This window comes from Paenibacillus gyeongsangnamensis (assembly GCF_027533625.1).
Classification (GTDB): domain Bacteria; phylum Bacillota; class Bacilli; order Paenibacillales; family NBRC-103111; genus Paenibacillus_G; species Paenibacillus_G gyeongsangnamensis.
In genome coordinates, this window is sequence record NZ_JAQAGZ010000025.1 from 57,672 (window position 1) to 115,342 (window position 57,671).

A 57,671-nucleotide genomic window follows, 5' to 3' on the forward strand; every position below is an offset into this window, starting at 1 on the left:
AAAAGGCTTCGAGCACGATGTGTTAGGGTTCGGGTATAATCATATTTAATGTCGTGAAGAATATGGAAGGTGAAACCCTTTTTTGCGAAGTAACTGAAAGCGCTTTCCACATAAATTCATCCGAAATGGGGTATTCTTCCTATGGCAAGCGGAATAAAAGAAAACAATAACCAGCTGAAGCGTTCCATGAAAAGCAGGCATATGTATATGATTTCGTTGGGTGGCGCGATCGGAACCGGCTTGTTTGTCAGTACGGGGTATTTGATTAATCAAGCCGGACCCGGCGGCGTGCTCCTGTCTTATTTGTCCGGCGGACTTCTCATGTATCTGGTCATGCTCTGTTTGGCTGAGCTGGCTGTTATTATGCCGGTGACGGGCTCCTTTCAGGTCTATGCGACAAAGTTTATCGGCCCGGCAACCGGTTTTACTATCGGCTGGTTGTATTGGATCAACTGGATTGTCGCCGTCGGCACGGAATGGGTCGGCGCCGGGATGCTGATGAACCGATGGTTTCCCCATATTCCCTCCTGGATCTGGATCGCAATTGTCATTGTATTCATGTTCCTGTTAAACGCCTTTTCGGCGAGCCTCTTTGCCGAATCCGAGTTCTGGTTTTCAAGCGTTAAGGTCATTACGATCGGTTTGTTCGTACTGTTAGGGGGTGCCGCGATCACGGGAATCATCCCTTTCGAAGGCCTCAGTTCGGCTCCGATTCTTTCAGGCTTCACCCAAGACGGAGGATTATTTCCGAACGGCTTCATTCCGGTATTCATGACCATGGTAGCCGTGAATTTCAGCTATCAGGGAACGGAGCTGATCGGTGTCGCCGCAGGCGAGAGTGAAAATCCCGAGAAAGAGGTTCCGAAGGCGACGCGAAATGCGATATGGAGAATCCTGTTTTTATTCGTAGCTTCGGTATTTATCTTAAGCTCTTTAATCCCTTGGAAAGAAGCCGGTCTTACGGATAGCCCGTTTGTGCTTGTTTTTGATAAAATGGGCATTCCTTTTGCGGCGGATATCATGAATTTTGTTGTTTTGACAGCGCTTCTCTCGGCGAGCAACTCCGGTTTATACGCTTCCTCCCGAATGCTATGGGCACTGTCAAAGAGCAATATGGCAAGCCCATTCCTGAGCAAGCTGTCTTCCGGCGGCGTACCGTTTCGCGCTCTGATCGTAAGCGCCATCGTCGCTTCCGTGGCCTTGATTACAAGCATCGTAGCTCCGGACACCGTATTTCTGTGGCTGAGCGGTATTTCCGGATTCGCTGGAATTCTGGTTTGGATGGGGGTTGCTCTATCCCAATATTTGTTCCGCCGTCGTTATATGGCCGAAGGGAATAGCTTGGACGATTTGAAATATAAAGTAAAGCTATTCCCGCTTGTGCCCATTCTGGCCATCATCTTGTGTCTGGTTGCTATAATCGGTTTGGCGTTTGATGAAGAACAAAAAATCGCTCTTTACTACGGCATTCCTTTTACCATTGCTTGCTATGGCGTCTACTACCTGTTTTACCGTTCGAAGTACGATCAGAAGGTTGACCGTCCGGCGCAAATAACGGAGAAGAAAGTGTCGGGATCCGGCAATGAAAAAGGAAATGTAAACGTTGTAAAAGACATGATCGGTGAGATAAAATAAAAATAATCACGGAAGCGGTTTTCTCCCAAGTGTTGGAGCAAAGCGGCTTCCTTTTTTAAATCGACGGGCAGGTGATTCGAACCATGAAATTGGATACGGCCCAGGCGGCTTTTTCCCAGCTTCTGATTTCCGGAACGTTAATCCATGAAGCGGACTTCGAAGACATGCGTGAGCGGCTCGGCATCGAATCGCGCCCTCAGCTGGTCATTGTTCTCTCGATCGACCGTTACACCGATTTGGCCATGAATAAGCCTTTGCCATGGAGCATCGAGATCGGGCAGCAGCTGGTGGAAGCGATCTATGAGAGCTTCGCTCTGCCTTTTTTATGGGTATGGGTGGGGGAAGGGGTATTGGCCGTGCTCCTGGATGTAAGCGCAGACGGGAAGCCGGATCCTGCCTATAAGCAAGTCCTGGTCGGCATGGTTAAAAAATTGCAGCAGCTGGTGGATAAGAAAGGGTTTTCCGTTTCGGCCGGAATCGGCACTTATTACGACGATCCTTATCGGCTGCACCTCTCCTACGGAGAAGCCAAAGAATCATTGATCGACCGTTTTTTTCAAGGAAACCGGATGATTTTTCAATATGAGCAGCAAAGAAGCATTCAAGAGGAACGGATCGAGCCGGTATCTCCTAAGGAAAAGGTCGAGCTGCTGTCCCGTGTCCGGATCGGCGATGAAGACGGATCGGTCGCCTATTTGAACGTATTATTGGAACGGCTCGCTGGGTCATATAAGCATAATGTGGACAGATTCAAATCGGAAGCTTACGATCTGATCTTATCGTTATCGAGGATGGTTGTCGATTTAGGCGGGAACGCCTCGGAAATCCTGTCGGACAATGCGAGAATGCTTCAAGACTTATACAGCACCATTCGCTATGATAAATTTGTCAAAAAGCTGAGCACGTATTGGAGGAAGCTCGTGAAGCAGGTTGCAGACGATCATGCCTTGGAGGTCTCTCCCGTCATCCGGTCGGCCATCGTCCATATTAAGGAGCATCATCAGGAAAAAATGCTGTTAACGGAAATTGCGCAGCATTGTTACTTGAGCACCCATTACTTTGCCCATTTATTCAAAAAAGAAACGGGCTTAAGCTTTGTCGATTTCTTAAATAAAGTACGGATCGAGAAGGCGGCTTATTTTTTGGAGAAAACGGAGCTATCCGTACAAGAGATTGCCGCCCATGTCGGTATTCAAGACGCGAACTACTTTGCAAGGAAATTCAGAATGGTAATGAGCTGCAGTCCGACGGACTACCGGACAGCAGCGCAGAGTTAGCGGACGGGAGCTTACGAATTGAAGCCAACCCTATCGGGGGGTGGCTCAGATTGACGAGAAACCCGGATATGCAGATAACAGCAAAAGGTGTAGGTGGGGTACCACGCTATGACATTATTTACCACGAATTCAATAGAAAAAAGAGCGGAAGGAGGCTTCGGCCTCCGTTCCGCTCTTTGCTGAGCTCATCTTTTAGTGCTATGCGTCTGGAACTTCCCGTTGATAACGGCCTCCGGCCGCACTCCCGACCCCGACTGTCACAAGCAGGATCGCGGCGACCGCAATTGCCAATCCGATGAGAAATACGAAGGTTATTCCTTCCCGATAGCCCGCGGCGCTTGACTGACCTGCGCTCCCCACTTGAAACAGCAATACGGTGAGCGAAACGCCTGTGACTCTGCCAAAATTTCGAATTGTCGCCATAAGGGAGCCTGTCAGTCCTGTTTTGCTCGATGGTACGCTCTCCAGCACAGCGACGTTGTTCGGGGATTGAAAGAAGCCCATCCCAGTTCCGAACAGTCCGAGGGTCAGCACCACCTCCATAACCGAAGTTCCGCCGCCAAACCGCGACATCAACCCCAAAGCTGCAGCGGCAGCCGACAATCCGGCAATCGAGGGCCAGGCATTTCCATAACGATCCGCCACCCAACCGCTGAGGGGGGATGAGATAATTATCGCTATCGCCTGAACGCTCATGATTAAGCCGATGTTGGAAATCGAAATATGCCGAACATGATCCAGAAAGAGCGGAAGCAGAATCGATGGGAGCATCATGAGAATGAAGGATAGGAAGCCGGTGATGTTGCCAATTGTAAATCGAAGATTACCGAATAGCGATAAATCGATCAAAGGATTGTCCGTAGACCACTCTCTCCAAATAAATCCACCCCATCCGCCTGCCGCGATTCCAAGCATTAGCAATCCGGGACCGCTCATCCAGCCCCATTGATACCCGTTAGAAATGAGGAGCAGCAGCGAGGTCACCGCAGCAAAGAAGACTACTCCTCCGATAAAGTCGAATTGGGCAGCATCACCTTCTTCCGCAGCCTCGCCTTTCCTGATCGGCGGAGCGAGAAGGATGGAGCTTGCTGCAACCGATATCAAGCCAATGGGAACATTGATCCAGAAGATCGAGCGCCAGCCCCATGCGGCGATGAGCATTCCGCCAAGTGCCGGTCCGGCAATCGTTCCCGCCGCTACAATGCTGCCGATAATCCCTAATGGCCGTCCTCGCTTGCCGCGCGGGAATGTATCGGCCACAATGGACATCACATTACCCATGATCATGCCCCCGCCAACCCCCTGCACGATCCGAAACAGAACCATCCATAGCAGGGTCGGCGAGAAGGCGGTCAGGACGGAGCCTATGGTGAATAAGCCGACCCCGGAGACAAAGAAATATTTGCGGCCCTTTAAGTCGGATAGCCGTCCAATGACTGGAAGAATAGATGTAATAACGAGCAAGTACCCGGTTATGACCCACTGCACCATATGCGGCGGCGCCTCAAATGTCTTGCCCAGCACCGGCAAAGCCACGTTGAGGATACTACTGTCCACGTTCACCATGAACGTCCCGGTCGTTACCGAGAAGAAGACAAGCCACGGATACCAGGAGTAAGACGACAAGCGGCCTCTGACGTTTTTACCCCAATGCTTCATGTGTCTCCGCCCCGTTTCTGCTCGTATTGAGTGATGAAATAATCCAAATTCCGCTTGCGAATCACGATATCCCGAAACCATCCGTCCAGCTCTATCTTCCCCTTCTCGGTAAGCTGATATATGCGCTTAGCGGGTCCGGCTTCGGTCGTGTCCCAATAAGAGGTGACCGCTTCGTTCTCTTCCAGATCGCGAAGCGCCCGGTAGATGGCTCCGCTGTCGATCTTCCATTCCGGCGGCGTAATTTCTTCCATCCGATTCCATAAAGCCCCGCCGTGAGCATCTCCATCCAGCAAAAATAACAGTAAAAAAGCCGGGAGATGGCGATTTTGCTTGCCAGCGCTTTTAGACTCCATGCAGTTCACTCCTCGCATGTAAAAGGGCCGCGAAGAGCGGCCCTTCTTGTTCATATGGCTTCTACCGTCATTAACGGAGAGAATCTGCTGACGCGAATTGCTTCATCCGGCTGCGAACCTGCTCAACCGCTTGCTCGGCCAGCGGCTGAGCACCGCCAAGCTGGCTTGCGAGGAGAGTAAGCTCCGCTGCTTCGTTCAACGTAATAATGACTTGCGCTGTTTGTTGAGGATTCGCCGAGAAAGCGATAAGCCCATGGTTCGCCAGCATGACGGCCGGCAAGCCCGGATGCTCACGGACAATGTCGACAATACCCTGTACCGAAGCCTCGGAGCCGCGCGGCGCCCAAGGCACCACAGGCACAGGCTCGGTTATGCCGAAGCGCAGAAGCGGCTCATAGACGAGCGGAATCGGCTGTTGCGCGACAGCAAAAGCCGTTACATGAGGCGCATGGTTATGAAAGACCGCCCCTACGGATGGGCGGGCCCGATATATCGCGGTATGCATCTCCACAATTTCGGCGGTGACCGGGTCAATCTCGCCATCGACTACGGTGCCGTCCAGCCTTACAACAGCGAAGCTATCTGTGGTTAGCTGGGCGATGCTGCCGCCCTTTGTTAGTACAATGTGATCGTCAGCGACCTTCGCCGATAAATTGGCATGCTCGCTGCGGAACATGACATTCGCTTTAAATAAGCTCTCGGCTGCTTTCATGATGTTGCTCTTGGCTTGGGCAATATCCTGCATAATCGTGATTCTCCTCCCTAGGATAGGTCTCGGCGGGTCACCGGCTGCCTCGAAGGCTGCGCGCTGCCACCTATTAATATACTGTTATAATTAGTATACTGTATAAAACAGTATACTAAAAGCAATCTGCTTTGTCAAACCCAGTTTTATGTGTCTCACTACGCATAATGCGTACCGTTGCTGTTCCTGCAGTAACCGTTAGCGAAGAAGGATTACCATGATTTATTACACCTCGCAGCAATCGTTCTAGAATATTCAGCGAGTTTAGAATTCCCAGTCGACCTAAATATTATAAAATGAAAAGTTATTTAGGACGAATCAGTTGACCACTCCAGGCATTAATGCCGCCTTGTAAAAGGATCAACCGGACGAAACCCCTTTTTCGAAGAATACGTGCCACACTTTTGCTTCGCATACCGCTTCTGCAATATAGAAGGAGATCACGATCCTTCGGGATTTCATCAATCCGGCGACTCAACTGGGACAAGGGAATATTTTTCGCCCCCGGAATGAAGCCGGTCTGATACTCCCCGGTTTTGGTGCAACGATTAAAACAGATCAAAGATAGTCACCATATTGTTGCTTGACTATGCTATCAAACCAAACATTTTATTGATTAATTCAACTGCAGAAAGGACAGACGAATGATTGCATTCGACCTGCCCTTTCTTTATCATAGGCATGACTTCTATCCCAGCAATTGTTTTCTCTGCAGTACCGAAAGACTTCTATCCCAGCATTGGTTTAATGACTTTCTTTAGGAATCGGTGATCTTGTTCAATAATATTGTTGAGATATTTCTTTTGTCGCAGTACTGTTTCTTGATTCATAGCTTTCTCGTCCTTCAATTGCTGGACTGCGGTAGGGTAAGCTGGGTTTTTATCGACGGTGATCACGCGCGGCGATTGATTGTGTGGTGAATTCAACGCTTTCTTGAAAAATCGTTTGGCTGCAGGGGCGTCTCGGTTTTCAGACAACATGAAATCAATCGTATTTCCCTTTAAATCCACTGCTCTATAAAGATATTTCCATTGTCCTTTGATTTTAATATAGGTCTCATCCGTCCTATAGGAATCATTGGTCGGTTTCAAATAGGGACGAATTCGCTTGTCTAATTCCGGCCCAAATTCATGAGCCCATCGCATGATGGTTGTATGAGCCATATGTAGTCCTTGTTCTTCCATCATCTCCATTAGATCACGATAACTTAGGCTATATTTCAAATACCATCTTACTGTTAGCAAGATAACCTCTGATTCGTACTGCTTCCATTTAAACAAATCTAATTCCGTTTCCAACGTAATTGCTCCATCCCATGAATTCATTTTCAATCATGTTATCATGTACTAGAGCTTTGCACCATAACCCGTCCCTCGGTTTAACAAAACGAGGCTACCGATCGATCGTCCGGCAGCCTTATGGTATGAAGCTATTCTTAGACATTGTATAATTAAGATTATATGGTTAAACACGAATCTTTTGATCAGACTTAACAAAAAGGGTCGCAATCACACCAATTAAACAGATAAATACAAGGAGGAACAGTGAATAGTTCCAGCCAAAGTGGGTTCCAACATAGGCGGCTACTATGGGCATTACAGCGCCACCAGCGAACCCATACATATTAATCCACCCATAAATAACACCAGTAAGCTCTCCGCCGATATCAGAGGAGATTGCCAAAGGTATTATGGAGGTAAACCCGGCAAAACCCAAGGCAACGCTCATCAGCCACACTACGCCCCAAGCATTGTGGACGTACATGGTAGAGTAGATCAAGACAGCCGAGACTGAGAAACCTAAGATGATTAAAACATTTCGGGATATAAATTTGGAGTAATTTGCCTTAACTAGTCGGTCACTCAACCTCCCGATCCCGAACGCCGCAATGCCGATAAAGAGCCAAGGTAGTGAAGAGGCAAAACCCATGCTGGTAAGACTCATTCCCAATTGGTGCTGGAGGAAATAAGGCAGCCAGTATAAGAAGAATTGAATAAAGTACAAGGAACAGAAATAAGTGATCCCGATACCACAGAAGGAACGCGATTTAAAAAACTGTTTCCACGGGATTTTAGTTGGTTTAGTATCAAAATCCTGGTTTGATTGGATATAACTCAGTTCTTCCGCACTCACCTGCGAATGCTGTTCTGGGTTATCTCGGGCCCACAAATACCAGACCACCATAATTACTAAGCCGATAATACCGGACAAGATAAAGACCCAGTGCCACCCCAGCTTAGTTAAAACAAGAACAGTCAACGGAGGAGTGATAACCGGAGCCAGATAGGCTCCAGCTGTAGGAAAAGCATTTGCAGAGGCCCGCTCATGGGGCGGGAACCATCTTACGTTGAAGCTATTCACGCTGATAAACAAAGGGCTCTCCACTACCCCGAAAAGAAATCGGACCAACAAGAGGCTCAGGAAACCGCCAACTGCACCAGTTAAGACAGTAAAGATCGACCATAATAGAATTGCAAGACTCAAGGTAAGGCGTGTCCCAAACTTTCGAGCCATAAGGGCAGCAGGAATTTGAAGTGCGCCGTAGCCAATTGAGAACAAAGACGTGATTAATCCCATTTGGACTGGAGTAATCTTTAAGTCCTTCAAGATTGTTGGGGTCGAAACTGATAGATTACTCCTGTCCATATAAGAGATCATACAGATAAAAAACAACAGAATAGTACCGATCCATCGAGATCCAAAACGAGGTGCTGATTTTGTTGTTGTTGTTGTTATTGTTGTTTCCAAAGTTTATGCCTCCAATCGTAGATGTAGTAAAGATTAGATTCTAGTCTCAGAAAACAACCGCTTACCATATTCGGGCATTCTAAGGTATCTATTAGCTAAGCTAGTGATTTTCCACAGAGTAGCGCTGTGAGAGGTGATAACTGGCTTATTTATACGAGACTCCACCACTGCAACAGCGCGCATCGCTTGCCAATTCATGCAACTCATAAAGAGAGCATCCGCGCTATCGTCCCAATGTTCCAAGGCAAAATCAACGATTTGCTCAGGAGTAACCTTCGACATTTGAGATCCGACAGTGATTCCTTGACCAGCATCTTTAATTACTTCAATACCGTTGCGCATGAAGTAGTCATTTTCAGTCTGGTTGATCTCCTCATGATAGGGGGATACCAACACAATACGCTTTGCGTCCACAAGACGTAAGGAAGTCATCGTGGTAGTCATAGGGATTTTTGTCTCGATCTCAAACGCCCGACATTGATCCTTTTCCTCTTCATAACCACTGATGGCTCCTGAAGCTGTACAACAATAAGCGATAATATCCACTTCGGCAGTTTCGAGTTCTCGAACTGCACGAGGAAGTGATTTGTCCATTTCTTTGTAATCATCGACGTCAGTACCACCGAGGTAAATCCTCGTAGTGAAATAATCAAAGTCTTCTCCTGCTACTTGGTAATAAAGTGGCTCAGTAACCACCTGTAGAGCAGGAAGAATCAAACCAACTCTCAGTTTATCGCCAGACGTATTCATAGCTGCTATCTTCCTTTACATTTTGATCAAATAAGTTAAGCTCATTGTATACAATTAACACAACCTAAATCTTTGTCGCCACCATCACAGAACACTCAGATGGCACCAGTAGGAAGGAAATATTAGAAACTGTAGGCAATATTTCCAGAGAATCCAAGGACCCTTTTAGACCTTCTATCGATTTATTTACTGGACCGGCTTCTGCGCATCGTCACGGCTTGCTATTTGTGCGGCCCAGCTTGGATAATTTCTTCCCCGACACCTGAAAATTTGGCAAAGTTTCGAATGAAACGATCCGCCAGATTACGAGCGGATTCTTCATACTGCTGCTTGTCCGGCCAGGTTTGGTCGGGAAGCAGAACCTCACTTGGAACACCATCTACTGAATCTGGGCAAAGAACGCCGAAAATCGGATCCGGTGTAAACTTTGCTTTTTCGATCGTTCCATCAAGCGCAGTCATTTTTCTTGTATAGGAAAGCTTGATGCGTTCTCCGACCCCGTAAGGTCCGCCAGACCAACCTGTATTAATCAGATAGATTCTCGGTTGATAGTTGTCGATTTTATCCCCCAGCATGTAAGCGTATTCGATTGGAGGCAACGGCAGAAAGGGGGATCCAAAGCAGGTCGAGAAGGTCGCTTCCGGTTCGGTAATGCCTCTCTCCGTACCGGCGAGTTTGGAGGTATAGCCGGACAAAAAATGATAAATGGCTTGTTCCTTCGTTAATTTCGATATCGGTGGCAAAACGCCGAATGCGTCGGCCGTTAAGAAAATGATAACGTTCGGGTGCCCAGCAACCCCAGGGATGACTGCTCCCGGAATATAATCAACCGGGTATGCCGCTCGCGTATTCTCTGTAATCGCTGCATCTTCATAATCGACGACGCCCGTTTCAGAATCGAGAACGACATTTTCCAAAACCGTTCCTTCTCGAATGGCCTTCCAAATTTGCGGTTCCTTCCTCTCTGAAAGTCCAATGCACTTCGCATAGCAGCCCCCTTCAAAATTAAACACCCCCTTTTCCGACCAACCGTGTTCATCATCACCGATCAAGCGCCGCTCCGGATCCGTGGACAGCGTTGTCTTTCCTGTTCCAGACAATCCAAAGAATAGCGCTACATCCCCTCTCTCACCCCTGTTGGCGGAGCAATGCATGGGTAGGACGCGTTGAAAGGGGAGCATGTAATTGAGCACCGTGAAGATAGATTTTTTCATTTCCCCGGCATATTCGGTCCCTCCGATAAGAACAATCTTCTTTTCAAAGGGCAGATGAAGGTTTCGGAACGTGTACCATCTACAGCTGGATCCCCCTTTAACCCGGGCAAGGAAATTACAGTGAAATCCGCCTTATGCGTGAACAGCTCATCCTTAGAAGGACGAATAAACAACTGCTGAACAAATAGATTATGCCAAGCTTTTTCCGTAATAACGCGAATGGGAAGTCTGTAGTCTTGATCCGCTCCCGCGTACCCAACGAAAACAAACAGCTCCCTCCTTGCCATGTAGTCCATCGCCTTATTGTACAGCCGCTCGAACTGCTTTGGGGAAATTGTCTGATTCACGGGACCCCAATCGATATTCTTCTCTATCGACGGTTCATTGACAACATATTTATCTTTAGGTGAACGCCCGGTATAAGATCCAGTCAACACCCGCAGTGCTCCTGTCGAGGTCAGAACTCCTTCCTCGCGTTCTAAAGCTATTTTCGTCAATTGCGCCACAGACAAATTCTCGTGTAAATTCCCTGCAAACTGTCCAGTTACCTTCATCTTCACATCTCCCTGTTGTGCCCACATATGATGTAGTATTTAATTTTATATTGCATACTATAGGATATACCGCGGCAGTGAGGTGGGACGATTATTGCTTGCTTTGAAGACGATGATAATCGTATTTTTCGCGAGCCTGCTTGAGTGGTGTTCCTTTTAACACCTCTTGCCGGATCGCTTCTTCCGTTTCTGCGATCGATTGCGCTATGGATAATATAGCTTCTCCTTTTTCCCATGGGATCACAATCAAACCGTCATCTGTACCAAACAAGATATCGCCTGGTTTTACCAGTACATCGCCGATCGAAACGGGAACGTTGACATCCGTCGCTTGAACGCGGTCTTTGCCTGTCCTCATAAATTTCCCGCGGCTGAAGATCGGATATTTCAAGTCGATACAGCTGCTTACATCGCGGCAAACGCCATAGATGACCGTGCCGGCTATTCCCATTCGTTTCACTGCAGTAGTAATCAACTCTCCCCATACCGTACAATCCAGCCTACCCTCGTTATCCAATACGATAACGCTTCCGGCAGGAACATCATCGATATAATCTCCGACCGTACCTCTGTTAGAGGCAGCAGGCAAGTATTTTACAGTAAAAGCCCGACCGATCATCCGATATCCTTGTGCAAGTGGAGATATTCCGAAACAAGCGCCGTGAATGCCCAAACGATCCATTGCATCCGAAATAACACCAATCGAAAGTTTCTTGTACTCTGCTAATATTTGCTCCATAGCAATTTTGCTCCTGTAAGAAAATGGGTTCATCTAATCCGGATTTTTCGCTCGAATTGGACCAATAAGTCGAATTCACCCCAAACAAGCAAATAAATACAAGAATGAACCCGAATCAACCAAGTTCATGACGTGCGGTTTCTATATATCTGGATTCGATGTATTCCTCCGCATTTGTTTTGGAACGGACTGGGATGGCCCGAATCAATGCACTTATGTCGATTAGGGTTTGAACGGCTTTTGGACTGGCAGTTGCATCCCGTGGGAAAATTTGTTCATTGACGTATTCGTCCCAAGCCCGTTCCGCATATATCCGGTCAATGCCCGTTTCCTTCTGAGCAATATCAATCGACTCTTCTTTATGAGTGTAGAACCATTCATGAGCGCGTATAATCGCTTTCAAGAATGTTATAACTGTATCTGAATTCCGCTCCGCCCAATCAGAGTCGACATTTAGAGAAGTAAATTGAAAATCCGGGAATATCTTACGTGGATTTCCCAAATCGGTATACCCCGCGTCGATAGCGATGAAATTTAGCGGAACTCCCTGCAGTCCAGCATCAATTTCTCCGCTTTGTAGCATCTTCCATCGGGTAAGGATAGGACCGACCGCTTTAATCGTATAGTCTTGCGGATAATCCAGTCCATGACTTTTCAGAATTTGCATAACAAGCGAGGAACTTCCTGCATCTAAGGAGGAAACTCCGATGGTGGCACCACGAAGGTCCACGTAATTCTTGATGTGCGGTCTTGCTATGAAGGAAAATGGCAGACGGTTGACATTCCCTCCGATAATCTGTAGCCGCCCCCCCGATTCATTGTTCAAAATTACATGTTCCGTAACTCCCATAGCAAAATCGAGTCGACCATCTATTAAACGCTGGGAAACTTCATCGATTGGTTCGTAAAGCTCAATGGATACGTTGAGACCTTCGCTTTCGAAAAATCCTGCGTGTTGTGTCACCCATAACGGCATATTAAAATAATTGCGGGAAACTGCGCCAATTTTGAGATTTTTCATGGTTTTATCCTCTTTTCTTTAATAGCGTCTCCCGGCATTCGCCGAGGCAGTTGAACAAAGGCTTCCTCGTTCCAGCCAAACGGTTTTCCTCTTATTTCCCTAGAGTACACATTGATGGTCACCATTATTCGTTGGACAACGGTGCATCGATGGACTTGCGTGTAAGGGTCATGCAGACGGTTGCGCCAATCAACAAAAGAACCCCGGCAATAATAAAAGCGCCTGTAAATCCGGAGCTTCCGGCAACAACGTAACCAGTTATAATCGGCGCTAGAGCACCAAAGATATTCCCGCCAAGAAACAAAATACTAATAGTTACACCGGTTAACTTGGCATCGTGCAAGAGATCGCTCGTTAGGGCAGTGTTCATGGACAAGGCTGTCGAAATCGAAGCCAACGAGACGGTAATTAAAGCAAGGACAACCCAGATGGATGATACGAATGGGGTGAACAATACAACAGACGAAAACAGAAGCGATACGGCAACAACATTGCGGCGACCGCCTTTTGTTAAATCTTTTCCCTTCAAAAGGCGGTCGCTGATCCAACCGAGTATAAGCCCGAGAACAACAGCGATTGCATAAGGAGCCGCCGTATAAAATCCAGATTTGAGCATGTTAAGACCACGAGATGTTTGCAGATATCCCGGCAACCACGTTAAAAATAGATATGACGTATAGTTTGCGCATCCTTGAGTAATGGCAAGCGCCCACAATGTTTTGCTCCGCAAAAGTACTTTTAAGGCTTGCGCGATATTAACCTTGGCTACAGTTGGGGCTCCGGCATCCCGCTCTTGAAGAATCTTGTTGCGTTCGGATTCCGATAACCACGTGACTTTCTCAGGTAGCCGAAACCAAATCAACCAAACGATCATCCAAACCAAACCAATCGCTCCGGTTACCACAAACGAGTAGCGCCAACCTACTACAGTGACTAGCCAAGCGACGAAAATGGCTCCAAAGGCAGGCCCTGCATAAGCACCGCCGTTAAGGATAGCCGTTGCCAGCCCCCGCTCAGAGCGCGGTGCCCATTCGCGAAGAGCGCGTGCTCCCACCAGATACGAGGCGGATTCGCCAGCCCCTAATCCGAGCCGGCTAAGGAGAAGTGTCATGAAGTTGACCGAAGCTCCCGTCAAAATCCCGGCAATAGACCATAAGCTGATACTAACTGAAGCCATTATTCGCGTCCCCCATTTGTCAACGGCAAGTCCCACTGGAACCAAGCAAATAATATACGTCCACAGAAAAGACGAGAACACATACCCCATCACGATTGGAGAAAGGTGGAATGCTTTCTGAATTGGAGCCGCAGCAATAGAAAGATTGATGCGGTCCATATAATTGATCATGGTCAGCAAAAACAGCAAGATGTAAATCCATAAGCGTCTGCGGTCCGCTTTCATAGTATGATCCTCCTTAAATTTTAGTAAACGCTTACAAATAGCCTATTTATATTTCTTTTAAATATGAAAGGACGCTATAAGCAATCACCCCTTTCGGTATCCCCTGACCAAGCACAGCAGTCCCGTTTGAAACAACGACGGTAGTATTCCTGCGAATGGTCAGAGAGAACAATTATTATTGTTGAACAATTCGCGGAATTTTTCTACATCCTTTTGAATGTGAAGCTTCATTTCGATTTCGGCGCCCGCTTCATCTTTAGCCATGATGATTTCAAAAATTTTCTCATGCTCCTTAATAAAATTGTTTTCCCGAAAATAAGAAAGATGACCGGTGTTGCGTATAAAGAAAACTTTGGAACGAATCGTCGCCAATGTTTTGATTAATTCTTCATTCTTCGAAGCGAGGATGATTTTATCGTGAAAGTTGGTATTTTGCTGAATGATTTCTTTTCGATCGTTATCCGATATCGCAGATTTTGTTTTAGCCAATATCGAGGAAAGCTCTTTGATTTCCGAATTGGACATGTTCCTGGCTGCAAGCCTCGCCGCAAGAGACTCTAAATATTCTCTAATCAGGTAAAGTTCAACTACATTTTGAAAACTCGGCTTAAAAACGCGTAGCTGATTCCCGTCTTGGATGAGTAAGCCTTCCTGCATAAGCATACGATTAGCTTCCCGAATAGGCCCTCGGCTTATACCTAACTTTTCCGCCAGTTTATTTTCCTTCACATGTTCTCCCGGTTCAAAATTCCCCTCCAAAATTGATTGCTTAATAATGTTATAGGCTTGAATATGCAAGCTCTCCGATTTTACAATTTGCAAAAAGAACACCTCCTCATTCGCAGCAAATATTTTTGTATGCAAGCCTTACGGAAAGCGATTTCATAAATTCCTATAAAACAAAAGTAAACCACATCTTGAAATTCACAACTTACTTCTGAAAATCGAGCCGAGCGATTACCATTTCCGTTATTTCTTTTGTTTACTGTTAACAGTAAACTTTCAAGAAAATAGTACTCCAATCCATAATAAAATTCAATCCACAAACTTTTCCAAGATTTATCGAAAAAAATATTAGGATCATCTCTTTTGTGTACTATATATATGGAAATCTATAATATCCATTTTACCCCAGTTAACTACATCATTTTTTACGCCGTTGAAGGTATTGTTATGGGAATTGCCGTGTATATCATTGAGACGATTAGAAATAGTATACAAATGCGAGAAGACTTACTGGAGTCGGAAAAAATGAGACGAAAACAGCTAGAAGAGATGGCTTATCACGACCCATTGACCGGACTTCACAATCGTTTGGCTATCCAACAAAAGCTGGAAGATTTTGTAGCGACGAATGATTCAAGTAATCCGGTAATATCCTGCGTATTCATTGATGTAGACGACTTCAAATTCATAAATGATACATATGGACATGATGCGGGGGGACGTGTGTCTGAAGGAGATTGCATCACACTTGCTGGCATCGTGTTCGGAGGCAATACTCACCGCCAGACTCGGAGGTGATGAATTTGTTGTCGTACTATTGGGCGTCACCAAAGAGCTAGCGGAGTTATTTGCCCAAGACTTGCAGTACAAACTATCCTCTTCGATTTATTTATCAAAGCTGAATATCACTTTTAGTATAGGGATTTCCAGTTTCCCCGAGGATTCCCGGACGATTGCTGAAATCCTTCAACATTCGGATATTGCCATGTATCGTGCAAAACGGGATGGAAAAAATCGAATTCGAGCCTTTTCTTCTGAAATCAAATCAGAATTTTTGGACGTTTTACAGATAGAACATGATTTACGAAAAGCGTGGGATAAAAATGAATTCCACCTGGTCTATCAACCGCAAGTCTCCGTTATCTCCGGAAAGATTATCGCAGTGGAGGCGCTGCTTCGTTGGCATCATACAGAGCGCGGATTCGTCCCACCGGATACCTTCATTCCTATTCTAGAACGTACAGGTCTGGGTCAGTGGGTGCTTCTAGAGGCTTCTCGAATGTGCAGATATTGGCAGCAGGTCGCTTTTCCTGAATTGCGTATTGCAGTGAATGTTTCCCCCATTCAACTTCAGGACCCTTCTTATGTTTCTTTCCGTTTGCGAGGTCTTGCATACCATAAATCTGTCTGCCGAATCATTGGAATTAGAAATAACTGAAAATATTGAAATCATTCACAGTGACATGTGTATACAAAAACTGCTGCAATTGAAAGCGATGGGCATCCGCATTGCGATGGACGATTTCGGCAAAGGCTACTCATCGTTGGACTACTTGGTTCACTATCCAATTGACGTCATCAAACTTGACAAGGGATTCGCTCAAGCCTTGCACGATTCGTCTGGCTACGCCGTTCTCATGAAATCACTGATTGAGCTTGCTCACCGCTTGCACCTAGAGGTGGTGGCAGAGGGTGTTGAGTATCTAGAACAACTTGAATTTTGTAAGGTACATGACTGTGACGCGGTGCAAGGGTACTTTACAGGACGGCCGATGCCAAGTGATGAAGTGGAGCCCTTTCTTCGCAGCGGGAGGTCTTTCTCTGTCATTTCCGCGAAAAATGTCTAATGATATATTTTTTTATCTAAATTATGTCGATTTGTGTATATTTCTGCATGTAATATAAAATGTCCTGCTGGGCGTTGAGGGACGGGTACGAGAGCACAATAACCTACACCGAGGCTACCGCGGGATCGATCGGTACAAAGTATTGCTTGAGTGATTAAACTGAGGGACTGATAACGATTGTTCAATACCAAAACGGCTGCCGCGGGGCAGCCGTCATTGGGAAGGTTATGTGGAATAGGTAGCGGCCATTATTTCTATTGTTGATTATTCGATTCCTGTATTTGTTGTAAATTTTGCTCTGCTTGTTGCAGTTGTTGCGATGATTGCTCCACTAGTTGTTGAGCTTGTTGTAATTGTACCTCTTGAGCTAAATTTTCTGTTTGTTGGGCAATCTGTTGTGCTTGTTGAGCAGCCTGTTGCAAAGCCTGCTCAAGTTGCTGTTGCCGTTGGGAATCCTGCTGATATTGATGTGTATCCTGTTGATCCTGAAACTTGGAATTAGCGCCATCATTATTTGATGAGTTTGCATACAACATTCATAAATCTCCTCCATGTTTTCATATTAAAAGAAGTTAGTACTCTTTAACCTTCCGGATAAAAGAATACAGGAATATATTTCTCTGAAACCGCAGTCGTTTATGCCTTAATTCATAAAATAATAAACGCAGTTTCGCCGCGGCAGCTTGCTCGTTATATTTAGCTTTAGGTTCAGATTTGCGTATTAAAAGAAAATGAAACTTTTTAAGTCTAATTTTCATTAGAGTGGTGGGAAATTGTCTATCCACTCAGCTGTTAAAAAATCTTCTTCGTTCACCGCGGCTACCAAATGAGGTGGAAAATGAACACTTCCAGTAATTAGGGGAGCTATTTAACTTGACTCATTTAGGACTGATGGCTCTTCGCTCTACTGGATGGGTAAGAGCGTAATTGTTAGTTTCATAACCCTTCCGCCTTTAAGAGAATTTCAGAGATGGAAACAGCCCTCAAGAAGAGCGCTTGACCGCTGTTTCCATCTCTGAAGCGTGGTATCAAGGCGGTAAGGGTTATTGTGCTCGGCGTGCCTCGAGCGTTGGAAGGCGGAGCTTATTCGCGGTCATGTAGACCATGGCGATCAGGTTTTCTACATTGCGGCAACCTCTAGCCCGCCGTTTGGCTGCTTGCACCAGGCCATTGATGCCTTCGAGCAAACCGTTCGTCATCCTGCTGTGGAACCAACGCAGAATACCTCCCTCATGCTGCTTGATCGTCTTGGCCAAGCTGATCATAGGCACAAGTTGGGAACGCGTGGCCCAGCCGATCCAATCTCGCAGATACACATCCATCCAAATATGCGGGGTCGTCCAGAGATCCTGTAAGGCCAGCTTCAGACGGTAAGCCCGCCCTGTCTGCAGGTTGCTATCTTTTAAGCGTAGTAAGGTTTCCTTCTGCTCCGCTTTGAGGTTAGCTTCGTTCTTCAGCCAGATGTATTTCGTGCGCTTCAGTTCCGGCTTCTGTTTCTGCTCTTGAATGCGCACCTCATCCACGGCTTCGCCCACCAGCTTCATCACATGGAATTTGTCAAAGGTGATCTCCGCATCAGGGAAATATTCTTCGATCCCTCGGATAAGGCTGGTGACATGTCGCAACACACTTCTTCGATCTGCTGCGCGGCAGCGCCTTTTGCGGTTAGGTGTGACTTGAAACGCTCCAGCGTATCCATGCCTTTGCCTTCGGTGGCAAACAGCACCGTTTTACGGTCGACATCCACGAACAGGGTAATGTAGCGGTGTCCGCGCCTCGATGACGTCTCATCGATTGCAATCCGTTTTACTTTGGATAGATCGAGCTCTGCCATCGCCATGTCGACGTAGTGGTGGAAGATGCGCCACATCCGCGTATCATGTTCCCTTAACTCACGGGCTGCCGCATTGACGGGCATTTCCGCCATCAGCCTCATCGCCCATGCTTCAAAGAGCAAGGTGAAATGCGATAGCGATCTGGCCCACTTCACTGGTACTTGCGTTATTTTATTGCATACCGTACATTTGACCCGCGGCAACCTGGCATGCATATACGTTATCCAATTCCAGAAGTCCAAATGCCGCCAATTCTTTTTCTCGGAGTCATAGGCTTTACAAGCCGTACCGCACAACGGCCAGGCGAAGGTGGCTCCCCGCTCGAAGTCGATGAATAGGTGCCAAGCTTGATCTTGATCGTCAAATTCGATATGCGTCAATTTCCATGGTTCTTCCAGTTGTAATGCTACTTTGAACATATCCGAAATCATATTGTCATTGCTGCTCATTGAAGTCCACATGAGTCATCCCACCCCTACGAATTGTCTTACTGAGCAGTATTGACTACATTTCTATGAAGCAGACAATAGCCATGAACTATAGCGAGGAAGCGGACTGATTATCATACCATTTCTATTGCATACAGAGTTGCGAAAAAGTATGAAACACCGCTGATTGATTCGGCGGTGTTTTGTCTAACTTTACTTTGCCTCGACTTTGGTTAGTAGCCATGAGCATTAATGGATGGAATGTCTGTATATTGTCTTTTTGAGAGCCACTCTTGGAATCCCAACATACGAAAAAGTGAAATTTGCAGATAATTTCTCATAAGTTTTTTATTGTTACTGACCCCAATCCCATAGTTTGGATGCACGTATCCTACCGTAGTTTGCCCATCTCTGTGCCTGAGCAACACCTCGTACGTTGGTCTTCACCCGGAACAATCCGCCCGCGGATTTTTGTTCTGCTATTTCACTCGCAGACAATCCAAACCGGCCGGTAGTGACATATAGTTCATCTAAATCATCACCGCCAAAGACACAACAAGTGACTCGAGCGACAGGCAGTTCAATCTCATCGATTAATGTACCAGTGGCCGGATTCCATCGAGTCACTTTGTATCCGGTATCCATGGCTAACCAAATAATTCCGTCCTTTATTTCTTTTAAAAAGTGAAATAACTAAAGATAATACGCCTAAAGGTTTCTACTTAAGCATGGAAGCGGCATATCCCTTTCCATACAGCAAATCATATTGAACAAGTTCATAATCATGGAGAAGCTTCTTCTGATCATCGTTTAACTCCGTAGTGGCAGTTCCATTACCATCCACATATACCGCTGGACTAACACCCGGCAGCTGCTGCTTTATCTGCTCCAAGAGCTGATAGTATGCCGGCTGCTTCTGACCGGTCAGGCTCATCACCATCGGACCGAAGAACGAAGGCGCTATCGTTCCCAGATTCTTCTCCTGAAGAGGGAAATTCGCCGCTACCAAGAGAGGAGTCTGGTGCATGAATTCCTCTTTCTGATCCGCCGTCATTTCGGCAACATGCCCGTCATAAGACTGCAGTGCAGGGAGATGATCTCCAAAAACTACGACGATCGTCGGGCGAGTCAGCTGCTGGATGGAATCTACTAAGAATTGGTCCGCTTTATTGGTTTCTTTCACACCCTCGGCGTAGCTTTCCATTTCTACTTTGGCAGCACTGTCTTGTATTCCTGATACCTGAATGGTATTGGTGCCGTTCATTCCATCCATTACAGGAAGATGATTCTGCATAGTGACTAAATGGATAAATTGAGGCTTGTCGGCGCCTGCATTTAACACGTCAACGACCTGCTTGATCGCGGACATATCCGAGATATAACCCTCGCTGCTCAATTTGTCCTTATATTTGATGTCATCCTGACTGATAAATTTATCAAATCCCAGAACAGGGTACACCCGATCACGATTATAAAAGGTTTTGTCGAAGGGATGGACAGCCGTTGCATCATATCCCCTGGATTTCAGCAAGCTGACCAGGGAAGGAAAATTATTCTTCTTAGCCAACACCTGCTGGTAAGGAACACCGCCTTCGTTAATAAACGACATATTCAATCCAGTCAGAGCCTCGAATTCAACATTGGAGGTTCCTCCTCCAAACACAGGAGATAGACTATACCCCGTGCCATAAGTATCCTTGAATCCATGAAAATTCTGCATCGGATCCTCGCTAAAAGTCATGTTCGTCAGCCGGGTAGGATCGAACAAAGATTCATCCATTACAAAAACAATATTAGGCTGCTCTTGTGTGCTTTGGATGGCTGCACTAGCTGTGGTGTTCTCGTATTTCTTCATGATATTCTTCATCGTCGCTTGATTGTAATCGGCAGGTTGGGTTTCAATCTTGGCTCCTATATTATCCAGAAAAGCCAGCATAAATCCATTATCTAAATAATTTTGTTTCTGGTCCCAATGATAATCCACCGCTCCCATCTTGGCCAAAGGAGCTGCCAGCACAGAACTTTGTAAGTGTGTACAGCCAAGGATAACTGCACCAGAGGCTAAGATATACATAACACGTTGAGATAGTTTTATCTTCTTTCTCGGAATCCAGTAGGTAGCGACAATTCCCACCAATATCAGGATCAACAGAGAGATGACAAGAACCGGAGAGACCTTATTCCGCACGATGTTCAGCATCTCCGAGAGGTTCTCAACCTGTTTAAGATCCCATGGATAGACTGGCTCATGTAGCAGCTTTAATTTATCGTACTGACTGATGTCCAGCGCTCCGATGCCCGCAACCGCAACGATGAGGGCACAGTATATATTATTAAATAGTGCCCATAATCCAAGCAGGATAAAAAACAAAATGCCTACCGACAGAAAATAGAGATCCTTATGGTGCGTTATCCAATAAAAAACACTGATTTGATATGGTTTTAGAGAACATATTTGAAGGGATGCCGCTAGAACACCAGCGGTGATAAGCAGAATCAGCATCCGATATGGAATCTTGAATTTTTTTAACATGTTCTTTCCCCCTTTTATTATGATTGGTATGTAAAAATGCCATTCAGACTAAAAGCTTCCTTCGAATCTAAACGTTCAATTTCTTTACTGAAACTTAAAATATCATATCTAGCTGAAATAAACCTTAATATCCTTAAGGTCATATCTTCTGCTTGTCCGTTATGGGGACATATGTACAAAACTAGGTGTTTTGTACATATGTAATGGAATTATAAAAAAAGGAACATATTTTAGTGGTATATTATTGTCGGTTGACAAGAACTTGATGTCATAAATGACAAGAACTTTATCCCATTCCCGCGTTTTTATAAGAAAAAAAACATCGCCTTTAAAAAAACATCGCCTTTTTAAAGGCGATGTCCTAATAACCAAACGATTAAATTGTAAGTCCCCCTTTTTTTATAAAGACGGATTAATATGTTCCTTAGTTGCACCAAAATAACTTGTACATATTATATAAATACCCCCCATATGTATCCTATATTAGGAGGAGAAACTATGGGAGGAACGATTCTCCGAGCCAAATCTTTAATTCTTCAATTACAAATAGGCATGCCCTCCCCTCCATATAAAGCCTTCATGAGAAACTTTGTTGGCAAATCCCATTTACACAAAATAATTTACGCTCCCCTTAGCACGGACAACGACATCCTCCCGTACACTATGGATAAGAGCACATAATGTAATGTTTGTACTAAGGAAAGGTTTTGTTTTGCCACTTACCAGTTCTAACCATATGTGTTGTATGTATGTTTCAATATATTGAAAAGCTCAAAGGTGGTGTTCTGATATGCTGTAACCTTTTACTCATCCTTCCATATTTCAATTGTTGTGGTTGTTATGCATGAATATCTCGATAATAATGATTTATTGGGGGGAAGGTATTATCAAAATCAGAATCGGAGACAAATTGTTTTAAACTCACCATCGAAAGATCGCAAATTAATCATAGATTAATATCCAGAATCTGCTTATTCCTTCTGCTCGGTGGGGATTCTCCCAGATCGCTACACGGCAGCCCCTTCGGTATTGAACTATAACGTTCTGTTATTTTAACATTGCCTTTCCGCAAACTTTAAAGCTAATTTACATAATAAATTCCTGTTTGTCACTAACCTTAACGAATACACCATAGTCCAAAATTAATTCCTTTGTTTGGATGTTAATTGTTGCCTTATAACGGAATAAAATGTGTCAACGAGCAATATGGCGAAAATTATTTTCAAAAATTACACCATATATACATGTCTCTGCCAAAATAAAATCGTATTGGATTCATCGGTAGACGATGGAGGTTATGATCCGTCCGTTGCCTTCAGCGTTGCTTTCGTCCTGCTGAAATCTGATATAAACCCATCAGTGGATTGGTCTTGCGGGTACATTTGGCTAGCGGCTCATCTTCTTAAATCATGAAATTAGCACACGTCACTAGGCCCGGCTGGAAGGATTCCTTAAATTTTAATTCCAATAACCGCATGCTCGCTTATCTCGCATGATTAAGTTTTTTAGGTTATATTAAGGTTTAATTCCCGTTAAATTTGGTATAGTGGAGAAATGCGTTACCAAAACACTAGGAGGATTATAGCATATGAGTGAATTCGAAAAGAATCCGCAAGATAAAGACGGATTGAAAGTGAATAATCCTATAGAAGAGAATACAGCCACTACTGTTGTGGACGATTCTACACCAGTAGATCCTGCTGTCGGCGAGTCGATAGCGGTAGCACCGGCTGTTGTTGAAGATGAAGCCGTGCAGCCAGCGCGAACCTTGAATAAAAGCTGGCCTTGGATGGCGGTCGCCGCGATTGCTATTGTTGCTCTGATTATCGTGCTCGTCACCGGTCAAAAAAGCAATAGCATGTCCGAAACTGTCGGTACTCTAAACGGAGAAAAAATTACCAAAGCCAATTTATATGATGAAATGGTGAAAAAATTAGGAACACAGCCGGGGCAAATTTTAGACAACTTAATGACGCTCAAACTGATCACCTTGGAAGCGAATAAAGCAAAAGTGAATGTCACCGATGCCGACATCAATAATGAATTACAAAATCTTAAAATCAAAAACAACCTTACTACCGATGACCAACTGAATCAAGCATTGGCTCAAAGCAACATGACGATTGACAGCTTAAAAGAAAATATCAAAACGAATCTGGAGCTTCGGAAAATTCTCGAGCCGCAAATTCCGGTGACGGACGCAGTATTGCAGAAATATTTTGAAGCTAACAAAGCCAGTTACGGAACTCCGGAACAGGTCAAAGCTTCCCACATCCTATTGGGTACGCAAGTGGAGGCGGATGCCGTGCTGGCTGAACTAAAAAAAGGTGCGGATTTTGCGACACTTGCCAGTCAAAAATCAACGGATCCAGGTTCCAAAGCTAAGGGCGGTGATCTCGGTTTCTTCGGAAAAGGGGTCATGAATCAACAATTCGAGACGGCGGCATTTGCTTTGAAGAAAGGCGAAATGAGTGGGGTTGTGCAATCCCCGAATGGCTTCCATATCATCCTGGTGACCGATATAAAACCAGCTGTCGTGCCAACTTTCGAATCGGTTAAGGACAAAGTCAAAACCAATTATATTGACAGCCAAGTTCAAACATTGGCCCCGGCTTGGATAGCCAAAGCCAAAACCGATGAACATTACTCTAACTTGCTGATGTCGGCTCCGACCACCACGGCGCCCGCGACAAGCACTCCCGCGCCATAATTTAACAATCGGAAATTAATTATGCAATAACATAGATGAGCCGACTGCAACTGTGGTCGGCTCGTTTTGTTGAACTCCCATGAAAATTTAAACCGCGAAAATCCACAAATAAAATAATACTTTATTTTCTCCGAACAGTAATTCGCCAGATTTCCTTTAACTGGAGATCCCTAAATCAGTTTGTATCTCTTCCAAACTTTCGAAAATTCTGAAAATTTTTTAAAAAATGGCTCTGTTATTCTTGATTATTGATTTCTGACCAAAAGAAAAACCGCCCTTTCATTAGGCGATTATTTCTGAACTATCGTACCCGTTAGTGGAAAGATCTAAAGCTGAAATCGCTCTTTAATTAATAATGCCGTCTCTTCGGGTGTTCGATTTGTCGTTTGAATACGAATGTAGTTATCCCTTGTGATCTCACCAGGTAATGAGTTCAAACGGTGTTTCTCTATAGTACGAATTAAATCTTTTTCTGATCGTTCGACATCCCGTTTCGTTGGTTTATGATGTAAACGATGAGGGGATTTATTACGGATAAGTCTTTCCTCAATGTCTGCCTCGAGTTCTACAAAACATACTTCGTGACCCTTGGTTTCGAAGATGTTACAGATTTGATCGACAAACTCCCAGTCAGTTGGTAAATCGAAACCCCATACATATGTAAACATAAATCCTGTACTATTGCTTTTAGACATCTGCTCAAAGATTTCTTTGCGAAATAGATCGTTCAACCTCCACATCTCAGGTCCAAAGCCAAAGTAAGGATATAACAGTTCAATCGTCTGATGGTTGTGGAACAACTTCAATGGCGTGATTTTTTCAAGTTCGTGCCCCACTGTCATCTTTCCTACAGCCTGGGGACCGAATATCAGTATGAACTTCATTTTTTTTAAAACCGCCCTTCTTATTAGAAAGATGTTCCCAGATTACACCATGTAGAAAGTATGGACAACAGCAATTTCAGTTTGAGTTTAATTATAAAGTTCCCCACAGCAAGCTTCGGGGAATTAGACCCCAGTGATTAAAGACTCTGCCCAATCTTATTAGCGTAAACTGCCCGTCCCTCGGTTTTAAGGGTTTATCTCACATATACTCACTCATTCGCAGGATTTCGTCACCTTGGTTTGTAGATATTATTCAGGAAAACGCTCATCAGACGTAGCTACCCAATTTTGGGCATACGGGAACAGAAGAAGTGTTGGAACATTTCTCCAAGGGTTATTCTTCTGCACGCATACTCCACACTTACCTTAGGGTTCACCATCCCATGACTCTACGGGTCTATGCCCTTACATTCCTTCGTTATACCTGACCAAGGCGTGGAGACCGATAACGTTTAGCTAACGGGTCTGAGCCCTTATCGGGCAGTAACTCGGTCCTCCGTGCTTTCTTTTTTCAATCCTGCGAATGAGTCAATACACATGGTTCTTTATCTGTCTTAAGCAGCTTGATTATAAGGAGGAACAACTCTATTTGAAGAGAAGACCTCTCCTCGTTTTGCTATACCAACGATGATTCGGGCCAATTTTCCAATCACTTTAAATACAGATTGTTGCTTCATCATTTTCTTAATTTGAACGTTGTACTCGTGAAGTTTCTGGAACACAGGATTATTTCCAATGAGCTGCAGCGTAGCTAGATATAGATATTTACGCAACGTAGCGTCCCCCCTCTTGGAGAGTACGATCTGGCCTTTCCTCTTTCCTGAGGTGCTTTCAGCTAGGTTTAATCCTGCTTTACGTAATAGCTGGGTCCGTGGGCATACTGTCTGAGATCACCAGTACCTGACAGAATTGCTGCGATACAGATAGATCCCAGGCCGATCGAATGTAATTGGTTGGCCATTGAAATTCCGCTAAGCAATACTTCGATATCCTTTTCAATTGTACCTAGTATTTCTATAATCCGTTCAAACTCTTCTAATAACCGCTTGAGATCCTGTTTTGCTTCGAGTAGAGCTGTTGTGTCCCCTATACTTTGCTTAGCTGCGGCAATAAGCTGTGCAGCTTTTTGCATGCCGGTAGAGCCACCAGCTCGCTTCATATGCTTCCGCCAGCTTGTAATCACTTCTGGTACAGACATGGACTCTATATCTTGCGGTAGGGGAAATTCTTTAAGGGTGGCTAACGAACGCTTGCTTGTCCAGTCATTAAATACAGAGAAATACTCTGGGAATCGTATGTCTAACCAGCGAATAATCCGGTTTTGAAATCGTACACTATTCGTTACCCAAAATTCCCGGTCACTCATCAACCCCTCGGCTAACCACATCAGCAATGACAAGTGCATCCTTCGGATCACTCTTGGAGGGGGAATTATCGCGGTTTTCCTTGTTTCGTTTGGTGGTAGCTGGATTCACCATTACAACCTCTTTACCCTTGTCAGCAAGCCAATTAGCAAGGTTGTATCCGTAGTGTCCTGTTGGTTCCATACCGATTATGACGTTCTTTAAATGGTGCTTCTGTTGAATTTCATGGATCCATCGTTCTAATTTCATAAAACCTTCAATTGTATTTGAGAAAGAAAGATGCCTCTTGGTAAGTATGATTCCTCGAAAATTTGTAACAGGAATGTTTAGGTGAGTAGTACCGAAACAATAAAAACAGGCGATGGATCGATTCCATCGCCGCGCTATCGTTCTCCGTTAGTTAAATCGTCAATACCATTTTTACCAGGGTTAATGTATGTTCATCTAATCGTTCTGTAAACTCATTAAGAATTAAAAAACCTTTAGAATTATAGAATCTTTTACCGGTGGAGTTTTCTTTTTCCACGACAACAAACAATCTTTTTATTCCGCTTAATGCTTCAATTCCTGTAGTTAATAATTGACCGCCAATCCCTTGTGATTGCATTTCTGGCAGGATATAGATAGCTCCAAGTTCAGCTTCATCGTAATCCTGTTTCGAACGAAAGAAATTGGCGAATCCTCTGACTTCCCCATCAATTTCTGCAACAAAAACAAGAGACCTATCCATTCTATTTCTCATTGCTGTTTCCGAGTAATTTCTTTGAAGAAATGCTTCTTGAATATGAGTTGGGATTATTCCGTTATAAGTGTTATTCCACGTGGTTCTTGCGACCTTTTGTAATGTAGGAATATCATTAAGAGTCATCCTTCTTATAAGGGCTCCCATTATTATCATTTCCCCCTAACGCATTATAACTTCAGTATTCTGCTCGTAGCTTAGTAACATGTACCGGAACCAAAACAAGCGATGGATCGGTTCCATCGCCCTGCTATCGTCTCCAGTTCATTACATATCGGATATGCCTGGTTTCCATCCTACTTCTTGCGACCATAGATGAGCTTTCTGTATAATGTCCCATACAATCGGCCCTTTTCTCTCTACATATTTGGGGCGCTCATTCTTAAAAAGTGCCATTAGTCGGTGTTTTTCTTGTGCGTATCTCAAACAATCTGCAGGATGAACTCGTAAATAATCTCTGAAAACTAATGTCACCTGCTCTGAAAAACTTCCTGCTTGCCTCACATGAATGTGGGTTCGAGTCCCTGGAATTTCACGGAAATATCTTTTGGTTTTGTCGGGATTTTCTTCCCTTAATACAAACCCCACGTGTTCAATCTTATCCTTATAGCTTAATATATCATCGTAATGTAAAACCGATATCTGGATATCAATGATTGGCTTTGCATCCAAACCGAACACCGAAGTTGAGCCAACATGATCAATACGAATTGCTAAATTCCCCAATGAACTTCTTAAGTTCGATGCTACATTCACGAATAGACTTTTCCATTCTGGATCATGTGTAGCTATCCTCCATTGATCCTCCATCTTTTTCTTCCCCTTCGGCAACAGGATACACAAATTTTACCATAAAATCTAACGTCATCACTAAAAAAACTAAGCCAAATGTTGCGTATCCTGCCCGTTTGTTGAGCGAGGTGCAGATAAACTAAAACAAGCGATGGAGTTCAGGGACTTCTATTTCCCTTTGAGAATTTGATTTCTAAATTTCCTCCATTTGCTGAAGCCATTACTCGGATTGGATGAAAAATCAATTATACCTGTAGCGCCATCTAATGCTTTCCATCCTGTTCTGTGACAAATAGTCTTTATAATATCGATTGCTTTATCGTTACCTCGAATATGAAGTGCAAATGATAAAACATCTGTTACATCAGTAATACTAAATTCAATCGAGTACTCTGCTGTATCTAACTTTCCCAGCTGGTGGCAATCTTCTTCGGATTGAAACTTCTTTTGAAATTGAATAAGGTTGATCGATTCTTGCTTAGCCATGATACCCACTCCCGAACGTACGTTTGATTTCATTATACCAAACGAACGTTCGCGTTTAAAGAGGGTCCTAAGCTAACTGGAGAATCAAATTTTATTATTCAAATTGCTTGTTTCATATATCAGCACAGACCCGTGATCGTCATCCGGTACAGCATAAAGCCGCATCTCTTGCCCGGCGTTCTCCACGAACACCGGATTACGAGTAATCACGTGTCCTTGCGGAGAAAACTCAGTGATTGGTGCTTCATGAATCGTATCCAACGTTTTCATGTCTATCAGGGCTAATCCACCCAACTCGTACGGCTTGGAATTGCGGCCTGCAGGATTGGGCAGCTCAGAGATACCGCTCAAAATCATTTTCCCCTCGCCTACATAATGACCGTCTTGATAATCCACAAAGTGACTCGAGTTTTCTTTCACAAGCAGCAGTTGCCCCTTTTGGTTCCATTCATAGAACTTACGTGAACCCCAGCTGTTACCAATCAGCTTACCATTTTGACTGTCACGGACCAATCCTCCGATATGATCATGGACTCGCAACGATTCTTCTGCTTTCATAGTCTTCGGATCGACTTTGTAAACAATAGATTGGCTGTTGGGTCGGTATTCGGCGACAGGTACCCAAATATTATTACCATCGAAATCAATGCCGCCTGGATGATAGATGTCCCCTTCACCCAAGAGTATATCATTCAAAAGCTTCCCCTGTGTATCAAAGACAAACAAGTGACCGATTCCTTTTCCAGGAGTACGATCATAACCGTGCTGGGGTTGGTCATATTTAACTGGCTTTTCGATAAGTTCAACCGAGGACAAATAAAAGAGGTCCCCGATTCGAACCATTCCTTGTGAGTGGTAGTTGTTAAATTGTAGATCAAACTTATCTATTTGCTCCCATTTCGTGTTGCGTGTAAGATTTCGGAACTGATCGATGAGTTTCTGGTTATCCATATGTGCTTGTCCTTCCATAGTTCGACTGGGGTTTATTGATTTGTGCTATTATTTCTCGATATTTCAAAAAAATTAACCCTTACAGTTTACTAACGTGTTTATATAGAATTTCAGCTTTTTCAATTCTCTCAAACTGTACAAGGAAACCCATTAAATTTCTATCCCGGATAGAAATTCAGAATGAATCTTTCCGTTTGAAGCTACAAGTGTGTCATGGTGCAGCTGATAACTATTACCGTGATTATCGGTTACTTGACCTCCTGCTTCACGAACAATCAACACACCCGCTGCCGTATCCCATGGATGCAGCCCATTATGCCAAAATCCGGTCAGCCTCCCCATGGCGACCCAGCATAGATCGAGACTGGCTGCTCCGTTCATGCGTAGATTGCGGCAGGTTCCCGCCAGCTTGTCCATCTGATGCAAAACATTGGAATTAGGTCCCCACTCTTCCGCCTGAAAGCCTGCGGCAAGCAAAGCTTCGCTCAATTGCTTTTGTTTTCCCGCCTGGATAGGTTCACCATTACGGAAAGCTCCAAAATGTTTTCTGGCGTGGAACAATTCGTTTGTCAATGGGTTATAAACGACACCGATGAAAGGCTCCTGATCACGAACAATGCCGATCGATACGGCAAAATGGGGAATTTCATGGATGAAATTGGTCGTTCCGTCGATCGGATCAATAATCCAACCGAGGCCGGGTCCCTTTTTCTGCAAGGCTTCATAGGAATTCAACGTACCGTTATCTTCTTCCGACAAAATCCAATGGTCGCTGTAATCTTTTAAAATATGACCCCGCAAAAATGATTCGCTGAGCATATCTACTTGGGTTACTAAATCGGAGCCATTCTTTTTCTCTTGAATGTTTCCTAAATTGCCTACTCGCCCGCGAATGAGATCCCCTGCTTGCTTGGCATACTCTATTGCTGACTGAAGTAAAGCTGCTTCACTTGCTTGATTCATCATTCACTCATCCTTTACACATACATCTCGGTTCATGCTTTGTCCGGAGGTTTTATCAAATACGGCAATGGATTCTATGTCGGCAGAACATATAATGGGCGTGCCCCATTCGGCTGTATAATTAGGTTCCGCAAAAAGTCGGACCAGGGCATCCTCGATCTTCACACTTACAAGTTCCACCAAGCTGATCATTCCGTTAAACACGAGATTCCCACTATCACCCAATTTAAGATCATAGGGGCGAATCCCTGTACAATTGCTTCATTGAGTAAGGTAAGGACTTATCGGTAGGATTTCACAAATTAGTCCTTATTCAACCTCTCATAATAAACGTCTATGACGATGGTTACTTAGAGCCCAACAAACGCCGAATCCGCTCAGGCCACTCCATTTTCGGATCCCGAAGTTGTACAGCAGTCCATGAGTAAAAAGAACCGCGTTCACCCACTGTGATTTAAACATTAGTGGTTTACGCAACAGATAGTGCTGTGGGTCCACTGGTACGGAAAAGTTAGTATAGTCTTCAAACGTACCCTCAAAACCTTTAGGCCAGTACTTTTTCAAAGGATGGTCCGGCATAAATATCGATCACAGCAGCTCACCTAGCATACTTTGTTTTAATTGAACCAGTGCCTCAACATTCCTAGTCGTAATCGAAGCAACTCCCATATCGGCAAACTGCTTCATCAAGTGTTCTTCATTCACAGTCCAAACGTAAACAGGCAGTCCTTTGGATGTGGCATAATCCAGCAGTTCCGGGCGAACAACCAAGTGAGCAATATTGATGCCAAAGCAAGCAGCGGTCAACGCGTCCTGACAAATTTGCTCTACCAAATTCTCGTATTCCATGGATAAAAAAAGACGTGCATCGACATTAAGCAGTTTTCGTATTTCCGGATTCGATTGCTGCGCCTTCATCGCTCGATCTTTCTCGCAGCCTGATAAAAAAACTTGATCCAGGAGATTATGCTTTTTCACCAAAGCAGCCACAGGTTCGATGCTATCATCCACTTTTAAGTCCAAATTTGCAATTTTTCCTGTCGCTTGAATTAGCGGCAGCATCTCTTCCAATTTGCATATGCGCATCTTTTCACGTTGTTCCCCGTGTGTGACATCGAACTGCAGTTCGCTTATCTCCTCGTAGGTCAATTGTGAGATATGCCGCTCCCGGCCGTCCGACGTATACCAAATATCATCATGGGACAATACTGGGATACCATCCTTGGTTACCCGTATATCCTCTTCAACTATGTCCGCCCCGAGCCTAAGCCCGGTTTCCACGGAAAAAAGTGTGTGATCCAGAGTATTCATACTTCCGCTGTGAGCGGTAATGAGTGGAAATGAATGTACCACAAGTGCAGCTCCTTTCAACGATCAAAATAAATAGCATTCGTAAAGGCGATCAACGTCCGGACTCCATGCACATTCCCCCATAGCTCGGCACGAACCCACAAGATCTCGTCACTAGCAATATCGAACAAGCATCCCGCCTGATCCTGAGAGACGGAATGTTCACCAAGAACGCCGGTATTGCTCATAATTGTTAGCCAATAGTTAGACTCGGAAAATTCCCAAATCCCTTGTCGCGCACAAAAATCTATTTCTACATTGACCTTATAATAATGACTTTGTTCCGTGCGTGGCAAGGCAGTACCGATCCCATAAGAAATCGCATTGAAGTGTATCTCCATGGTAACCAGCGGGCCGATCGTTACGGATGCCTTGCCTGCAGCGAAAGCGCGCACAGCTTTGATTGTTATTGACTCTTCCGTATCCTCGATGTTGAGATAAGTCACCGATACCGGTTCATTTGTCGAATCTTGCGTATGCCAGTCACGTCCTGACGTTGCTGCAATGCGGAAGCCTTCATTCAACTTCTCCGTCCATAAGCGGAAGGTTTGTGCGTTATCGGTTTTGATCGAGGGAAATGTTCCCGACCAGACCTCGATATCATCTAGATCGTTCCAATCTTCGATTTTAAATTCCCAATAGGCCGGTCATAGTATTATGATCGGTCAAAGCGATGCAATCGAAACCAAGAGCTTTAGCTCCTTCAGCTAACTCGAGCAGTGTCTGTCTTCCGTCGCTGTGAAAGGTATGACAATGTAACTCACAAGCAATCCATGGCATACGCTTATTCCTCCTCTTGGCGTATATGCAGCGTATACCGACAGTTGTCAGTAACTATAGCATGCACATTGAGCGTCACTTCCTACATTCCTGTAAGGAATTTGCCGCTAACAAGTCCCGGAGAGGCTTCCTCTTCGGAAAGGAATAAAAGCTGCTCGGGATCGTGCCGATGCCCTGCACCGCGGTGACGCTCGGGATCATCGACCGAAACAGTTACTAAGTTTTTAGAGACAGGAAGGATTCCCATTTTGCTTGAAGCCGTTCGCGCTGATTCGGTTCGGTGTACTTATCTATGCTTTCAAAAATCATCGTATGCGCCTGTTCCCGATCCTCTAAATTCTTCGGCCCGTAAGCAAAGCTGATGCACAACTTGCCTCCCGGTTGACCAAGGTGAAACTTATATGATATGTGGCTTTTCGAACAAATCGGGGTCACTTGCCCCTGTACATCAAGAATGATCCTACTCATGACCTCGCACTCTCTTCTTTAATCATGCTACGGATGTAAAAGTATCCCATTACTGAGCAAAGCATGAACGTAAAGAAGGCGGTCGCGGCCGCGAGCTGTCTGTCCTGAAAGACGCTGAAAATTTGATCCATCGACACGCCGAGCATTTGCGGCGCATTGGGGCCGATCAGAAACGGGGCCGTAAACGAACCGATTACCCCCATAAAAACAAACGTGACCGCTACGAGCATGGTTTTGTAGGTGAGGGGCAATATAAACCTGAAAAAGATTCGCAAGCCGCTGGCTCCAACGTCTTTCGCGCTCTCGATAACCGAGTTCGGAACTCCGGATAAGGCTGAACCGAGCAGCATCGTCGTAAACGGAATATTAAACCATAAATTGGCGATTATTATCCCTTTCATGTCGAAAATAAAGCGAGGTAAAGTCCCCATATGAGTCGTCATCAAAATTCGAGCTACCCATCCATGATTGCCCAACAGTTGGATCAGGCCATACGTAGCGATAACGGATGGAATAAAGATCGGGATCATGTACAATTTGCGGATCCAGATGACAGTCGTTCCGTTATTAAATCTCATGTAAGCGGCCAGCGCGTAGCTGATAATCAGCACGAGAATGACAGAAATGATAGTGACTTGCAGGGTGAAAATGATGTTGGATCGCATCAGCTTATCGGTAAATAAATACTGATAATTGGATAAATCGTAGCCGCCGGTCTTGTTAGTTAAGCTTTCTTTAAAAGAAATGACAATCGGAATGACGACGATGACGAGCAGCAATAAAAAAGAGGGGATTACCATAAGCAATCCCAGTATCCCCATTTTCATTTGTTTACTCATTGGGCGGCGACTTCGGTCTGCCAGCGTTTGTATATATCTTTGCTCAGATCGCCGATATTGAAAGCACGGAATCCTGATGCTGAGCTTTTGAATGCGTCTTGCACATCCTGCGGCATATTCGAAACCTGAATGCCCGGGAAGCCATGCAAACTGTTAACAACAACGGATTGTGCTTCCGGAGTCAACACGTAGTTCAGGAATTTATAGATGGCTTCTTTCTTCGTAGACAGCTGATTCACCATCAAATAGGCAGGACCACCATTAAACCCTGGGGTTAGCTGTACCATTTTCGTCGATTTCGGTAATTGACCTTTAGAGGTTTGATCGAGCACCATATCGGACCATGCCGGAATCATGTCGACTTCTCCACTAGCCAGCAAATCGAGCGTTCCTTGATTTTTCTTCGGGTAAATGCCGTTGCCGTACACATATTTTCCGAGATCCTTCAATTGCACGAAGCCTTGATCCCACTGCTTCTCAATGCTTGGATCGGAATTGTGAATCGCATCGGCTGGCAAATTTTTATAGAGAGCCGTCGTTACAAACGAGTCTCCGGAACCGCCGGTGGACGGGTCGTTATAAGCGAATCTCTGCGGATGCGCCTTGATCCATGCGTACAGTTCATCCATATTGGTCGGAGGAGTTTGCACTTTATCGCTGTTATAAGCCAGTACTACGGCAGAAGCGCGGTACGGAACAGCCAAATTAGCAATATCTTTCATCGTCGCAGGATCTACTTTGCTCAAATTCGGAATTTTATCGGTACTTAACGTATCCCACAAGCTGTCTTTTTGGCCGCGCGTCACTAAACTCAGGCCATCTTCATAGATATCGATATCTCCGGAGCTTTTATTCGCTTGTTTGGCCGCCATAATGCGATCATAAGTGGGTTGAGAACCTGTGCCGGAAGTAGTGAATACCAAATTAACTTTCACATCCGGGACTTGCTGCTCGAACTTCGGAATGACCGCATTCCAGAAATCCTTCACGTTTTGCGAGCTTGTAACATAAAGAGAAATCTCTGTCGGCTGTGCAGGCGCGGCTGCGTTGGCGGGACTTGAACTTGCTGAACCTGCAGGCGCATTGCTGCTGCCACAGCCGGATAAAACAGTGCCTGTGACGGCAAATAGGGTCGTAAGTATAATGGCGGTTTTCTTGATAAACATGATTAAATTCCTCCTTGAATAATTTTGGTTTCCGGATATGCCAATGCTTTTGCGAAGCTCACATTAACGATTTGACCCGAGTGAAGATCTTTGACGAAATCTCGTGGCTGAAATGTTCGAATCGTTCCATACTCCTGCAATTCGACGGATACCTCAGCGTAATGCCCCAATACCATAATTTGCTTAATCGTTCCCGAAAGACCTTCTCCCTCTTCCCCATTCACAAACACATCTTCAGGCCTGATCGCGAGGATCACGTTCCCGGAAAGCTTTTTTGAATTCGGGAAAGCCAGTTGTCCTACCCTTACACGATCGTCTGCCACCACCCCCTTTAAAAAATTCATTTTGCCGATAAATTGAGCAACGAAGAGCGTTTGGGGAACATCGTAGATTTCCTGCGGTGACGCGATTTGCTCAATATGCCCATGGTTCATGACGACAATGCGATCGGAAATCGATAGCGCCTCTTCCTGATCATGCGTAACAAATACCATAGTAAGACCGGTATTTGCCTGAATCTCCCGCAATTCTTCCCTCATCTCGTGACGTAGTTTTGCATCCAGCGCAGAAAAAGGCTCGTCCAGCAGCAGAACGGCTGGTTTTAATAATAGCGATCTCGCAACTGCGATCCGCTGTTGCTGTCCGCCGGAGAGCTGGCCCGGATATTTACGCTCAGCTCCAGGCAAACGGACAAGCTGCAGGACATCGGAAACGGCTTGATCAATCTCAGCCTTCTTTGTTTTGCGTATTTTTAAGCCGAACGCCAAGTTATCGTAAACCGTCATGTGCGGCCATAAATTGTAGCCTTGAAATACCATAGATGTCGGGCGCTTCTCTGGAGGAGCCTTAAGAACGCTTTTGCCCTCAATGAGAATATCTCCCGAATCCGGTTCGAGAAATCCCCCAACACTGCGCAGTACCGTTGTTTTACCGCAGCCGGACGGACCCAGCAAAGTAATCATTTCGCCCTTGCGGACATCAAGAGAGATATCGGATACGCCTTCCCCTGTTTTATAGCGTTTTGTCAGCTGCTTTATCTTAAGTTGAATGTCCATACTAAACCTCCTTTTTTAACTGATTCATAGTTCTTGATCATTTGATTTGGAATCCGCTCGACAGGACATCTGCGCTTACAAATCGCTGTGCAGCAAGCAGTAGGATAATCGTCGGCGCCGTCAATATGATTGAAAAAACAGCGCCTGCATACGCAGGATAATCGGCGATGATCGAGTACATGACGATCGGCATCGTTTTATAATTGGGAATACCGACCAGGAATGTGCCCTGCGCTTCATCAAGCGAATTCAAAAACGTAAATATAGATGCGACAAGGATACCCGGCATCGCCATCGGGAGCGTGATGCTGCGAAATACACGAAAGGGACTTGCTCCTACATCCCTGGCCGACTCTTCTTGAGCGGTATGGACGTTGCGGAATGCGGCCGTTGGTATCCAGGTCATGAACATGAGTACGTTAATAATATGTATCAACACAACTCCTATCAAAGTGTTCATTAAACCCAGCTTGTAGAATAGCACCGCAATCGACACGTAAAGCCCCATTTTCGGAAATGCGTGCGTGAGCAGAAAAGAGAATAAGAAGAAACGGCTTAGCGGAAAACGAATCCGAGCAAACGCATAGGCTGCCGGGATACAGAGCACGATGGATAAACCAGTCACAATCGAAGCGATAAGAAAGGATAAGCCAATCGATTTAGCGATATCCTCCTGCTGGAATACAAACGTCCACCATTTCAAAGACCATTGGTGCGGAAGTACATCTGGATAGTTCCATGTGCCGGTGAAGGCCAAAATGGCCAAATTCAGCAGAGGTCCTAAGAAGAAGATAATAAATACAACAAGAACGATAAATTCAATGATTTTACGAGGACCTAGCCCTTTTAAATACCAACGCAAACGGAATTCACTTCTTTCAGATGAAATGATTTTTTTATGATTAATTCTCCAATTATTTTGCTTTTGTAGAATTTCTGATTTTAAGTACAGGAGAAAACATCTGCATTTTCTTTTGGCTTGTATTTCCATGTATCCATTCGTCTAGCATCAATACCGCCTCATGGCCCATTCTTGTTTTTGCACTGTGGATGGTAGTTAAAGTTGGATTGGACATAGCCGCGTAATCAATATCGTCAAACCCGACGACTTCAATGTCTTTGGGGACTTGCAGCCCTTTTTCGTAAATGGCCTTTATTGCTCCCAGTGCAATCATGTCATTTGTAGCAAAAATGGCTTGAAAATCATGGGAACGTTCCCATAAAGCTTGAAAAGCTTTGTAACCTTCTTCAAATTGTGAGGTATCAGCGTAGTAAATTTGATTTTCATCTAATTCAATACCGTTTTGGTTATATGTCTTCTGAAAGCCTTTTGACCTTAAAAAGTGACTGCGGTGCTCCTGAGGCCCGGCTATGATGGCAATTCTTGTCAATCCCAGAGACAGCATATGTTCAGCTGCAAGCTCTCCACCCCGTTCATCGTCATTGACGAGGTGAATCACGTCACTGTCATCGGTTGTCCCATTAACCATGACAAACGGAGTTTGTGAACTCTTAAAATAATCAACCAATTCCTGATTGAGTCGGCTTATCAGTATAAGTCCGTCCACTCGTTTCTCTAGCAAAAAATCTGCTGACCTGCTGGATATTTCCTTATCCGTCATGACAAATATCGAGTACCCTAGTTCGTATGCCTTTTCCAGAATAGCATCCAATATTTTCCCATAAAATGGATGAGAGGCAATTGGATGATGCTGGCGGTAAATAATAACGCCGATATTTTTGGTGTGGCGGGAAACCATGGCACGGGCTACAGCATTGGGTTTATACTGCAATTTCTCAATGGCAAGGAGCACTTTTTCACGTGCATCCGAACCTACATAGCCTTTATTGGAAATCACACGTGAAACGGTCGACTTCGATACCCCTGAAATAGTTGCAATGTCTATGATCGTGTATTTCAATTAAATTAATCACCTCTTTCTATTTGTGGGAAGGTTCCCACATGACCGATTGGTTTGGTTCAAATTACTTATAATGTTATTGTAGTGATGAATTGTTTGAAGAAAATTAACTATCTGTAAAGGTTTTGTAAATTGTTCTAAGTGAATAGAAAGGCATTTCCAAGATAGAATTCACCGTTAGAATGATACGGTGAACGTAGACATATAGGGCGATTTCACTTTGATGATTCGCCCATTTAGTTTTCTTCAGTTAAAATATCACCCGGCTGCATGATGCGAGAAGCATCCCTCGATGTACTGATACCATACTAGCATAAACCCTACTAGGGGAAACTGAGTGAACAAGCCTCTCTTAAGGTTTCTTTGCAGAAATAAGCTCTGGCACCCATATCCTTTTTGCTTCAAAAAGGCGATAATCTGCGGAAGTGCCTCCACCGTGTTTTTCAAATTCCCTTTTTTCCCACCTGCAAAGTGCTGCAGGATTATAGAGCCAGGGCACCTCTTTTCTGACGTTGCTAAGAATTTGCGAAACTCTTTTCCCATCCCATTCCAAAGTATCGACAGACCAACCGATCAATTTGTGACCAGAACTCGAAGCCACTTTAACATGCTCGATAAGATGGAGGAAAATGTGGGGATCTATCATCACGATTACCCCGGCAGGAGCTTAGATTTGATCGATGATGCTGAAGAACGAGGGATGACTATCCTCTCGACTCGAGGAACTCATGGCAATGTACTTATCAGGAGATATAACAAATTCGGATCTTGTCACATTCTTTTCTAAGCCAAGACTCGCGGAAGTGCAACATCTTGCGGTTTAGCTTAATCCCGCTATCTTCAGACGAGATTATTCGTCGATGCTTGTGCCGCTGTTCAAACAAATAATAACCATATATTATGGGATTGCTCACTAATGTTGCTCCGTGGATACGGGAGTTTTAGTGTACCTTTTGCTCCGCTACAAAGTAGGTTAATTTGTGTCACAATACTACAATGTAGGGACATTTGTGCATTTTTTGTTGACACAAATCTCCCTACATAAAAATAAAAAAGTCTGATTTCTCAAGCTCTTGCTGAAAAGATTATGTTGGCACATTTGTGTCATTGGACACATATGCGCTCTCGCGACACAAACAATACGCTTTACAAAAGTCGGCCAGCCTTGTATAAATGTCGCTCCGACACCATGTTATTTTGAGCATATACGGGAAAGGCGGGGGCATGTCTTCTTGGCTCGCCTTCAGGATTGCAGACCACGGTTCATCCTCCTAATAATGCGACAGCTTTTCAGCAGCTCCTCTTCGCTTAATATCTATCTTACAGACTGTGCTCCCCGGCTTTCATTAGCAAAAACTGGGAGCGGCTTCCCACCGCCGCAAGAAAAAAATGGGATGCCTCCACCCGCCAGGGGAGGACATCCCTTTCTTCGCTTTAGCTACGGTCCTGCCAGCCCTTCACGAGCGCATCCATCACGCGGCTGGTGCGGGCGGCCGTCTCCCCTGTGCTGGCGCATTTGCCGATGCCGAGCAAATCGTTTACGATCGTCTGAATCAGCGGCTGCTGAATGTGATCCGGCCTCTCGAACGGAAACGTTGTCGCCCCGTCCGCGGTTTCGAGTACGACAGGCTCATGGCCGAATGTGGAGAAGACGAGCTTCCCTTTGGAGCCGATCATTTCGTTGCGGTCCTCGCGGCCAAAAGCGGAGAAGCACCACGTTCCCGTGCCGTAGACACCGCTTGCGAACTTGTAGGTTCCCGTCACGATATCTTCGACTCCCGCAACCTGCCCCATCTGATTGGAGGCAAGTCCTTTCGCCTCGGCGACAGGCCCCAGCAGGAAATCGAGGATGTCCAGCGTATGGCTCGCCAAATCAAAGAACAGTCCGCCGCCCGACAGCTCCGGCTGCAGCCGCCACGGAACGCTACCGCCTTCGATCAAGGGCGCCGGCTGGTACTGCACCGTCTGCACGAAACGAACGTCGCCGATCGCCCCGGCCTCCAGCAGCTCCTTCACCTTCAGAAACCGCGGCAGCGCCCGCCGGTAATAGGCCACAAACAACGGCACCTTAGCCTCGCGGCAGGCGGCAACCATTCGGTCGCACTCGTCCCCGTTCAGCGCCATAGGCTTCTCCACGTACACCGGCTTTCCGGCTTTGGCCGCAGCCAGCGTATATTCGAGATGCGAGCCCGGCGGCGTTGCCACGTACACCGCGTCGACCTCCGGGTCGTCGATCAGCGCCTGCGCATCGGCGTACCAGCGGGGCACGCCGTGCCTGCGGGCATAATCCTCAGCCAGCTTGCCGTTTCGCCGCATGACGGCGACCAGGCTGGAATGCGCGGCCTTTTGAAAACCGGGACCGCTCTTCACCTCCGTAACATCGCCGCAGCCGATAATACCGAACCGTATTGTTTTCATAGACGTCCCGCCTCCCTGATTTCAACGATCATCAATCGCTTATAACAAATGCATCTTCGCTTCGGCCTCGTCCCACGGCACCGTATACCCGCTCCCTTTGGCGCAAAAGATCGAAGACGAGGTGTAGAGCGGGTCCGCGTCCTTCCGGTAGCCGATTCGCTCGATCACTTCTTCCGCATTATGGCACAGGTCGTAGCCGCCGAACGTCATATGAAGGCTGCCCCGCCCATGCGTAAAAGAAGCGAGCTCCGTACTGTAGCTCATAAACGTCGCGACCGGCACCCGGCCTGTAATGACGGCATGCGTGCCCGTCGTTTGCGGTGGCTCGAAGCGGCCGTGAGCCTTCTGCATATCGGACAGCACCCTGCCCAGATCGTCCAGCTCGACTTTGATCTTCACGTCGTAATAAGGCTCCAGGAGCACATTGTCGCCCTTCTCCAGCCCCTGCCTGAGCGCGCGGAACGTCGCTTCGCGGAAATCGCCGCCGTGCGTATGCTCGTTGTGCGCGCGGCCCGTCAGGAGCGTAATTTTGATGTCGGTAATCGGCATCCCCGTCAAGAGGCCGTGGTGGTCTCGTTCAAAGAGATGCGTCCTGACCAGATTCTGGTTACCTGCGCTTAAATCGTCGAGATGGCAGGCGCTCTCGAACGCAAGGCCGCTCCCCCTCTCCCCTGACTCCAAACGCAAATGCACCTCCGCGTAGTGCCGGAGCGGTTCGAAGTGCCCGTAGCCGGTTACGGCGGACCGAATCGTTTCTTTATATAAAATCTCCGGGCTGCCGAAGGCGACGTCGAGACTGAAGCGCTCCTTCACCAGCTGCTCCAGCACCTCCAGCTGAATGAGGCCCATGACATGAATGTGGATTTGCTGCAAGCTTTCCTCCCAAACAACGTTCAAGGACGGGTCCTCTGCGTTCAGGATCCGGAACGCCTTCAGCACGTCCTTCACGTTGAGTGATTCGGCGAATACCACCTTGGACTTCAGCGTCGGCACCATGTCGTAAACCAGCTTGCCGGTGCAGCCGCCCAGCCCCTGGCCGGCCTCGGCGGCGGATAGACCGGTTGCCGCAAACAGATCGCCCGCCGCAACCTGATCGACCGGCTGCATTTTCGTCCCGCTCACGAGGAGCAGCCGCGTGACCTTCTCGCAGATCGGCTCGCCCTCGGAGTTGTAGCGGAGTTCGTCCCGTACCTTCAGCATGCCGCTCAGCGCCTTAATGAAGGTCAGCCTAGCCCCGCCGCCGTCGTGACGGATTTTGTACACGCGTCCGCCGAAAGGAGCTTCCGCCCGCGCATCGTAGTCCGTCGCCGTCTGCCGGTGCAGCTGATCGAAGAACTCAATCACGCCTTTATCCTGCAGAGCGGAGCCCCAAGCGCACGGAAACAGCCGCCGGCCGCGAATCATCGCCTGCAGCTCCTGAAGCCAGAACGCCTGATCCTCCGTACTCGCCAGGAACGCCTCCAGCAGCCGCTCGTCCCGCTCCGCCATGCTTTCCAGCAATGTCTCCCCGACGGCTACGTCCGTCAGATGGCCGGTTATCTCGCACACATCGCCCGTCAGCTGCTTGCGGATGTCAAGAAGTACCTCAGCCGTATCCGCCCCGACCCGGTCCGTCTTGTTGATAAAAAAGAACGTCGGGATGCGGTGCTTGTGAAGCAGCTGCCAGACCGTCTCGGTATGGCCTTGGACGCCCTCCACCGCGCTGATGATGAGAATGGCGTAATCCATCACCCGCACGGCCCGCTCCATCTCCGGCGAGAAATCGACGTGTCCGGGCGTATCGATCAAATAATAGGTCGTCCCTTTATACGACAGGACAGCCTGGTCGGCGAACACCGTAATGCCCCGCTGCCGTTCGATGTCGTGGCTGTCGAGGAACGCTTCCTTATGGTCGACCCGGCCCCGCTCCCGAATGCTCTGTGTATGGTACAGCAGCTGCTCGGCGAATGTGGTTTTGCCCGCATCCACATGCGCGAACAGGCCGATCGTCTTCTTGGTCATCGTATCTCCTTGTTTCCGGCGAGTTGTCTTTGCTTCTTCCTATTATTTCATTCCCATTGAGAAATGGGAAGGGCCAAAGAGTAACGAAATACTCGCTATTTTAGGTTATCTTAGTGGATCAGAATCTGCCTGAAATATAGATTCGTCAAACTACAGTTTTACGTAATTAAAATAATAGAGACCGACTACCCTTAAAGTAGTCGGTCTTCTTCCTTGTTCGGCGACACAAACATATGCGCATTTAAAAGCCGGCTGTGGTGAGATGGCCGGTTTTTATAGTAACTATCGTTACCCGTTAGTTTAGCAGGCTGCCATGGCTACTTGCTCAATAATGGTTATCTAACTCTTGTTTCTCGATAAGTTCAATTGCCGATCTTGTCACTACTCGTGCGACAGTAGCTTTTGAGCGACGATGTAGCCTGATCCTCCGTTTATTCCATGACCCGGCCAGGTTGCCGCTCCCAGCATAAACAGGTTCGGCACTTCCGTCTGATGGCTAGGTTGCGCCGGAAGCGGCCGGAACAGATAGCTCTGCGCCAAATCATGCGCGCCGCCGTACGGATCGCCTGGGCCTGAATTGGGGTTGTAGCGTGCAATCGTGTCGGGAGTTACAACCGCGTGTCCGATTACCGCACTTGGGATGTTAGGGATATGTTTGCTTACGATTTTCAGCACACGCTCTACGAAACGCTCGGTGAGATCCGGGGTCCAAGTACCGTCGCCAACATCGATTTGATTGGCAGCATCGCCGCGTGGACGGCACGGTACTTCAAGCACTTGAACACGCATCACGGCCTTGCCTGCCGGCGCGCGAGTAGGATCGAGATTTGAGGAGCAGTCTACCGTAAAGGTCGGCTTGGCTGGAAGCAAATCCGACATCCCTTGCGCAATCGCCTGCGTGAAACCATCTAGCCCATCCGTCAAATGCGGCTGACCGACGTTGGTAAAGCGCGTATCCGGCCAGCGCGGAGGCTCACTAAGAGCGAGGTGGATTTGTACGCAGCCTCGACCATAGCGGAACTGCTTGGCTTGCGAGAGCAGGTGAGGACTGACTTCAGCATTCGCCAGCAGCGAGAGGTAGAGCTGGTCAGGACCGGTCGAGGCGACGACCGTCTTATTGGCATAAAATTCCTCACCTTCTGATGTCCGCACGCTAACGGCACGTCCGTTCTTCACGACAATTCGTTGAGCTTTCGTATGGGTGCGAATGGTTCCGCCCTGATCCTGTATCAACCGCGCTAAGGCCTGTGCAAGCTTCTCGCTGCCGCCTTCAGGTATGGGCATCCCGCCGCACATCAACGCCATTGCTGTGAGCGGAACCCAGATGCCACTTCCGATTTCGTCAGGCGTACGCCCAAGATGCGTGACCCACGATGCCAACATCGATCGCAATGCAGATGATTGAAAGGAGCTTACCACATTACGGGCGGTTGAAAAGATAGATACAGCGAAAGCCGAGAAGCCCGGCCGTCCTTTGTCGTGAAGCAGTTTATTAAGTATTTCGGAAGCTTGGGGGCCGGAGAGGTCCAAATTAAATAGTGAAAACACATCGCCAGCATGGGGATTGAATTCTTCAAACATTGAGCCAACACGGTGCCGTCACCGGGTGCCAGTCGCTCAGCTTCTACTACTAGGTCCTCAAACGAACGGGAGAATACGCCCGTCTGCCCGTCCTCCATTGAAACACCGGTCGGAAGCTCCGTATTTATGTAACGCAGTCCGCGTGCTTCAAGAGCTTCCCGAAAGTCTGCATAGGCGGGTCCCGTCAACAAAAGTGGGTGGGCCGCTGCATACACATCGTGTTTAAAGCCCGGGAGGGTGAGCTCCTCCGTGCGTAGGAAGCCGCCCGGACGATCGTTTTTTTCCAACACTAACAAACTTCGTCCCGATCGAGTCAAGTAAGCAGCGGCAATCAAGGCATTGTGGCCGCTTCCGATCATAATGACATCGTAGGTATTCAATGTCAAAATCCTCCTTTTCATCATCGGTAAATCTATTCTAACCGAGGCTACGGGAGACATAAGTCGCTTCATGTCGAAAGGTTAGCAAAGATTGAAACAATTTTTTTTAGTAAACGGTAATGCAGGTCCATGTTTCTTTTCTCTGTCATGGTTCCTTTATACCAGTAATCTGTTTGTTACTTCGACGACAAAGTAGACTACAGCGGCAGTCTGCTTAACTACACTATCGTACCCGTCCCTCAGTTTAGTCAGAATATCTTACTGTTTGCATACGCTGCTGCCCCAATCATACCGCCCGAGATAGAACTAACCAGAGAATTGTTCTTGTTTCATGGAGAATCTCAATGGCTAATGCGTCCCCTACAGCAGATGCATATCTACATAAATTACCCTGAAATAAGCTGATATAAATTTTCACAGTCAATGGCAGCCCAAGCACAATAGTTCGATTAATGTCAGGGTAGAAAAAACCAGTACTCCGCCTATGAGCGAAGTACTGGTTTTTCTCCCAGATTAGTCGATTGTAATCACTCTGATACCGTCTGCCCAGCTCCAGCCGACTTTCTTTCCGAACAATTCGGCAACGAACCGTAGCGGCAGCAAGGTGACCCCGTCCTTATTCGATGCTCCGACGTCCAACGTTTTAGCGATACCATTAACAAAAGCCTCGTTCGAGTCAGCCGTGAATTGAACTTTCGTACCGTTCATCGTAAGTGTCAAGGTATTGGCATCGGCCCAATCGATAGAGGCGCCAAGCAGCTTCGCCAATTCATCGGCAGACAGTACCGTATGACCGCTGATCATGGATACTGAAACCAGGTTGGAACTGTCAACTTCGTTACCGTCCTTTTTGAACTTAAACCCGGACGAAGCGGCCATAGCTTCCGGAAGAGGTTGGGTATGCTCCTGTTTTATTGCTTGGAGATTACCCGGTTCTACACCGAGCAGCTTCATAATTGTCGGGGCAACCTGTGTCGTGGTCACCGGGTCGTCAATGTGGCGCGCTTGGCCGATACCGGCATATGAGACGAGCAAAGCGACTTGATTGTCGTCGTCGCTGAAGCCACCGTGCTCTGCGATCTTCTTGCCCGGCTTCGTATAGATGACGCCGTCGTTCGGCTGGATGACGATATCCGGAACTCTGGAATCTGTAGCCGGGTTGTTAAACGGCCACTTTGGACCGCTGATGTTATAACTATAAATATCTTTGATGCTCGCTTTATCTTTATTTTTCGCAATGGCTGCTACAACCGAATCCGTCTTGGACGAATCCGTCAGCCAAATCAGAGCGACGTCGTCTGTCGTCATTTGCGCAATCAGATCGTCCGAGACACCGTCAATGATGAGCTTCTTGTCGACGATTTTCGTTTTTGCAGGATCGATCGGAGATTGTCCATGCTTAGCGGTAATGATGATCTCGGTTGAGTCGAACAGGTTCATCTTTTTCAACTCGCTGATCATCTTGCCGAGGGACTTGTCGGTATGATCCAGAGCGTCGGCGAGGCCGGCGCTAACCGTTCCGCTGGCATCCTTATAACCGTTACCCGGAAGCTTTTGCGCCACGCTGACAGCTTGAAAATTCATTCCAAACAGTGCCGGAACCGATGCCGCTGCAGTACCCGCATGATTCTTGCCGTCAATTTCGTTCAGGATCGCGGTAACCTTCAAATCGTCATAATCCTTCGTCGTTTGAATGCTTTTCGTTGCATCGCCGTTTGCGGCGATTTCCGGTGTATACAAATCGTCCACGCCTTTGCCTGAAGGACCGTTAACCAAGTCGTAAGCCAGATGCTTGTCGCTCCATGCAGTATATTTTCCGGCAGCCTTAAGGGCTTCGAACACCGTATTCACGCGCAAAAATTGATGCGGGTACACCGGTTGCTTCGTCACCGGATCACGCGGAAGTACATCAGGATCGATTTTGCCACCGCCGTCAATCGCATTGGAGTCTTTATCGATCGACTCATCATAGACGATCTCAGTTCCTGGTTTGTCGCCGGACTTGCTGGCTACCGGGGGGAGCAATCTGCGATCATAGCTGTCGTCATAAAATACACCGGTAGAATTAGGAGTCCCGCCTGTGACAAGCGCCAGCAGTCCTGGAAACGAGTCCGAAGGCTTGGTGCCGACAGCATGGTTATAGGTAATGCCGTGCTGGCTGAGAGACGCTAAAGTTGAATTCGGATTGTTCTTCACAAAGTTGTCCAAATCGAGCTGGTGCAGGCCGTCGACGCTGATGAGCAATACATGCTGTATTTTGCTTTTCGATACGGGAGCCGCATCCGCAGCGAAGCAAGTGGCGGATGAAGCAAAAAGCGAGCAAGCCATGGTGAGCGGAACGAATACTCTCAAATTTTTTTTCATAAAACACCTCATCTGGTAGATTTATACTCTTCGACTAATTATATCACTCGCGAATCTAAGAAGATTAAGCCCGTGTAAACATTTTCCAGAGAAATTGTTAAGCTTGCATTCTTAGAAAAGATTACGACTGATTCATCATTTTTCAAACTAGTTCGTATACAATTGAGGATATTGAACAATATGCACTAAGAACGGGAGATACATCATGATAATGATATTATTGATCATAATTAATTAGCGATGTTTTCAGAGTACCGTTTATGAATCAAGCTCAGAACGTCAATTGACCGATGTATTTCAGAAAATCACTCCGAAACCTTTGCACGTACGCCTTTGGAATAAAGATTCTTACGACGTTCTCAAATGCGAAGTGCAAATTGCCGATGATGCGCTACTCACGCTCCAAGTAATAGTTATCGGCATCATCGTCCAGTCTCGATGTTTTGAACAGCTTAATGTAAAAATTAGAAAAAGCCAACTCTAACCAATAACAACAAGCAATTGAATACAATGTTAGACATTATATTGATGAAATGTAAAAAGGATAGAGTTTTCAGATTACATCTGAATCTCTATCCTTCTTTTTCCCCCATTTTACAATCGCATTATGATTTGGTAAAAATTTTTCGCCCAATCCAGCTTTTGGCTCGCGCGGCAGCCGATGCTTCATGTTCGTGATAGCGACGCCGGCCAGGATCAGCACTCCGCCGCTGAGCTGCGCGAGCAGGATCGGGTCACCCAGCACAAAATGGCTGACGATAATGGCGATAAAAGGCGGGATGTTCATGAACATGGCGCTCATGGATGCACCAGCGACCGCGATGCCCTGGTTCCACCAGAAGCCTGCAAGCCCTTGGCCGATGACGGCAACGCAGACGAGCAGCGCCCATGTGAACACCCGATGGCTGGCGTGCATGTCGCCGTTCAGCGCTTCTACCGCGACGGCCGGCGACATGAGGATCGTGCCGATCACCGTGGAGTAGATCGTCACCTCGTACGAAGTCATCGCCTTCGTCAGCTTGTTGATGAACAGCAGGCTGACTGACATGCCAAGCATCGCAACAAGCAAATACACATCGCCGTGGGAGATGCCTAGCTGCTTGTCTCCATACAGGACGATGCAGACGACGCCGATGAGCGCCACGATGGCTCCGACCAACTTCTGCCCAGTGATGACCTCCTTGAGGAACATACGCGACATCAGCGTCGTCGCGATTGGGGCCAGCGCGATGATTAGCGCAGCGTTGCCCGCCGTTGACTCCTGCAGACCGGTAAAATAAAACAACTGGTTGATCAGCGTGCCAGTGATGCCGGCCATCAGCAGCAAGCCCCACTCGCGAATCTTCGGCCACCGCATCGATTTATTGATGATTGCCACCGAAATGAAGAAGAACGACATGACAACCAAGCGCGCAAAAGAAAGAAAAATCGGAGAGAAATCGCGCAACATGTACGCGCTCGCCACGTAGTTGCCTCCCCAGAGCAGGGAGACGCCCCATAATTTAAGCAGTACTGTACGATCTGGCATGAAATTGTGTTCTCCTTGACGCCCGAATTAGATAACTGCGATAGTCCCTCGTCCGCTGCTTCAGCGGGTTCGAAGGGCTTCCCTTCTTAAAACCATTATACTTGAATATTCAAACCCATCACCACGCTATCGTACCCGTTAGTTGAATGAATAGTCGGCTCAGAATCGCCGTGCTCTTTATTTGCCGAGGGAATATAATCGCAAATATATGGGGAAATGTTGGTCCTATCCTAATGAGGGACCCTGAAAGTTGAACTCGGCCCTCAGAGTTTGACGACAACTTTACCTAAGAATTTTCCCGCAAGAAGATCGACAAACGATTGCGGCGCAAGCTCGATACCTTCGATAACAGTTTCCGAATATTTGATTGCCCCTTCTGCTAGCCATTTGCTGAACTCTGCTTGAAATGAGGGCCCGCGACTCAAGTGATCCATCACATTAAACCCTTTGAGTGTAAGCCGCTTGCCTATAGCAAGCACAAGATTGGTAACACCTTCAAATGCCCCATCCGGCGACACCACCGCACCGCATAGCGCAATACGGCCAAACGGGTTCATGACGTCGATTACGGCCTCAAGCTGCTTGCCTCCGACATTATCAAAATAAACGTCAATTCCATCAGGTGCGAGATCACGAAGATTATCTTTGAAGGAGCTATCGTGATAATCCAAAGCGGCGTCAAACCCCAGTTCCTTGACGAGATAATCGATTTTACTGGCGGAACCGGCAGAACCTATCACTTTTTTTGCTCCTTTCAAGCGGGCGATTTGGCCTGCTAAAATGCCCACAGAGCTCGCAGCGTTGGATACAAAGACGGTGTCGCCCGATTGCAAATTTGCAACATCAAGCATCCCAACATAAGAGGTGTGTCGGAAATAGGCTTGCGTCTATTTTACGGAACTGACTGGCATCAGCAAGCGCGTATTCCCGCCATCCCATTTGATGTCTCACCATATCGCCCGGCTGCAAGGAAGCATCCTTGGAAACGATAACCTCGCCGACCGGCATCTCCGTACATAGGTTCACCAACCGCATATAAGGGAATCGGCATGTTCAAATCCAACATTCGCAAGCGCATTCCCGCGTCCAGAGAAAGAAACTTGTTTTTGACAAGCACTTGGCCGTCCTGCACTTCCGGTATCTCTACTGTTGCTATCCCAAAATCCTCCATGCGAACGCGATCGTTAGGGCGGTTTTTTAACCGAAGTTCTTTTCCTTTTACAGCTGACATGACAAGCACCTCTCGTATGTATATTTGTCAAACAACAATTTGACTAAAGAACAAAAAAAGAACCTGAAATTACAGGGTATTCAGGAACCCAGGCATGTACCTTTCAAACACCTCCATATTTAGAGTAACGAACTTCGTTTGAGCCTCTTGCCGGATTTTAACTAAACCGGCCTCTCTAAGCGTACGAAAATGATAAGAAATATTTGCTTTTGGCGTTTCGCATTTTTCTCCTACAGCGCCAAAGCTTTTTTCTTGCTTGGTTTGATAAAGCATTCTGATGATTTCGATTCTTGTCGGGTCGGCCAATGCCTTGAATATACGAACTCTGATTTCATCTTCTTCTTTTAGTTTAATAGTCATGCAACTAATTTACATTATCCGTTAAAAAAATTCAAGAAATAATTAACTTAGCATTAATATACGTACGATTGTAAAGAAGTATTTTCATTGAAAATCACTGAACAAAACTGCCCAATAGCTTACGAGGCTGCCCAATCGATCCCGCGACAGCCTCGTGATGTTGTATATAGAATTCGTCAACGTTAGTTTAACCCGCCCATGATTAAGTGAGGCACATACGGCTCTTCCAGGCTCGCGACTTCATCGGACGTCAGTTTCACCGACAAAGCGGCGACGGCATCCTCCAAATGATGCGGCTTGGTCGCTCCGACGATCGACGCCGTCACCGGCTCCTTCTGCAGCACCCACGCAAGTGCGACCTGCGCGTGCGGAATGCCCCGAATCGAGGTGATCTCGGCGACACGGTCCACTACTTTACGGTCAGCATCGGCGGTTTTCGCATAGAGCGATTTTCCGAATTCATCCGTCTACGACCGGGCACTTTGTTCATCCCAATCTCGAGTTATACGGCCGCGCGCAAGTGGGCTCCAAGGAATGACGCCGATCCGCTCTACCCGGCAAAGCGGCAGCATCTCCCTTTCTACTTCCCGGTACAGCAAGTCCAAATAATTTTGCATCGAGACGAATCGAGTCCAGCCGTTGCGTTCGGCGACATGCTGCGCTTTAAGGAACTGCAAGCATACATCGAGGATGCCCCTATATAGCGTGCCTTACCGGCTCTCAGAACATCGTGGAGCAGCAGCGTTAACTTCATACCAGTTGCAACGCAACTCGGCTATGCGTTGGGGCTGGTTCTTCTTGTTCCGTTGGGTGATGCTTTGATCGACGAAGACTGATATTGTGGCAAACGATGGGACTCGTTATTGCGCTTGCTGCAGCCGCAATGTTCAATGTAAAGCGGTCGGTCTAACCAAAATTTCACTGACTAAGGTATCATCAGGCTCATTAATGGCGAAAGCAATGGCTCTGGCAATACTGTAGGGAGGTATTAAATTTAGGGCTTTTCGTAATTCTGAAGTTTCAAACTGCTTCAATATTTTTTCAAGCTGATCTTGGCTTATATCACTCATTTTTCCTCCAGAGTACAATTGATCATAATTGTATTCCAAAACCTATTATCATGCTGTCCTGCCCGTTACTTCCAATGAACCAAAAGAAGAGCTGTCTGACACAAGCTCCTCCACTTTCGTAATCCGTTAGCTCCATTAACCGCTTTTCTTAGAAGGCGATTAACTTTTAAGCCGGAATCAACAATAAGATTTAACATAGTCTTAGATAAAAATCATTTTGAAATTCTTTCTTATTCCTGCTTGCTCAAATTCAATGCTTTGAATTGAATAGAGATTATACTTATGGGTAGATTAACGTATGAGGTTGGCTAAAATTACCGACACGGTAGCATTTAAGCATGTAATAAAACAGAGTGACAGCGCTAAGCATCGACAATTCTAAGTAACTTACCGTTGATATCATTTAGCGGACCACATTTGGTTATAGGGACTAATAGCGGTATTGAATTGAATCAGTTTTGTATAGCGGCTATCCAATTGCCGAGCAACATTACTTACAATTCCCTCAGAAACCGGATAATTCAAATCATCTGGATGGGCCATCGCTATTGCAGTTTCCCCCACTGTTACGGAATCCGCGAAAGAAAGGCTTGACGCTTGTTATGTGGGGCAACCTTAGGGCAATAAGGAGATGCTGATGAATGACGGACAAAAGAGAAGATTGGGAGAGTACGAATCCATCGCGCGCGACGACAACTTCGGTTGAAAGCCCTGTGCCTGTTGTAATATCTGCAAGATCAGCCGACTTTAAGCCGACGCCGAGTGAAGAACCTTCGCCGGAAGTATCCGCCTCGGCTGTACAGGCTAAGTATTCGGTACCGCAGCCGAGCGCTGGCAAAGTGCCAATTTTATCGATCCTGGCAATCATCATTGCGGTATTCATGGCGATTCTGGATACGAGCATCGTAAACGTCGCCATCCCTAAAATGATGGCCGTATTCGGCGTAACGCAGACCGACATTCAATGGGTGCTTACAGCATATACACTCGTCGTGGGAGCGCTTGTACCGGTTACAGGCTACTTGGGCGATCGGCTGGGGTATAAGAAAGTATTTTTGTACGCCCTTGTCATCTTTACTATCGGCTCCGGATTATGCGGAGCGGCTTGGAGCAACGGCTCGATGATTGTTTTCCGCATCATTCAAGCCATTGGCGGCGGCGCGCTCATGCCTGTATCGATGGCGATGATGTTCCGCATGTTTCCGCCGGAGCGACGCGGCTTTGCGATGGGCATGTTCGGCATCGCCATCATGTTCGCGCCGGCGTTAGGCCCCACCCTCAGCGGCTATATCGTGGAATACTCGAACTGGCGCCTTATTTTTTACATTAACTTACCGATCGGCGTCATTAACTTCTTCCTCGCCACTGCCGCCTTAAAGGAGACGCAAACGTTGTCCACGCAGAAATTCGACTTGCCGGGCTTCCTTTTCTCGACGATCGGATTTTCTACGTTGCTATACGGGTTGGGAGAAGTGGCGAGTAAAGGCTGGAGCAATCCGGAGGTCGTCTCTTTCCTCATCATTGCTGTGTTCAGCCTGACGCTGTTTGTCATTAGGGAATTGACCACCGACGCGCCAATGATGGATCTCCGCCTGCTGGCCAATTACACGTTCACGATTGCCCAGTTATTGTCGATCATTGCCACCGTTGTGCTGATGGGCGGACTGTTCATTATCCCGATCTTCCTGCAAAATATTTCAGGTTTGACGCCACTTCAGACAGGCTTGGTGCTGCTTCCACAGGCGGTTATATCAGGCATCATGATGCCGATTGCCGGCTACCTGTTCGACAAAATCGGAGCGCGCCCGCTCGCTTTCACCGGGCTTGCGATCGCCGCGTACTCGCTTTATTTGAATCACTTCATCGACGTAAACACATCAAATACGACGCTCATCGGCTGGTTCGTCCTGCGCGCAGTAGGCATCGGCTTTATGATGATGCCGGTCCAGACTGCCGGGATGAACACCGTACCGATGAACAAGATCGGTCAAGGTACGGCGATTACGAATACGGTGCGGCAGGTTGCCGCGTCGTTCGGCATCGCGTGGATGGCGCTTCTTCTGTCGCAGCGGACGACATACCATGCCGCCACCTTATCTGATGAAATGAACATATTCTCCCCTACCGTCGCGAATGGCGTCAATAATCTGCAAACCGCATTCGCGGCGTCAGGCCAATCCACCGATCAAGCTTATCTATTGACACTTTTGTATTTGAATGGTCAACTGCAGACGCGTGCCGTTGTGCAAGCGATGGACGATATTTTCATTGTCACGAGCATACTCGCTGCCGTAGGTGCAGCCATCTCATTGCTGCTGCGTAGAAGCAAACAGGGCGCGAATAAAGAGAAGAACGCTTCGGTGATTATCGAATAGCTGTTCAGGAAGTCCCATATCTTTGACATTCCTTAGCGGGAACGGTTTTTTCATGATGGAACGCAAATGTCGCTACAAATCAAAACTTTGTTCATTTTACATTACTGCCCGTCAGCAAGACTGCCGAACATGCCGGCAGCCTTAATCATGATGTGTATTGATCTCTCGTCATCCGTTAGCGCAATGATTCAGTTTTTCTATATGATACGGTTCTCCTAGCTATCTGTTTTGGCAAGTTAAAAAAACAGTCGTTAAATTACTCAGATTCTAGACAATTTCACCATAGGAAAAAGGACCCGGAAATACAAAATTTGTATTCCAAGGTCCTATAAGAGTCTATCCTGATATAGAAACCTAATTATGAGAAAGATTCATTTTTATAAATTAACCGACTTCATCGAGGCTTCAGGATAACGAGTTCCTGAAGCTATACCCTTAGGCGCTACATCGTTTATATGCGTTAATTCGTCAGTTGTCAGTTCGACTCGCATTGCCTCAATATTTTCCTCTAGGTAAGTTCTCCTCTTTGTACCCGGAATCGGAACAATATCGTCTCCTTGCGCCAGTAACCACGCCAATGCTAATTGGGAAGGTTTGCATTCTTTTTCCTCAGCTATTTCCTTGATTCGTTTAACCAGGTCCAAATTTTTTTGAAAGTTCTCACCCTGAAAGCGTGGAGAAAAACGACGATAGTCATCTTGTGCCAAATCTTCAAAACGTTGAATTTCGCCCGTCAGGAACCCTCTTCCCAGCGGACTGTATGCAACAAACCCGATTCCTAATTCCCGACATGTAGGAAGGATCTCGTCTTCTACATCCCGACTCCATAAGGAGTATTCCGTCTGGAGTGCAGTAATTGGATGAACGGAATGAGCACGGCGAATTGTATTTGGTGCAGCTTCTGATAAGCCCAAATATCGGACTTTACCTTCATGAACAAGATCTGCCATGGCGCCGACAGTTTCTTCAATTGGGGTGTTCGGGTCAACACGATGCTGATAATATAAATCGATATGATCTACGCCCAAGCGACGAAGACTCTCGTCACATGCAGCCTTCACATATTCAGGACGGCCATTTACACCGAGGAAAGATCCGTCTTCTCCTCTAACGTTTCCGAATTTTGTGGCAAGAACAACCTCATGACGTCGACCTTTTATAGAACGACCGATAAGCTCCTCATTTTTACCAACACCATACATATCTGCGGTATCTAAAAAAGTTACTCCTAAATCCAAAGCTCGATGTATAGTTAAAATTGACTCCGCTTCATCTCGCCCACTATAAAAGTCAGACATTCCCATACAACCTAAACCAAGAGCCGAGACTTCTAATGAAATTCCTAATTGTCTTTTCTTCATGATTAATTCCACCTTTCTTTTTTTAATCTCATTTTACTTTGAAATATTTCCTTTTATATTATAGCGCATATGTTTTATGGAATGAAATCCATACAAATCAGTCGCCAACTCATCTACTTTTATCAACTTTTATATTCTCCCTACAAAAACCAGTTTCATACCCGAATGTAGTTGTCTTGAACGATGACAAGCGCGTTATTCAGATACGGAATTGGAAGTCTTCAGTAAGCAGATTGGCCTGCCCCCAGCGAATCTAGAAGTCCTTTTCGCAACAGGGACACAACCGACGACCGTTTCTCCTGAAACGATCCCAGCTTTCTTGTCGCACATATGACCCACAGTTTCATGTATTGAACCGAACCAAACAAGACTTGAAAGGAGCAGATGTATGAGTGGTGTTCATCCGGCCACCCAGATTGGCCATGTCCACCTGAAGGTGTCTGATCTCGAGCGTTCCATTCGATTTTACACAGGGGTCCTCAGCTTTGATCTGGTGAACCGGCTGGGAAACAGTATTGCATTCCTGAGCTTCGGAGGCTACCATCATCACCTGGTACTGAATACCTTGGAGAGTGCGGGTGGTAGGCCGCCAGGCCCGGGAACGACGGGCCTGCTCCACTTCGCTATCCTCTACCCAAGCCAGCGCGAACTCGGCCGGGCGCTGAAGCGGCTGCCGGCTCATGGCGTCCAGCTTGACAGCGCGGTGGATCACGGTGTGAGCTTTGCCCTCTACCTGCATAATCCTGATTGGATAGGCATTGAGCTGACCTGTGACCGTGACCCGTCTGAATGGACACGGACCCCTGACGGCCGACTGGCGATTGGTGAGTTCAACGCCTCGCTCGACCTGCGATCCCTGTTGGCGGCTGCGGAATAGGCCAGACCCCTGGGCTTGCCGGGCCGATACTTAGTTCTTCTTATATAATTATACTATTTTACAATGATTAACTGCTAGTTAGTGCAGCGACCGCAAGACACCTCTTTTGTTGTTTTAACTCCCGTTAGTTCAGAAACCAGCACTAGGAAAAACTCTTACTTTTAATCCTCCATTTTGGTCCAAGCGCTAAATTCATGCACTGCGTATCCCTTGTATGCTTTCCGGTTCTTCAGATTCTGGTTTAAGTCTCCCATTTCCATGTTAAGCTTCTTTTTCCCCTTACCATAAAAAGTGATGAAGCTGTCGGGATTCTGCAGCGTTTCTACAGACAGAAGGAGAGGTTTACCCAAAGCTTCCGCTTCATTCAGCTCGTTGGAGGCGACATCGATGATTTCCCTCGTATTATCCCGATAAGCCATCAGAGTTGTGATATCGAATTGGCTGATCATAAATTTGGAAAGCGTATATCTACCTCCATGGCCATCAGGAACGGTGAACTTGTGAAGCCAAAAAGGAATATCCGCCCCGGTCGGCAGTCCGGTTTCCAACTTCGTTTCCTGAACAAAACCGGTCACAGTGTCTCTCCAGTACCCAAGCATCTTATCTTGATCATCACGCCATTCTTTGGTCGTAAAGGGCTCTACATCCAAATGAATTCCTTTGTACCGTTCGTCGGGTTTTACACTGAGATTATAGTTTTTCACCCAATCAATGAACTTGTACATTTTTATCTGCTTTTCCGGAAGAACCCAATTCGGCTCACCGGCTAAGGCGTGAACTTCGATTCCGAGCGAATTGGCTCTTTTGATGAAAGCGGCGTACTTGTCATTAGGAATATCTACGTCCTGCTGTAGGTAAACTAAGTTAATCCCATTGGCCTGCATTTGGTTGAAGGTGACATCCAAATTCTTGAAGGCTTCTGCTGTATACCAGACCCAAGTGGCTTTTGTTGCAGGAGCTGCTGTTGGTGCAGAAGGAACTAAAGCTGCCGGTTCTGCAGCATAGGCTCTAGATGTGGTTGGAACGGAAGGCAGAAATCCGATCGCCTGTACGGAAATCATACTTACAACGGCTAATTTCAAAGATAAAGAAGGTAACAATTTAGTGATTATCTTCATGGTTTCTCCTTTACTTTTTTTATTATACTGTTGTCAGAAAATCTATGCTGGCATTTACTAATATTCATTATAACGAACAAATAAAAGACTTTTAAGGTTGTATCGTAACAAATTCTTTAAAATTCTGTGAAAATCCTAATGTGTACGATATCTCATTGGTAATAATGTTCTTAATAACGAATATCATTGATATATTGCCCGTGTATAATTTAGCTAGCGAAACATACTTCGGTAAAGTACTGGAGGAGATGAACAAGAACAAGACGAAATAAGGATCTGCATCAGGATATATTATACAAAGACGCGAAGAAGTAAAAGGAGCTGCGCGCTGGCAGCTCCTTCATCTTTTTGGATAGAGTCCTTTGTTAAGCTATTGTTCCCGTTAGCCATACATGCAGCGCAAGCGCCGCACCACAGATGATGAAAATGGGGCGCGGAATCAGTCAATACTGCTACTACGGCTGGGAGAGGAAGGTCGATGAGCTATGGTGCCTTAGAGCCCAACCGTTAGTCTGACTCCAACGATCACGGTGCATCTCAGATGTCGCTCCCTTACGGGAAGCACTCATGGGAGATTAATCCTGCTCTGATTGCTGCACCAGCCTCTTGCCTAATTAGCCGTAGAGAGGGCGTATTCAAGGTGGAAGGTTGTGGTGCAAAGCTCTTAAATCCATGATAACATGATTGAAATGAAGTCATGAGATGGGGATATTACATTGAAAACGGAATTAGATTTGTTTAAGTGGAAGCAGTATGAATCAGAGATTATCTTGCTGACAATAAGATGGTATTTAAAATATAGCCTTAGTTATCGTAATCTAGTAGAGATGATGGAAGAACGAGGACTACACATGGCTCATACAACCATCATGCGATGGGTTCACCAATTTGGGCCGGAATTAGACAAGCGAATTCGTCTCTTTCTAAAACTGACCAACGATTCCTACCGAACGGATGAAATCTACATCAAAGTCAAAGGACAATGGAAATATCTTTACAGGGCAGTGGATTCAAACGGAAATACGATTGATTTCATGCTTTCTGAAAATCGAGATGCTCTCGCGGCCAG

General features: G+C 46.3%; 52 protein-coding genes and 6 pseudogenes (2 of these 58 cut by a window edge). 10 read left to right on the forward strand and 48 right to left on the reverse strand.

What is annotated here, in order from left to right; genetic code table 11:
- From hutP to O9H85_RS30315, 3 genes are all read left to right on the forward strand, one after another.
- On the forward strand, positions 1 to 49 hold the 3' end of the coding sequence (gene hutP / locus O9H85_RS30305; protein WP_269885137.1) for a hut operon transcriptional regulator HutP. The gene continues 428 nt to the left of window position 1, outside the view; only the last 49 of its 477 coding nucleotides appear in the window; the start codon falls outside the window, past its left edge; the stop codon is at positions 47 to 49.
- Between the two features lie 92 nt (positions 50 to 141).
- Positions 142 to 1,635 carry an amino acid permease gene (locus O9H85_RS30310; protein ID WP_269885138.1) on the forward strand — a complete coding sequence of 498 codons (1,494 nt, stop codon included), beginning with the start codon at positions 142 to 144 and terminating at the stop codon, positions 1,633 to 1,635.
- An 83-nt stretch (positions 1,636 to 1,718) separates the two neighbouring features.
- Positions 1,719 to 2,912: a helix-turn-helix domain-containing protein gene (locus O9H85_RS30315; protein ID WP_269885139.1), complete on the forward strand. Its 1,194-nt coding sequence runs from the start codon at positions 1,719 to 1,721 to the stop codon at positions 2,910 to 2,912.
- A gap of 198 nt (positions 2,913 to 3,110) precedes the next feature.
- Here the strand turns inward: O9H85_RS30315 and O9H85_RS30320 are convergent, their stop codons facing one another.
- The 12 genes and pseudogenes from O9H85_RS30320 to O9H85_RS30375 form a co-directional block, all read right to left on the reverse strand.
- Complete coding sequence (locus O9H85_RS30320; protein WP_269885140.1) at positions 3,111 to 4,571, reverse strand: DHA2 family efflux MFS transporter permease subunit; 1,461 nt, start codon at positions 4,569 to 4,571, stop codon at positions 3,111 to 3,113.
- Entirely contained in the window at positions 4,568 to 4,924 is a 357-nt protein-coding gene (locus tag O9H85_RS30325) for a PadR family transcriptional regulator (RefSeq protein ID WP_269885141.1), read from the reverse strand. The genes O9H85_RS30320 and O9H85_RS30325 overlap by 4 nt, the downstream gene beginning before the upstream one ends.
- A 70-nt stretch (positions 4,925 to 4,994) precedes the next feature.
- Positions 4,995 to 5,669: a class II aldolase/adducin family protein gene (locus O9H85_RS30330; RefSeq protein ID WP_269885142.1), complete on the reverse strand. Its 675-nt coding sequence runs from the start codon at positions 5,667 to 5,669 to the stop codon at positions 4,995 to 4,997.
- Between the two features lie 304 nt (positions 5,670 to 5,973).
- Positions 5,974 to 6,231: a rhodanese-like domain-containing protein gene (locus tag O9H85_RS30335; RefSeq protein WP_269885143.1), complete on the reverse strand. Its 258-nt coding sequence runs from the start codon at positions 6,229 to 6,231 to the stop codon at positions 5,974 to 5,976.
- A gap of 25 nt (positions 6,232 to 6,256) precedes the next feature.
- Positions 6,257 to 6,967: pseudogene (locus tag O9H85_RS30340) on the reverse strand (IS6 family transposase).
- Between the two features lie 166 nt (positions 6,968 to 7,133).
- A complete protein-coding gene (locus O9H85_RS30345) occupies positions 7,134 to 8,417 on the reverse strand; it encodes an MFS transporter (protein WP_269885144.1) in 1,284 nt (427 codons plus the stop codon).
- Between the two features lie 33 nt (positions 8,418 to 8,450).
- Positions 8,451 to 9,167: a maleate cis-trans isomerase family protein gene (locus O9H85_RS30350; RefSeq protein WP_269885145.1), complete on the reverse strand. Its 717-nt coding sequence runs from the start codon at positions 9,165 to 9,167 to the stop codon at positions 8,451 to 8,453.
- 221 nt (positions 9,168 to 9,388) lie between these two features.
- Positions 9,389 to 10,962 (reverse strand): annotated as a pseudogene (pckA, locus tag O9H85_RS30355) (phosphoenolpyruvate carboxykinase (ATP)).
- A gap of 64 nt (positions 10,963 to 11,026) precedes the next feature.
- Positions 11,027 to 11,674 (reverse strand): RraA family protein, encoded by a 648-nt coding sequence (locus O9H85_RS30360; protein WP_269885146.1) that lies wholly within the window; start codon positions 11,672 to 11,674, stop codon positions 11,027 to 11,029.
- Between the two features lie 115 nt (positions 11,675 to 11,789).
- Positions 11,790 to 12,695: an ABC transporter substrate-binding protein gene (locus O9H85_RS30365; protein ID WP_269885147.1), complete on the reverse strand. Its 906-nt coding sequence runs from the start codon at positions 12,693 to 12,695 to the stop codon at positions 11,790 to 11,792.
- Between the two features lie 124 nt (positions 12,696 to 12,819).
- Positions 12,820 to 14,097 (reverse strand): MFS transporter, encoded by a 1,278-nt coding sequence (locus O9H85_RS30370; protein ID WP_269885148.1) that lies wholly within the window; start codon positions 14,095 to 14,097, stop codon positions 12,820 to 12,822.
- 159 nt (positions 14,098 to 14,256) lie between these two features.
- Positions 14,257 to 14,919, reverse strand: a complete 663-nt coding sequence (locus tag O9H85_RS30375; RefSeq protein ID WP_269885149.1) for a GntR family transcriptional regulator — start codon at positions 14,917 to 14,919, stop codon at positions 14,257 to 14,259.
- Positions 14,920 to 15,201: 282 nt separating this feature from the next.
- Between O9H85_RS30375 and O9H85_RS30380 the strand changes: the two genes are divergently transcribed.
- The 3 genes from O9H85_RS30380 to O9H85_RS30390 are packed head-to-tail and all read left to right on the forward strand — an operon-like array spanning position 15,202 to position 16,670.
- Entirely contained in the window at positions 15,202 to 15,621 is a 420-nt protein-coding gene (locus tag O9H85_RS30380; protein ID WP_269885150.1) for a GGDEF domain-containing protein, read from the forward strand.
- On the forward strand, positions 15,572 to 16,261 hold the full coding sequence (locus O9H85_RS30385) for an EAL domain-containing protein (RefSeq protein ID WP_269885151.1): 690 nt from the start codon (positions 15,572 to 15,574) through the stop codon (positions 16,259 to 16,261). The genes O9H85_RS30380 and O9H85_RS30385 overlap by 50 nt, the downstream gene beginning before the upstream one ends.
- The gene (locus O9H85_RS30390) at positions 16,242 to 16,670 is read left to right on the forward strand and encodes an EAL domain-containing protein (protein ID WP_269885152.1); all 429 of its coding nucleotides are present in this window, start codon (positions 16,242 to 16,244) and stop codon (positions 16,668 to 16,670) included. The genes O9H85_RS30385 and O9H85_RS30390 overlap by 20 nt, the downstream gene beginning before the upstream one ends.
- Positions 16,671 to 16,924: 254 nt before the next feature.
- Here the strand turns inward: O9H85_RS30390 and O9H85_RS30395 are convergent, their stop codons facing one another.
- From O9H85_RS30395 to O9H85_RS30410, 4 genes and pseudogenes are all read right to left on the reverse strand, one after another.
- The gene (locus O9H85_RS30395) at positions 16,925 to 17,206 is read right to left on the reverse strand and encodes a hypothetical protein (RefSeq protein WP_269885153.1); all 282 of its coding nucleotides are present in this window, start codon (positions 17,204 to 17,206) and stop codon (positions 16,925 to 16,927) included.
- A 507-nt stretch (positions 17,207 to 17,713) separates the two neighbouring features.
- Positions 17,714 to 18,966 (reverse strand): annotated as a pseudogene (locus tag O9H85_RS37975) (ISL3 family transposase).
- A 321-nt stretch (positions 18,967 to 19,287) separates the two neighbouring features.
- Positions 19,288 to 19,605, reverse strand: a complete 318-nt coding sequence (locus tag O9H85_RS37980) for an SMP-30/gluconolactonase/LRE family protein (RefSeq protein WP_409348226.1) — start codon at positions 19,603 to 19,605, stop codon at positions 19,288 to 19,290.
- A gap of 46 nt (positions 19,606 to 19,651) precedes the next feature.
- Entirely contained in the window at positions 19,652 to 21,466 is a 1,815-nt protein-coding gene (locus tag O9H85_RS30410; RefSeq protein ID WP_269885156.1) for an LTA synthase family protein, read from the reverse strand.
- Positions 21,467 to 23,054: 1,588 nt separating this feature from the next.
- Between O9H85_RS30410 and O9H85_RS30415 the strand changes: the two genes are divergently transcribed.
- A complete protein-coding gene (locus O9H85_RS30415; RefSeq protein WP_269885157.1) occupies positions 23,055 to 24,176 on the forward strand; it encodes a peptidylprolyl isomerase in 1,122 nt (373 codons plus the stop codon).
- Positions 24,177 to 24,502: 326 nt separating this feature from the next.
- Here the strand turns inward: O9H85_RS30415 and O9H85_RS30420 are convergent, their stop codons facing one another.
- The 30 genes and pseudogenes from O9H85_RS30420 to O9H85_RS30560 all read right to left on the reverse strand — a co-directional run bounded on the left by O9H85_RS30420 (position 24,503) and on the right by O9H85_RS30560 (position 50,871).
- A complete protein-coding gene (locus O9H85_RS30420; RefSeq protein WP_269885158.1) occupies positions 24,503 to 25,060 on the reverse strand; it encodes a DEAD/DEAH box helicase family protein in 558 nt (185 codons plus the stop codon).
- A gap of 554 nt (positions 25,061 to 25,614) precedes the next feature.
- A pseudogene (locus O9H85_RS30425) lies at positions 25,615 to 25,866 on the reverse strand (IS110 family transposase); the annotation flags it as partial.
- A gap of 35 nt (positions 25,867 to 25,901) precedes the next feature.
- Positions 25,902 to 26,453 (reverse strand): hypothetical protein, encoded by a 552-nt coding sequence (locus O9H85_RS30430; protein WP_269885159.1) that lies wholly within the window; start codon positions 26,451 to 26,453, stop codon positions 25,902 to 25,904.
- Positions 26,419 to 26,811, reverse strand: coding sequence for an IS110 family transposase (locus O9H85_RS30435; protein ID WP_333474286.1), 393 nt, complete (start codon positions 26,809 to 26,811; stop codon positions 26,419 to 26,421). The genes O9H85_RS30430 and O9H85_RS30435 overlap by 35 nt, the downstream gene beginning before the upstream one ends.
- Before the next feature lie 13 nt (positions 26,812 to 26,824).
- On the reverse strand, positions 26,825 to 27,313 hold the full coding sequence (locus O9H85_RS30440; protein WP_269885160.1) for a GNAT family N-acetyltransferase: 489 nt from the start codon (positions 27,311 to 27,313) through the stop codon (positions 26,825 to 26,827).
- 120 nt (positions 27,314 to 27,433) lie between these two features.
- Positions 27,434 to 27,976, reverse strand: a complete 543-nt coding sequence (locus tag O9H85_RS30445) for a GrpB family protein (RefSeq protein WP_269885161.1) — start codon at positions 27,974 to 27,976, stop codon at positions 27,434 to 27,436.
- A gap of 150 nt (positions 27,977 to 28,126) precedes the next feature.
- Positions 28,127 to 28,444, reverse strand: coding sequence for a hypothetical protein (locus O9H85_RS30450; protein WP_269885162.1), 318 nt, complete (start codon positions 28,442 to 28,444; stop codon positions 28,127 to 28,129).
- A gap of 84 nt (positions 28,445 to 28,528) precedes the next feature.
- The gene (locus tag O9H85_RS30455; RefSeq protein WP_269885163.1) at positions 28,529 to 29,395 is read right to left on the reverse strand and encodes a DUF6454 family protein; all 867 of its coding nucleotides are present in this window, start codon (positions 29,393 to 29,395) and stop codon (positions 28,529 to 28,531) included.
- Between the two features lie 150 nt (positions 29,396 to 29,545).
- Positions 29,546 to 30,361: an inositol monophosphatase family protein gene (locus O9H85_RS30460; RefSeq protein WP_269885164.1), complete on the reverse strand. Its 816-nt coding sequence runs from the start codon at positions 30,359 to 30,361 to the stop codon at positions 29,546 to 29,548.
- 585 nt (positions 30,362 to 30,946) lie between these two features.
- The gene (locus tag O9H85_RS30465; RefSeq protein WP_269885165.1) at positions 30,947 to 31,711 is read right to left on the reverse strand and encodes a glycerophosphodiester phosphodiesterase; all 765 of its coding nucleotides are present in this window, start codon (positions 31,709 to 31,711) and stop codon (positions 30,947 to 30,949) included.
- A 14-nt stretch (positions 31,712 to 31,725) separates the two neighbouring features.
- Positions 31,726 to 32,334, reverse strand: a complete 609-nt coding sequence (locus O9H85_RS30470; protein ID WP_333474287.1) for a CehA/McbA family metallohydrolase — start codon at positions 32,332 to 32,334, stop codon at positions 31,726 to 31,728.
- 1 nt (position 32,335) lies between these two features.
- Positions 32,336 to 32,488 carry a PHP domain-containing protein gene (locus tag O9H85_RS30475; RefSeq protein WP_269885166.1) on the reverse strand — a complete coding sequence of 51 codons (153 nt, stop codon included), beginning with the start codon at positions 32,486 to 32,488 and terminating at the stop codon, positions 32,336 to 32,338.
- Between the two features lie 464 nt (positions 32,489 to 32,952).
- Positions 32,953 to 33,795: an ABC transporter permease gene (locus O9H85_RS30480; RefSeq protein WP_269885167.1), complete on the reverse strand. Its 843-nt coding sequence runs from the start codon at positions 33,793 to 33,795 to the stop codon at positions 32,953 to 32,955.
- Positions 33,792 to 34,961: an extracellular solute-binding protein gene (locus tag O9H85_RS30485; RefSeq protein ID WP_269885168.1), complete on the reverse strand. Its 1,170-nt coding sequence runs from the start codon at positions 34,959 to 34,961 to the stop codon at positions 33,792 to 33,794. The genes O9H85_RS30480 and O9H85_RS30485 overlap by 4 nt, the downstream gene beginning before the upstream one ends.
- A gap of 2 nt (positions 34,962 to 34,963) precedes the next feature.
- On the reverse strand, positions 34,964 to 36,016 hold the full coding sequence (locus tag O9H85_RS30490) for an ABC transporter ATP-binding protein (RefSeq protein WP_269885169.1): 1,053 nt from the start codon (positions 36,014 to 36,016) through the stop codon (positions 34,964 to 34,966).
- 37 nt (positions 36,017 to 36,053) lie between these two features.
- On the reverse strand, positions 36,054 to 36,878 hold the full coding sequence (locus tag O9H85_RS30495; RefSeq protein ID WP_269885201.1) for an ABC transporter permease: 825 nt from the start codon (positions 36,876 to 36,878) through the stop codon (positions 36,054 to 36,056).
- Positions 36,879 to 36,930: 52 nt separating this feature from the next.
- The gene (locus tag O9H85_RS30500; RefSeq protein WP_269885170.1) at positions 36,931 to 37,938 is read right to left on the reverse strand and encodes a LacI family DNA-binding transcriptional regulator; all 1,008 of its coding nucleotides are present in this window, start codon (positions 37,936 to 37,938) and stop codon (positions 36,931 to 36,933) included.
- A gap of 352 nt (positions 37,939 to 38,290) precedes the next feature.
- The gene (locus O9H85_RS30505) at positions 38,291 to 38,584 is read right to left on the reverse strand and encodes a polysaccharide deacetylase family protein (protein ID WP_269885171.1); all 294 of its coding nucleotides are present in this window, start codon (positions 38,582 to 38,584) and stop codon (positions 38,291 to 38,293) included.
- A gap of 788 nt (positions 38,585 to 39,372) precedes the next feature.
- Positions 39,373 to 40,356 (reverse strand): Gfo/Idh/MocA family protein, encoded by a 984-nt coding sequence (locus tag O9H85_RS30510; protein ID WP_269885172.1) that lies wholly within the window; start codon positions 40,354 to 40,356, stop codon positions 39,373 to 39,375.
- A gap of 39 nt (positions 40,357 to 40,395) precedes the next feature.
- Positions 40,396 to 42,357, reverse strand: coding sequence for a GTP-binding protein (locus O9H85_RS30515; RefSeq protein ID WP_269885173.1), 1,962 nt, complete (start codon positions 42,355 to 42,357; stop codon positions 40,396 to 40,398).
- Positions 42,358 to 42,738: 381 nt separating this feature from the next.
- On the reverse strand, positions 42,739 to 43,737 hold the full coding sequence (locus O9H85_RS30520) for a phytoene desaturase family protein (protein WP_269885174.1): 999 nt from the start codon (positions 43,735 to 43,737) through the stop codon (positions 42,739 to 42,741).
- 32 nt (positions 43,738 to 43,769) lie between these two features.
- Complete coding sequence (locus tag O9H85_RS30525) at positions 43,770 to 44,318, reverse strand: phytoene desaturase family protein (RefSeq protein ID WP_269885175.1); 549 nt, start codon at positions 44,316 to 44,318, stop codon at positions 43,770 to 43,772.
- A gap of 513 nt (positions 44,319 to 44,831) precedes the next feature.
- The gene (locus tag O9H85_RS30530; RefSeq protein WP_269885176.1) at positions 44,832 to 46,682 is read right to left on the reverse strand and encodes an alkaline phosphatase family protein; all 1,851 of its coding nucleotides are present in this window, start codon (positions 46,680 to 46,682) and stop codon (positions 44,832 to 44,834) included.
- Positions 46,683 to 47,235: 553 nt separating this feature from the next.
- Entirely contained in the window at positions 47,236 to 48,210 is a 975-nt protein-coding gene (locus O9H85_RS30535; RefSeq protein WP_269885177.1) for a DMT family transporter, read from the reverse strand.
- Positions 48,211 to 48,473: 263 nt separating this feature from the next.
- On the reverse strand, positions 48,474 to 49,061 hold the full coding sequence (locus tag O9H85_RS30540) for an MDR family NADP-dependent oxidoreductase (RefSeq protein WP_269885178.1): 588 nt from the start codon (positions 49,059 to 49,061) through the stop codon (positions 48,474 to 48,476).
- The gene (locus tag O9H85_RS37985; protein ID WP_409348225.1) at positions 49,054 to 49,164 is read right to left on the reverse strand and encodes a hypothetical protein; all 111 of its coding nucleotides are present in this window, start codon (positions 49,162 to 49,164) and stop codon (positions 49,054 to 49,056) included. The genes O9H85_RS30540 and O9H85_RS37985 overlap by 8 nt, the downstream gene beginning before the upstream one ends.
- Positions 49,121 to 49,441 carry a hypothetical protein gene (locus O9H85_RS30545; protein ID WP_269885179.1) on the reverse strand — a complete coding sequence of 107 codons (321 nt, stop codon included), beginning with the start codon at positions 49,439 to 49,441 and terminating at the stop codon, positions 49,121 to 49,123. The genes O9H85_RS37985 and O9H85_RS30545 overlap by 44 nt, the downstream gene beginning before the upstream one ends.
- Positions 49,442 to 49,510: 69 nt before the next feature.
- Positions 49,511 to 49,801 carry an ArsR/SmtB family transcription factor gene (locus O9H85_RS30550; RefSeq protein WP_269885180.1) on the reverse strand — a complete coding sequence of 97 codons (291 nt, stop codon included), beginning with the start codon at positions 49,799 to 49,801 and terminating at the stop codon, positions 49,511 to 49,513.
- Positions 49,802 to 49,983: 182 nt separating this feature from the next.
- Positions 49,984 to 50,537: pseudogene (locus O9H85_RS30555) on the reverse strand (aldo/keto reductase); the annotation flags it as partial.
- A gap of 151 nt (positions 50,538 to 50,688) precedes the next feature.
- Positions 50,689 to 50,871: a hypothetical protein gene (locus O9H85_RS30560; protein WP_269885181.1), complete on the reverse strand. Its 183-nt coding sequence runs from the start codon at positions 50,869 to 50,871 to the stop codon at positions 50,689 to 50,691.
- 641 nt (positions 50,872 to 51,512) lie between these two features.
- On the opposite strand from O9H85_RS30560, the gene O9H85_RS30565 reads away from it, so the two are divergent.
- On the forward strand, positions 51,513 to 53,246 hold the full coding sequence (locus tag O9H85_RS30565; protein ID WP_269885182.1) for a DHA2 family efflux MFS transporter permease subunit: 1,734 nt from the start codon (positions 51,513 to 51,515) through the stop codon (positions 53,244 to 53,246).
- Between the two features lie 377 nt (positions 53,247 to 53,623).
- Here the strand turns inward: O9H85_RS30565 and O9H85_RS30570 are convergent, their stop codons facing one another.
- On the reverse strand, positions 53,624 to 54,607 hold the full coding sequence (locus O9H85_RS30570) for an aldo/keto reductase (RefSeq protein ID WP_269885183.1): 984 nt from the start codon (positions 54,605 to 54,607) through the stop codon (positions 53,624 to 53,626).
- A gap of 388 nt (positions 54,608 to 54,995) precedes the next feature.
- On the opposite strand from O9H85_RS30570, the gene O9H85_RS30575 reads away from it, so the two are divergent.
- Positions 54,996 to 55,484 carry a VOC family protein gene (locus O9H85_RS30575; protein WP_269885184.1) on the forward strand — a complete coding sequence of 163 codons (489 nt, stop codon included), beginning with the start codon at positions 54,996 to 54,998 and terminating at the stop codon, positions 55,482 to 55,484.
- Between the two features lie 161 nt (positions 55,485 to 55,645).
- On the opposite strand, the gene O9H85_RS30580 is transcribed toward O9H85_RS30575, so the two are convergent.
- Positions 55,646 to 56,602: a hypothetical protein gene (locus O9H85_RS30580; protein WP_269885185.1), complete on the reverse strand. Its 957-nt coding sequence runs from the start codon at positions 56,600 to 56,602 to the stop codon at positions 55,646 to 55,648.
- A 716-nt stretch (positions 56,603 to 57,318) separates the two neighbouring features.
- On the opposite strand from O9H85_RS30580, the pseudogene O9H85_RS30585 reads away from it, so the two are divergent.
- Positions 57,319 to 57,671: pseudogene (locus O9H85_RS30585) on the forward strand (IS6 family transposase) (its annotated part continues 79 nt past the right edge of the window); the annotation flags it as partial.

What these genes read in the sequence shown, in the direction of transcription:
- O9H85_RS30310 (WP_269885138.1), top strand. Translation starts at nt 142, where the DNA reads ATGGCAAGCGGAATAAAAGAAAACAATAACCAGCTGAAGCGTTCCATG.
- O9H85_RS30315 (WP_269885139.1), top strand. Translation starts at nt 1,719, where the DNA reads ATGAAATTGGATACGGCCCAGGCGGCTTTTTCCCAGCTTCTGATTTCC.
- O9H85_RS30320 (WP_269885140.1), bottom strand. Translation starts at nt 4,571, where the DNA reads ATGAAGCATTGGGGTAAAAACGTCAGAGGCCGCTTGTCGTCTTACTCC.
- O9H85_RS30325 (WP_269885141.1), bottom strand. Translation starts at nt 4,924, where the DNA reads ATGGAGTCTAAAAGCGCTGGCAAGCAAAATCGCCATCTCCCGGCTTTT.
- O9H85_RS30330 (WP_269885142.1), bottom strand. Translation starts at nt 5,669, where the DNA reads ATGCAGGATATTGCCCAAGCCAAGAGCAACATCATGAAAGCAGCCGAG.
- O9H85_RS30350 (WP_269885145.1), bottom strand. Translation starts at nt 9,167, where the DNA reads ATGAATACGTCTGGCGATAAACTGAGAGTTGGTTTGATTCTTCCTGCT.
- O9H85_RS30360 (WP_269885146.1), bottom strand. Translation starts at nt 11,674, where the DNA reads ATGGAGCAAATATTAGCAGAGTACAAGAAACTTTCGATTGGTGTTATT.
- O9H85_RS30365 (WP_269885147.1), bottom strand. Translation starts at nt 12,695, where the DNA reads ATGAAAAATCTCAAAATTGGCGCAGTTTCCCGCAATTATTTTAATATG.
- O9H85_RS30370 (WP_269885148.1), bottom strand. Translation starts at nt 14,097, where the DNA reads ATGAAAGCGGACCGCAGACGCTTATGGATTTACATCTTGCTGTTTTTG.
- O9H85_RS30380 (WP_269885150.1), top strand. Translation starts at nt 15,202, where the DNA reads ATGGAAATCTATAATATCCATTTTACCCCAGTTAACTACATCATTTTT.
- O9H85_RS30395 (WP_269885153.1), bottom strand. Translation starts at nt 17,206, where the DNA reads ATGTTGTATGCAAACTCATCAAATAATGATGGCGCTAATTCCAAGTTT.
- O9H85_RS30410 (WP_269885156.1), bottom strand. Translation starts at nt 21,466, where the DNA reads ATGTTAAAAAAATTCAAGATTCCATATCGGATGCTGATTCTGCTTATC.
- O9H85_RS30415 (WP_269885157.1), top strand. Translation starts at nt 23,055, where the DNA reads ATGAGTGAATTCGAAAAGAATCCGCAAGATAAAGACGGATTGAAAGTG.
- O9H85_RS30420 (WP_269885158.1), bottom strand. Translation starts at nt 25,060, where the DNA reads ATGAAGTTCATACTGATATTCGGTCCCCAGGCTGTAGGAAAGATGACA.
- O9H85_RS30440 (WP_269885160.1), bottom strand. Translation starts at nt 27,313, where the DNA reads ATGGGAGCCCTTATAAGAAGGATGACTCTTAATGATATTCCTACATTA.
- O9H85_RS30445 (WP_269885161.1), bottom strand. Translation starts at nt 27,976, where the DNA reads ATGGAGGATCAATGGAGGATAGCTACACATGATCCAGAATGGAAAAGT.
- O9H85_RS30450 (WP_269885162.1), bottom strand. Translation starts at nt 28,444, where the DNA reads ATGGCTAAGCAAGAATCGATCAACCTTATTCAATTTCAAAAGAAGTTT.
- O9H85_RS30455 (WP_269885163.1), bottom strand. Translation starts at nt 29,395, where the DNA reads ATGGATAACCAGAAACTCATCGATCAGTTCCGAAATCTTACACGCAAC.
- O9H85_RS30460 (WP_269885164.1), bottom strand. Translation starts at nt 30,361, where the DNA reads ATGATGAATCAAGCAAGTGAAGCAGCTTTACTTCAGTCAGCAATAGAG.
- O9H85_RS30475 (WP_269885166.1), bottom strand. Translation starts at nt 32,488, where the DNA reads ATGCCATGGATTGCTTGTGAGTTACATTGTCATACCTTTCACAGCGAC.
- O9H85_RS30480 (WP_269885167.1), bottom strand. Translation starts at nt 33,795, where the DNA reads ATGAGTAAACAAATGAAAATGGGGATACTGGGATTGCTTATGGTAATC.
- O9H85_RS30485 (WP_269885168.1), bottom strand. Translation starts at nt 34,961, where the DNA reads ATGTTTATCAAGAAAACCGCCATTATACTTACGACCCTATTTGCCGTC.
- O9H85_RS30490 (WP_269885169.1), bottom strand. Translation starts at nt 36,016, where the DNA reads ATGGACATTCAACTTAAGATAAAGCAGCTGACAAAACGCTATAAAACA.
- O9H85_RS30505 (WP_269885171.1), bottom strand. Translation starts at nt 38,584, where the DNA reads ATGATAGATCCCCACATTTTCCTCCATCTTATCGAGCATGTTAAAGTG.
- O9H85_RS30510 (WP_269885172.1), bottom strand. Translation starts at nt 40,356, where the DNA reads ATGAAAACAATACGGTTCGGTATTATCGGCTGCGGCGATGTTACGGAG.
- O9H85_RS30515 (WP_269885173.1), bottom strand. Translation starts at nt 42,357, where the DNA reads ATGACCAAGAAGACGATCGGCCTGTTCGCGCATGTGGATGCGGGCAAA.
- O9H85_RS30530 (WP_269885176.1), bottom strand. Translation starts at nt 46,682, where the DNA reads ATGAAAAAAAATTTGAGAGTATTCGTTCCGCTCACCATGGCTTGCTCG.
- O9H85_RS30535 (WP_269885177.1), bottom strand. Translation starts at nt 48,210, where the DNA reads ATGCCAGATCGTACAGTACTGCTTAAATTATGGGGCGTCTCCCTGCTC.
- O9H85_RS30540 (WP_269885178.1), bottom strand. Translation starts at nt 49,061, where the DNA reads ATGCTTGATGTTGCAAATTTGCAATCGGGCGACACCGTCTTTGTATCC.
- O9H85_RS37985 (WP_409348225.1), bottom strand. Translation starts at nt 49,164, where the DNA reads ATGGTGAGACATCAAATGGGATGGCGGGAATACGCGCTTGCTGATGCC.
- O9H85_RS30545 (WP_269885179.1), bottom strand. Translation starts at nt 49,441, where the DNA reads ATGTCAGCTGTAAAAGGAAAAGAACTTCGGTTAAAAAACCGCCCTAAC.
- O9H85_RS30550 (WP_269885180.1), bottom strand. Translation starts at nt 49,801, where the DNA reads ATGACTATTAAACTAAAAGAAGAAGATGAAATCAGAGTTCGTATATTC.
- O9H85_RS30560 (WP_269885181.1), bottom strand. Translation starts at nt 50,871, where the DNA reads ATGAGTGATATAAGCCAAGATCAGCTTGAAAAAATATTGAAGCAGTTT.
- O9H85_RS30565 (WP_269885182.1), top strand. Translation starts at nt 51,513, where the DNA reads ATGACGGACAAAAGAGAAGATTGGGAGAGTACGAATCCATCGCGCGCG.
- O9H85_RS30570 (WP_269885183.1), bottom strand. Translation starts at nt 54,607, where the DNA reads ATGAAGAAAAGACAATTAGGAATTTCATTAGAAGTCTCGGCTCTTGGT.
- O9H85_RS30575 (WP_269885184.1), top strand. Translation starts at nt 54,996, where the DNA reads ATGAGTGGTGTTCATCCGGCCACCCAGATTGGCCATGTCCACCTGAAG.
- O9H85_RS30580 (WP_269885185.1), bottom strand. Translation starts at nt 56,602, where the DNA reads ATGAAGATAATCACTAAATTGTTACCTTCTTTATCTTTGAAATTAGCC.